Here is a 57,671-nt window from a genome sequence, read left to right on the forward strand (position 1 = left end):
CCGGCAGCACCCGCACCAGCTCCGGCGGCACCGGCCTTGCCCGCTGCTCCGGGGGCTTCGACAGCGGCGCCGCCAGACCCGCAGGCCTACGCCCAGCCGCGCGAGATCCGGCAGAAGCTGAATATCTTTGACGATGGCAAGTTGCGGGTCGAGCCAGCCCAGAACTGAGCGGCAACCGATACAAAAACGCCGNTTCGGTGCTCAGTAACTGTCTTGCGGCAGGCTGGCAATGATCGAGCGATAGCTGTTCATGCGCTGCTGTTGCACGCGGCCGTCCTCAAGCCCCTTGAGCAGGGCGCAGCCCGGTTCGCGGTCATGCTTGCAGTCACGAAAGCGGCAGGTGCCGATCAGGTCGTTGAACTCGATGAAGCCTGCCTCTACGTCAGCACGACTGACGTGCCCCAGGCCGAACTCACGGATACCCGGCGAGTCGATCAGATCGCCGCCACGCGGGAAGTGGAACAGGCGTGCGGTGGTCGTGGTATGCGTGCCCTGACCGGAAACTTCGGACAGCGGGCCGACCCGAGTGTCGGTTTCCGGCAACAGGCTGTTGACCAGCGAGGACTTGCCGACGCCGGACTGGCCGACGAACACGCTGATGTGCCCGTCAAGCTGACTTTGCAGGCTCTGCATGCCGTCACCGTGGTGCGCGGACACTTCCAGCACCGGATAACCCAGCGTGCGGTAGACCGCCAGCAGGGCGTTGAGCGCGGGCGCATTCTGTTCGTCGATCAGGTCTGCCTTGTTGAGCAGCAGCAAAGGACGAATCCCGGCATGCTCGGCGGCCACCAGATAACGGTCGATCAGGTTGGCATGCGGCTCGGGCATCGGCGCGAAGACGATCACGATCAGGTCGACGTTGGCAGCCACAGGCTTGAGCTGGCCGCGTGAATCCGGGCGGCGCAGTTCGGTGGTGCGGGGCAGTTGCGCGACAATGACGCCAATGCCCTGATTGCCGGCGCGCCATACGACGCGATCACCGGTCACCAGTGCAGGCAGGTTGGCGCGCAGGTGGCAACGGAAGACCTGACCGGTCACTTCGCCTTCCTGGGCCTCGACTTCGACTTGCACGCCGAAGTGAGCGATGACCAGCCCCGTCTGCTCAGGGCCGAGGTCGCCACCCTCGAGTGTTTCAAGCGTAGCGGACTCGCGTTTTGCCGCACGGGCAGCACGCTCGCCCTGAATTTTTTCGATGCGCCAGTTTTGACGACGATTGAGTTGGCGTTTGGCCATGGGTGTTCCGATGTGATGTAACCGATGAATTAGGCAGTACGATGGATCGGCAGGAGTCTAGCACGGCAGGGTGAGCTAAACTGCGCGCCTACGCTGAGGAGTCGACACATGCAGAACAAGCAGAACCTGATCTGGATCGATCTGGAAATGACCGGTCTTGACCCTGATACCGATGTCATTATCGAAATGGCCACGATCATCACCGATAGCGAGCTGAACACCCTGGCTGAAGGCCCGGTGATCGCTGTGCATCAGAGCGACGAGACGTTGGCGAAGATGGATGAGTGGAACACTCGCCAGCACGGCGGTTCGGGCCTGACCCAGCGCGTGCGGGAAAGTACCGTCAGCATGGCTGAAGCCGAGACGCAGACCCTTGAGTTCATCAAGCTGTGGGTCCCCGAGCGCAGTTCGCCGATCTGCGGCAACAGCATCTGTCAGGATCGCCGCTTCCTGTACCGCCACATGCCGACGCTGGAAAACTACTTCCACTACCGCAATCTGGATGTCTCGACCCTCAAGGAACTGGCGGCGCGCTGGTCCCCCGAGCTGAAATTCAAGAAAGGCAGCACCCACCTGGCGCTCGATGACATCCGCGAGTCGATTGCCGAGCTGCGCTTTTATCGTGAGCACTTCATCAAGGCCTGATCGAGACGCGCGTGCAGTGAATAATCTTCGCTGCACTCTTTCAGTGCGTTGGTCGGCTGGTTAGACTGCGCGCCTTTGTCGCAGAGTCGCCGCCATGTTGCTGATGCTTTATCTGATCGCTATCACTGCTGAAGCCATGACGGGAGCCCTGTCTGCGGGGCGGCGCGGGATGGACTGGTTCGGCGTGGTGCTGATCGCCTGCGTCACGGCGCTGGGAGGCGGGTCGGTGCGCGACGTGCTGATCGGTCATTACCCGCTGACCTGGGTCAAGCACCCGGAATACCTGGTCCTGACCAGTGTGGCGGCGCTGGTGACGATCTTCATTGCGCCACTGATGCGCCACCTGCGCTCACTGTTTCTGGTGCTCGACGCACTGGGGCTGGTGGCCTTTACCCTGATCGGCTGCATGACCGCGCTCGAGGCCGGGCACGGTCTGCTGATCGCGTCAGTGTGCGGCGTGATCACCGGGGTCTTCGGTGGCATCCTGCGCGACATCTTTTGCAACGACATCCCGCTGATCTTCCGCCGCGAGCTGTACGCCAGCGTGTCTTTTCTGGCTGCATGGTGTTTTCTGCTGTGTCAGTACCTGCAACTGCCCAACGAACAAGCGGTGCTGATCACCCTGTTCGGCGGCCTGCTGCTGCGCCTGCTAGCGATTCGTTTCCGCTGGGAAATGCCCAAGTTTGTCTACAAGGACGAGCCCTGAGGCGTACGCAGGGCGCAGGCACAATAGTTGAAAAATTATCGTTCCTCACGCTCCAGCGTGGGAATGCCTTTCGTGACGCTCCGCGTCACACGCCTGCAGGTTTAAAGCGGCGCCACGCCATGCCTCTGCAGCGCCCATTCCACATGCTCCCTGACCAGTTCCGAGGGATAGTCGCGCCGTGCGTGCAGGGCTTCGATCACCGGGATGGTGGAGGGCGCGTTGCCCAGCCCCACGGCCAGGTTGCGTAGCCAGCGCTCATAACCCGCCCGGCGCAGTGGTGAACCTTCGGTGCTGCCGAGGAATTTCTCTTCGTCCCACAGGAACAGTTCGGCCAGCCCTGCATTGTCCAGATTGTGGCGCGGCTGAAAGTCGCTCTGCTCGGTTGGCCGGGCGAAGCGGTTCCACGGGCAGACGATCTGGCAATCGTCGCAACCGAACACCCGGTTGCCGATCAGTGGCCGCAGCTCTTCTGGGATCGCGGTCTTCAGCTCGATGGTCAGATAAGAAATGCAGCGGCGCGCGTCCAGCACATAAGGCCCGATAAACGCCTCCGTCGGACAGATGTCCAGGCAGGCCGTGCAGCGCCCGCAATGCTCGGTTGCATGAGGTGCGTCGACCGGCAACGGGATATCGACAAACAGCTCGCCAAGAAAGAAGAAACTGCCCGCCTTACGGTTGAGCACCAGCGTGTTTTTGCCGATCCAGCCGAGCCCGGCCTGTTCGGCGATGGCTTTTTCCAGCACTGGCGCGCTGTCCACGAAGGCTCGAAAGCCAAACGGCCCTACGGCCTGCTGAATACGCTCGGCCAGTTGCTGCAGGCGCTTGCGGATGAGTTTGTGATAATCACGGCCCAGCGCGTAACGTGAGACGTAAGCTTTTTCCGGCTCGGTCAGGCGCTGCGCCATTTCGGTGTCGCCCGGCAGATAATCCATGCGCAGCGACACCACGCGCAACGTTCCCGGGACCAGCTCATCGGGGTGGGAACGTTTGCTGCCATGGGCTGCCATATAGTCCATTTCCCCGTGATAGCCTGCATCGAGCCAGCGTTGCAGATGCTGTTCGTGCTCTGCCAGGTCCAGGCCGCTGATCCCGACTTCCTGAAAGCCCAGCTCACGCCCCCACGCCTTGATTGAGACGGCAAGGGCGGCGAGATCATCGGGACTAGGAAGTACAGCAGTAATAGCGGACATGCGCAGAGAGAAACCGGGACCAAGGTGCGTATAATTCTGCCAGACATCGGAGCCCATAGACGCATGTTCGACACTAAACCTCATTTACCCGACGCGCTGTACAGTGCTGCGCAGGTCCGCGACCTCGATGCACGGCTGGTTGCTGCCGGCACACCCGGCCTGGAATTGATGCTGCGCGCTGCGCAGGCGTTATGGCATACGATACTTCGGCGCTGGCCGGAGGCGAATGAACTGACCGTATTCACCGGGCGGGGCAACAACGCCGGTGACGGGTATCTGGTGGCTGCCATGGCGCACAAGGCCGGCTGGCAGGTCAGGGTGCTGGCCGTCGGCGATCCGGCCGCACTGACCGGTGATGCTGCTGCGGCGCATGCTGCGGCTTTCGGTATTCATATTCAGGCATGGGCCGGACAGCCGCTGGCCGGTATCGTACTGGATGCCTTGCTGGGCACCGGTCTCGATGGCGAGGTGCGCGAGCCCTACGTCTCGGCCATCAACGCTATCAACGACAGCGGTCTGCCCGTCGTTGCGGTGGATATTCCATCCGGCTTGAGCGCAGATACTGGCCAGACGCTGGGTGTCGCGGTGCGTGCCGAAGTGACCGTTACGTTCATTGGCCTCAAACTGGGTTTGTTGACGGGCGACGCGGCAGATCTGGTGGGTGAGCTGATGTTCGACGACCTGCGCGCAGCCCCGGTGCTGGTGGCGCAGGCGCCGTTCAGCGCGAAGCGCCTCGATAAACATAACCTGCCGCAACTGGCAGCACGCCCGCGAACCGCCCATAAAGGCATGTTTGGTCGGGTTCTGGTTATCGGTGGCGATCACGGTTTTGGCGGCGCAGCGTTGCTCAGCGCCGAAAGCGCCCTGCGCAGCGGTGCAGGCATGCTGACGCTGGCAACGCGGCCCGAGCATGTTCCGGCCGCTCTGACGCGTATGCCGGAAATCATGAGCGCGGCGATCCACTCGGCCAACCAACTGATGGGCTTGATCGAGCCGGCCAGCGTGTTGGTGGTCGGCCCCGGCCTGGGGCAGGCGGCCTGGGGGCGCAGCCTGCTGTCGGCGGCCGCCAACGCGGATCGTCCGCAGGTGTGGGACGCCGATGCGCTGAATATGCTGTCCGCCGGGCTGGTCAGCCTGCCCAAAGGAAGTGTCATCACCCCGCATCCGGGCGAAGCGGCACGCTTGCTGGGTGTGGGCATCAAGGACGTTCAGGCTGACCGGGCCGCTGCGGTGCGGGCGTTGGCGCGTAAATTCGACACGGTTTGTGTGCTCAAGGGCTCTGGCAGTCTGATTGCCGATGCACACGGGCAACTGGCGTTGTGCGACCGCGGCCATCCGGCCATGGCCACCGCAGGACTGGGTGATGTGCTGGCCGGATTGATCGGCGCGTTGATGGCGCAGCACCTCAAACCTTTCGACGCGGCCTGTCTTGCCGTGTGGCTGCATGCAAGCGCCGGTCAGAAAGCCGGTGAGGGCGGTCGCGGGCTGGCTGCCAGCGATATTATTCCTGCCATTCGTCAGTTACTGGAGGAGCTGCAACCGTGTCTGATTTAACGCTGCATGTGGTGGGCGAAGAGGCAATGATGGATTTTGGTGCACGCCTGGCCAAGGTGACAGAAGGCCTTGGTGTCATCTTTCTGGATGGCGATCTGGGCGCTGGAAAAACCACGCTTTCGCGGGGATTGATTCGCGGCTTCGGGCATGTCGGGGCCGTCAAGAGTCCTACTTTCACGCTGGTCGAACCTTACGAAATCGGCGCGATAAAGGTGTTTCACTTTGACCTTTACCGGCTGGTCGATCCGGAAGAGCTCGAGTACATGGGTGTGCGTGATTACTTCGACGGCGACGCACTTTGTCTGATTGAATGGCCCCAGCGTGGTGCAGGCTTTTTGCCAAAGCCCGACCTGACCATTACCATTGGGCCGCACGGAGAAGGTCGTTCCGTGATATTGAGCCCGCTGGGCTCGCGTGGCGAACGTTGGTGTGCCACTTTGGCTTTGGAATTCAAATAGATATGGGGTTAGGTATGCGCATGCGCGCGCTGGTTACTGTAGTTGGTCTGCTGTTGATGGCCCTGGCTGTCGAGGCGGTTGCCGCTACGCAAGTACGAAGTGTCCGCTTATGGCGAGCACCGGACAACACACGTCTGGTATTCGACCTGTCCGGGCCAGTCCAGCACAGCCTGTTTACCCTGACTTCGCCTGACCGTCTGGTGATCGATATCAATGGTGCGACGCTTGGCGGCCCCTTGAACGTACCGACGGCCAATACGCCGATCAGCAGCATGCGTTCTGCGCAGCGCACGCCTACCGACCTGCGCGTAGTCATCGACCTGAAAAAGGGGGTGACCCCGAAGAGCTTCACGTTGGCGCCGAATCAGCAATACGGCAACCGTCTGGTGGTCGACCTGTACGACAACGCCGCCGATGCCAATCCGACACCGGTCATTCCGGATACCGCCGCCAACACCGCTCCTGCTGTCCCGGTCAGCCCGGCCAAGCCTGAAATCAAGCTGACCCCGGTGCCGAACGGCAAGCGCGACATCGTCGTGGTGATCGATGCCGGGCACGGCGGGGAAGACCCCGGTGCCTCGGGCGGTGCCGGTCAGAAAGAGAAAAACCTGGTGCTGTCGATTGCCAAGGAGCTGCAGCGCCAGGTCAATGCCGAGAAAGGCTACCGCGCCGAACTGACGCGGACCGGCGACTACTTTATTCCGCTGCGCAAACGTACCGAGATCGCCCGTTCCAAGGGCGCCGACCTGTTCGTGTCGATCCACGCCGACGCCGCCCCGTCCTCTGCGGCGTTCGGCGCATCGGTGTTCGCCCTGTCCGATCGCGGTGCCACTTCCGAAACTGCACGCTGGCTGGCGGACAGTGAAAACCGTTCCGACCTTATCGGTGGTGCTGGCGCTGTCAGCCTGGATGACAAGGACCGCATGCTCGCGGGTGTGTTGCTGGACTTGTCCATGACCGCTTCGCTGTCGTCGAGCCTGAACGTTGGTCAGAAGGTATTGAGCAATATTGGCCGCGTGACCTCGCTGCACAAGTCACGTGTCGAGCAGGCGGGCTTCATGGTGCTCAAGTCGCCGGATATCCCGTCGATTCTGGTGGAAACCGGCTTTATCTCCAATGCCAACGAGGCCAACAAGCTCGGTTCGGCGTCGCATCAACAGGCGTTGGCGCGTTCGATCACGTCGGGCGTCAAGCAGTTCTTCCAGCAGAACCCGCCGCAGGGCACTTATATCGCTTGGCTGCGTGACAACGGCAAGCTGGCCCAGGGGCCGCGCAATCATGTCGTTCGTTCCGGCGAAACCCTGGCCATGCTCGCTGCGCGCTATGACATGAGCATCGCCACCTTGCGCAGCGCCAACAATCTGAAGTCGGATGAATTGAAGATCGGCCAGGACCTGCGTATCCCAAGTTCCGAGGTGGCGACTCAGTAATGACCGATCTCCTGCTCGACGGCGCCGAAGCCGATAACGCTCAGACTGCCCTGAACGCAGCGCGCATTGAACTGCTCAGTCCGCGTCTGGCCAACCAGATTGCGGCGGGCGAAGTCGTCGAGCGCCCGGCTTCCGTGATCAAGGAGCTGCTGGAAAACAGCCTCGATTCCGGCGCGCGGCGCATTGATGTTGACGTCGAGCAGGCCGGTATCAAATTGTTGAAAGTGCGTGACGATGGCAGCGGTATCTCTTCGGACGATCTGCCATTGGCGCTGGCACGTCACGCGACCAGCAAGATTCGCGACCTGGAAGACCTCGAGCGGGTCATGAGCCTTGGGTTTCGCGGCGAAGCGCTGGCTTCGATCAGTTCCGTAGCGCGCCTGACGCTGACCTCCCGCACCCGCGACGCCGATCAGGCATGGCAGGTCGAAACCGAAGGTCGGGACATGGCGCCGCGCGTGCAGCCAGCCGCGCATCCGGTAGGCACCTCCGTTGAAGTGCGCGACCTGTTCTTCAACACGCCGGCCCGGCGCAAGTTTCTGAAAGCCGAAAAAACCGAATTCGATCATTTGCAGGAAGTCATCAAGCGCATGGCGCTGGCGCGTTTCGACGTGGCCTTCCACCTGCGTCACAACGGCAAGACCGTGCTGAGCCTGCATGAAGCGCATGACGACACCGCCAGGGCGCGACGTGTCTCGGCAATCTGCGGGCCTGGCTTTCTGGAGCAGGCGCTGCCTATCGAGATCGAGCGCAATGGTTTGCATCTGTGGGGCTGGGTCGGGCTGCCGACCTTTTCGCGCAGCCAGGCCGACCTGCAATATTTCTTCGTGAATGGCCGCGCAGTGCGCGACAAGCTGGTCGCCCACGCAGTGCGTCAAGCGTATCGCGACGTGCTGTTCAATGGCCGTCATCCGACCTTCGTGCTGTTCTTCGAGGTCGATCCGGCCGCTGTGGACGTCAACGTTCACCCGACCAAACACGAAGTGCGCTTCCGCGACGGGCGCATGGTGCACGACTTTCTGTATGGCACCCTCTACCGCGCGCTGGGCGATGTGCGCCCTGAAAATCAGCTCGTGCCGGTTGTCGCCGAGACACGCCCGAGCGGGCCTGAAGCGGGCGAATTCGGGCCGCAGGGTGAAATGCGTCTGGCCAACAATGTGCTGGAGCAGCCCCAGGGCGAGTCGTTTGCCCGGCCTGCTGCCGGTGGCGGCGCTGGCAGCGGTTATCAGTATCAATACACGCCTCGGCCCACCGCTGGCGTGCCGGTGGCCGAAGCGCAAAGTGCTTATCGTGAATTCTTCGCGCCGCTGCCCAGTGCTGCGCCCGCGTCGCTGCCTGAATCGCCCGGGGATATTCCGCCACTGGGTTATGCGCTGGCGCAGCTCAAGGGTATCTACATCCTTGCTGAAAACGCTCACGGCTTGGTGCTGGTGGACATGCACGCCGCTCACGAGCGGATCATGTACGAGCGCCTGAAAATAGCCATGGCCAACGAAGGTTTGAGCGGCCAGCCATTGCTGGTGCCCGAGTCCATTGCGGTCAGCCAGCGTGAAGCGGACTGCGCCGAAGAGCATCTTGCGACCTTCCAGCGCCTGGGCTTCGAGCTTCAACGGCTCGGCCCGGAAACCCTGGCGATCCGCCAGATCCCCGCGTTGCTCAAGCAGGCCGAAGCCAACCGGCTGGTCAGCGATGTGCTGGCCGACCTCATGGAATACGGCACCAGCGACCGGGTGCAGGCGCACATGAACGAGTTGCTCGGGACCATGGCCTGCCACGGCGCGATTCGCGCCAATCGGCGTCTGGCCATCCCGGAAATGAACGGCCTGCTGCGTGACATGGAAAACACCGAGCGCAGCGGGCAATGCAACCACGGTCGTCCTACCTGGACCCAGATGGGTCTCAATGATCTGGATAAATTATTCCTGCGCGGTCAATGAATGAACGCTTTACCTCCGGCCATCTTTCTCATGGGGCCTACCGCTGCAGGCAAGACCGACCTTGCGATAGAACTGACCAAAGTGCTGCCCTGCGAGCTGATCAGCGTCGACTCTGCGCTGGTCTATCGCGGCATGGACATCGGTACCGCCAAACCGTCGAAGGCTCAGCTGGCTGAATATCCTCACCGTCTGATCGACATTCTCGACCCGGCGCAAAGCTACTCCGCCGCCGATTTTCGCAGTGATGCCCTGGCGGCCATGGCGGAAATTACTGCGCGCGGAAATATTCCTTTGCTGGTCGGCGGCACTATGTTGTATTTCAAGGCTCTATTGGACGGGCTGGCGGATATGCCGGCGGCCGATGCGCAGGTCAGGGCGCAGCTTGAGGCGGATGCAAAGGCCTTCGGCTGGCAGTCATTGCACGATCAACTGGCGGTGGTCGATCCCGTTTCGGCGGCACGTATTCACCCCAATGATCCGCAACGGCTGATCAGGGCACTCGAGGTGTATCGCGTCAGCGGAATGAGCATGACGGCACACCGCGAGCAACAAACTGCGCAAAGTACCGAAGCAGCCGCATCAGGGCGCCAGCAATTGCCCTATACTGTTGCGAACCTTGCCATCGCTCCGGCTGATCGCAAGGTGCTGCACCAACGCATCGCGCTACGTTTCGAGCAAATGCTGGATCAGGGGTTTCTGGACGAAGTACTGGCATTGCGCTCAAGAGGTGATCTGCATTCAGGGTTGCCATCGATAAGAGCTGTCGGTTATCGCCAGGTCTGGGATCACCTGGATGGGAAACTGACGCGGGATGAAATGCAGGAGCGCGGCATCATTGCGACGCGCCAGCTGGCCAAAAGGCAGTTCACCTGGCTACGTAGCTGGGACGACTTGCACTGGCTGGACAGCCTGGCCAGCGACAATCTGTCGCGCGCCTTGAAATACCTGGGATCGGTCTCCATATTGAGCTGAGTCCCTGCAATAGCCGTCTATCCTTGGGGGGTGGCCGGTAAGCCAATCGAATTCGATTTATTATTTTATTGATCCTTAAAGGAGTGCGGCACATGTCAAAAGGGCATTCGCTACAAGACCCTTACCTGAATACCTTGCGTAAAGAGAAGGTCGGGGTATCGATCTATCTGGTCAACGGTATCAAGCTGCAGGGTACGATCGAGTCTTTCGACCAGTTCGTCATTTTGCTGAAGAACACGGTCAGCCAGATGGTCTACAAACACGCTATTTCCACCGTCGTACCGGTTCGCCCGATCCGCCTGCCAAGCGCTACAGACGCTGACGGCGCGGACGCCGAGCCAGGTAACGCCTGATAGGAGTCTGCCTTGTTCTTTGAGCGCCACAGTGGTGGTGAACGTGCAATTCTCGTTCATCTGGATGGTCAGGACCCTGAGGCGCGCGAAGATCCGCAGGAGTTTCAGGAATTGGCCATCTCGGCCGGTGCCGATACCGTTGCGTTTATCAACGTGCCGCGTCATCGGCCTTCGGCCAAGTATCTGATCGGCTCTGGCAAGGTCGAAGAGCTTCGCGATCAGGTCAAGGCCGAACAGGCCGATCTGGTCATCTTCAATCACACCCTCACGCCCAGTCAGGAACGCAACCTCGAACGCGTTTTCGAGTGTCGTGTGCTTGATCGCACCGGTCTGATTCTCGATATCTTTGCGCAACGGGCGCGTACTCACGAAGGCAAGCTGCAGGTCGAACTGGCCCAGCTTGAGCACATGAGTACCCGTCTGGTCCGTGGCTGGACTCACCTTGAGCGACAGAAAGGTGGTATCGGCCTGCGCGGTCCGGGTGAAACCCAGCTCGAAACCGACCGACGTCTATTGCGGGTTCGCCTGCGGCAGATCAAGGGACGGCTGGAGAAGGTTCGCAGTCAGCGGGATCAGGCCCGTCGCGGGCGTCGTCGCGCGGATATTCCATCGGTTTCACTGGTGGGCTATACCAACGCCGGCAAATCGACCCTGTTCAACTCGGTAACCGATTCGGACGTGTTCGCGGCAGACCAATTATTCGCCACGCTCGATCCGACCCTGCGTCGTCTGCAGCTCGATGACCTGGGTCCGATCGTGCTGGCCGATACCGTGGGCTTCATTCGCCATCTGCCACACAAACTGGTCGAGGCCTTTCGCGCGACGCTTGAAGAATCGAGCAACTCCGATTTATTGCTGCATGTGATCGACTCCCACGAGCCGGATCGCATGTCGCAGATCGAGCAGGTCATGGCCGTGCTCGGCGAGATCGGAGCCGAGGGCTTGCCGATCCTCGAGGTCTATAACAAACTCGATCTGCTTGAAGGCGTAGAGCCTCAGATACAGCGCGATGCCGACGGCAAGCCGCAGCGTGTCTGGGTTTCTGCCCGTGATGGTCGGGGGCTTGATCTGCTCAAGCAGGCTATCGCCGAATTGCTCGGCGACGACCTGTTTGTCGGCACGCTGCTTCTGCCTCAAAGTCTCGCCCGGCTGCGTGCACAGTTCTTTGAGCTGGGTGCGGTGCAGAGCGAAACGCATGACGAGGAAGGTGCCAGCGTGTTGGCCGTACGACTGCCGCGCGTTGAACTCAATCGACTGGTGAGTCGCGAAGGATTGCAGCCGCTGGAGTTCATCGAGCAACACACTTTGCAATAAAAGCACGAGAAAGCCGTTGTACGGCTTTCGCGAGCATTCTGTAGCATTGGTCGGCGCGCCGCGGGCGCGTCTTTGCTTTATCAGATGGAGAGCGCTATGGCTTGGAATGAGCCGGGTGGCAACTCGAATAATCAAGATCCCTGGGGTGGCAAACGCCGTGGCGGCGACCGCAAGGGACCACCTGATCTCGACGAGGCCTTCCGTAAGCTGCAGGAAAGCCTGAAGGGGTTGTTCGGCGGCGGTAACAAACGCGGCAGCGATGGCGGCAGCAGTGGCAGTGGTGGCGGCTCAGGCAAGGGCGGTGGCTTCGGCCTGCTCGGCATCGGGCTTGTTGTACTGGTCGCTTTCTGGCTTTACAGCGCTATCTATGTGGTTGACGAGCAAGAGCAGGCTGTCGTGCTGCGTTTCGGTCAGTACCACGAGACCGTGGGCCCGGGCCTTAACATCTACTTCCCGCCGTTCGATCGCAAGTACATGGAGAACGTGACTCGCGAGCGTGCCTACAGCAAGCAGGGCCAGATGCTCACCGAAGACGAGAACATCGTCGAAGTGCCGCTGACCGTGCAGTACAAGATCAGCGACCTTCAGGCGTTCGTGCTGAACGTCGACCAGCCTGAAATCAGCCTGCAGCACGCGACTGAAAGCGCGTTGCGCCATGTCGTGGGTTCCACGGCGATGGATCAGGTGCTGACTGAAGGCCGTGAACTGATGGCCAGCGAAATCAAGGAGCGTCTGCAACGTTTCCTCGATACCTACCGTACCGGCATCACCGTCACTCAGGTCAACGTACAGAGCGCTGCCGCGCCGCGTGAAGTTCAGGAAGCCTTCGATGACGTGATCCGCGCCCGTGAAGACGAGCAGCGTGCGCGTAACCAGGCTGAAAGCTATGCCAATGGTGTGATCCCGGAAGCCCGTGGTCAGGCTCAGCGTATTCTCGAAGATGCCAACGGTTACCGCGATGAAGTGGTTTCGCGCGCCAAGGGTGAGGCGGATCGCTTTACCAAGCTGGTTGCCGAGTACCGCAAGGCTCCTGAAGTTACCCGCCAGCGTCTGTATCTGGACACCATGCAGGAAGTCTTCAGCAATACCAGCAAGGTTCTCGTGACCGGCGACAAGGGGCAGAACAATCTGCTTTATCTTCCGCTCGACAAGATGATCGAGAGCAGCCGCAGCAGTAACGGCAATGGCTCCAATTCAGGTACGCCATCGCAGTCGGCCAATGATGCTGCCGCTGCTGCCGCCGCTGCCCGGGCGAATGAGGCTCAGCAGCGTGGTGAAGTACGTACCAGGGAGACTCGCTGATGAGTAACAAATCACTGATCACCCTTATTGTCGGCGTGGTACTGGCGGTCATCGCCTGGAACAGCTTTTACATAGTGTCCCAGACCGAGCGCGCGGTTCTGCTGCAATTCGGTCGTGTGGTCCAGGCTGACGTTCAGCCGGGTCTGCATGTGAAGGTTCCTTACGTGAACCAGGTGCGCAAGTTCGACGGTCGTTTGCTGACCCTCGATGCACCGACCCAGCGCTTCCTGACGCTGGAAAAGAAAGCGGTCATGGTCGATGCCTACGCCAAGTGGCGTGTGAAGGATGCGGAGCGTTTTTACACCGCGACTTCCGGCCTCAAGCAGATTGCCGACGAGCGTCTTTCGCGTCGTCTGGAATCCGGCCTGCGTGACCAGTTCGGCAAGCGCACCCTGCACGAAGTCGTGTCGGGCGAGCGGGACGCGCTGATGGCGGACATCACCGGTTCGCTGAACCGCATGGCCGAGAAAGAACTGGGTATCGAAGTGGTCGATGTCCGGGTCAAGGCCATCGATCTGCCGAAGGAAGTGAATCGCAGCGTTTTCGAACGCATGAGCACTGAGCGTGAGCGTGAAGCCCGCGAACACCGTGCCAAGGGTAACGAGCTGGCTGAAGGCATCCGTGCCGACGCCGATCGTCAGCGTCGTGTGCTGCTGGCCGAAGCCTATCGCGAGTCGGAAGAAGCGCGTGGTGATGGTGATGCCCAGGCTGCCGCGATCTACTCCAAGGCGTATGGTCAGGACCAGGAGTTCTATGCGTTCTATCGCAGCCTGCGTGCCTACCGCGAAAGCTTTGCGAACAAGAGCGACGTGATGGTGCTTGATCCGAACAGCGAATTCTTTCGCTACATGGAAAAAGCCAAGCCGTAATTAATCACCCGCCGGGCGGCAAAACCGCCCGGTGGGGTGAACGTACGGTGAAACGTGTGTATCATGCGGCAGCCGGGAAATTCCCGGCTTTTTTGCGTCTGCACGATTGATTGGCCGTATCTGAATCGGAACGCGGCAAGATTTTTCGAGGAAAGTGGTCTGCAAGGCCTGTCTCGGGCATTTGTCGTGCCCGTCATACGGCGCACCACTTTCTGCTTCACTCAAGGTCGGCCTGTAGGCTGGCCGCCTGGATCACAGGGGAATGGCGTAATGGCAACGGTCGACCGCTGGCTGCTACCAGATGGCATCGAAGAAGTACTGCCACCGGAAGCGGCGCGCATTGAAGTAGCGCGCCGTCAGGTGTTGGATCTGTTTCAGAGCTGGGGCTATGAGTTTGTCGTCACCCCGCATATCGAGTATCTCGAGTCGCTGCTGACTGGCGCGGGTTCGGATCTGGATCTGCGTACCTTCAAGGTTATTGACCCGCAATCGGGCCGGCAGATGGGCTTTCGCGCCGACATCACGCCACAGGTTGCACGTATCGATGCTCACACCCTGAAACGTGAAGGCCCGAGCCGTCTGTGCTACGCGGGCAGCGTTCTGCACGCTCAGCCGCGCGCGCTGTCGTCCTCGCGCAGCCCGATACAACTGGGTGCCGAACTTTACGGCGATGCGAGCCCGAGCAGCGACGTTGAAGTCATCAGCCTGATGCTGGCCATGCTGCAACTGGCCGATGTGCCGGATGTGCACATGGACCTCGGGCATGTCGGTATCTATCGCGGTCTGGCGCGTGCCGCCGGCCTGTCGGGTGAAGTCGAGCAGCAGCTGTTCGATGCACTGCAGCGCAAGGCCATCGATGAAGTGATTGCCCTCACCGCCGATCTGCCGCCAGAGCTGGCCGCCATGCTGCGCGCACTGGTTGATCTGTGCGGTGGTCGTGAGGTGCTGGACGCCGCACGCGATCGTCTGGCCGGCGCACCGGCGCCAGTGCTGGCCGCTCTGGACGACCTGCTGTCGATTGCCGAGCGTCTGGCTACGCGTTTCCCGCAGCTGCCGCTGTACTTTGATCTCGGCGAGCTGCGCGGTTACCACTACCACACCGGTGTGGTGTTCGCGGTGTTCGTGCCGGGCGTGGGCCAGTCGATCGCTCAGGGCGGTCGTTACGATGACATCGGTGCCGACTTCGGTCGTGCCCGTCCGGCGACCGGCTTTTCCACCGACCTGAAAACCCTGGTTACCCTGGGTCAGGCAGAAATCGTCTTACCGTCTGGTGGCATCTGGGTGCCGGACAGTACGGATGCGGCACTCTGGCAGATGGTTTGCCAGTTGCGCAGTGAAGGTCAGCGTGTGGTTCAGGCGTTGCCTGGGCAGCAGGCGAGCGCCGCGCGTGAAGCCGACTGTGACCGGCAATTGATTCAGCATGGCGAGCACTGGCAGGTAATGCCGCTGGCTTCTTGAGTATTCCTGCCGGCCGCCGCCGGCACCAAGTTTGCGTGAATGAGGACAAGTGTTATGGGTAAGAATGTCGTAGTCCTGGGCACTCAATGGGGTGATGAGGGCAAAGGCAAGATCGTTGATCTGCTGACCGAACATGCTACCGCCGTAGTTCGCTATCAGGGTGGCCACAACGCCGGCCACACACTGGTGATCGACGGTGAGAAAACCGTATTGCACCTGATTCCGTCCGGTGTGCTGCGCGAAGGCGTGCAGTGCCTGATCGGTAACGGTGTGGTGGTTGCTCCCGACGCGCTCCTGCGCGAAATCGTCAAGCTGGAAGAGAAAGGCATTCCGGTGCGTGAGCGTCTGCGCATCAGCCCGTCCTGCCCGCTGATCCTGTCGTACCACGTGGCACTCGACCAGGCGCGTGAAAAAGCCCGCGGCGAGTTCAAGATCGGCACCACCGGTCGTGGTATCGGCCCGGCCTACGAAGACAAGGTCGCACGTCGCGGTCTGCGTATCGGCGACCTGTTCCATCGTGAGCGCTTCGCCGCCAAGCTGGGCGAACTGCTCGACTACCACAACTTCGTGCTGGTCAATTACTACAAAGAGCCTGCCATCGACTTCCAGAAGACGCTCGACGAGTGCATGGAATACGCCGACATGCTCAAGCCGCTGATGCTCGACGTCACCGCTGCGCTGCATGAGATGCGTCGCGACGGCAAGGACATCATGTTCGAAGGTGCCCAGGGTTCGCTGCTGGACATCGACCACGGTACCTACCCGTACGTCACCAGCTCCAACACCACGGCGGGCGGCATTGCCACCGGTTCCGGTTTTGGGCCGATGTACCTGGATTACATCCTGGGCATCACCAAGGCCTACACCACGCGCGTGGGTTCGGGTCCTTTCCCGACTGAGCTGTTCGATGACGTCGGTGCCTTCCTGGCCAAGCGTGGTCATGAGTTCGGTGCCACCACCGGTCGTGCACGCCGTTGCGGCTGGTTCGACGCCGTCATCCTGCGTCGCGCCATCGAAATCAACAGCATCTCGGGCCTGTGCCTGACCAAGCTGGACGTGCTCGACGGTCTGGAAACCATCAACATCTGTGTGGGCTACGAGAACGAAGAGGGTGCCGTCATCGACGCGCCTACCGACGCTGACAGCTATCTGGGCCTGCGTCCGGTCTACGAGCAGATGCCAGGCTGGAGCGAATCCACGCTGGGTGCCAAGACCCTCGAAGAGCTGCCTGCTGCCGCTCGCGCTTACATCAAGCGTGTTGAAGAGCTGGTGGGTGCGCCTATCGACATCATTTCGACCGGTCCTGACCGCAACGAAACCATCGTGCTGCGTCATCCGTTCGGCTGATACGTCACCGAGCTGTGCCAAAAAGGGTCGCATGTGCGGCCCTTTTTATTGTCGCACCAACGGCAGGGAAGCTCAGAAAAGTGAGACTTGTGTCACGGCACGGCGCTTGCTACAAAGATGACAGAAAAGTGCCATCATTTTAATGGCGCTGAGGGTGGAGGGATTCTCCTGTGTCTGCTGTCTTATCTCTATTGCAAAGCCGTCTGCTGCGCCCGGTCTTCATTGCGCTGGGTATCGCTCTTTTGGTGCAGGTGGTGGTGGCGGTTGCGCTTACCCGGAGCACAGTCACTGCGCTTGAGGCCGATCTCGCCAACCGCCTGGGGGTAGATTCGCAACATCTGTCCTCAGAGCTGGAGTCGGCGAGTAGCGAAGTGACATCGAGCCTCGATGCATTGTCAGCCAGCACTCGACAGCGCCTGAGCGTCGGGCTCTCTACCCGTCTGAAGGAAGAGCAGGCTCAACTGCGTGCCACGCTGGAAAAAGACCTGCGCGAGTCCGCGACCGACATGGCCGAATTGCTGGCTGCCGTTGCTCCGCGTGCCATGTGGGACAACGACACGCCAACGCTTTCCGAATTCGCACGCCGTGCCCAGCGCAATCCCAACGTACTGTTCGTCGTTTATGACGACGCCGCAGGTGAGCACCTCACGCGTTACATGAACCGTGACAATCCGCTGGTCAAGGCTCTTTTGGCCAAGGGCGAAGGCGAGCGGGCGATGGACAAGGTCCTCAATGCGGCGAAAAGCGACCCTTCGGTGTATTACGTCGAGGCATCCATCAGCCCTAACGGCGTAGAGATCGGCAAGGTGCGCATGGGTGTGTCCACGGCAACGGTCGAAGAGAATCTTACTGCCCTGGACAAGCGTTTCGCGACCCTGATCACCAGTGGTGAGCAGTTGGTGTCTGACAGCCTTGCCAGTGCCTCGAAGGACAGCTCTGCCGCGCTACGCACGCGCCTGCAGTCGGCTCAGGCGGCGGGAGCGGCAATGACCGCCAACACGCGTGTGGCGGTTCAGGAAGCTGCCGAAACGCTGCGCTGGAGAATCGGCATGGGTCTGGCCCTGGTCGGCCTGGGTGTATTGTTGTTACTGGCGGTGGTGCTCGGGCGTCGGGTCGTCAGCAAGCTGCATCTGCTGATCGCGGCACTCAATGACCTGGCGGCGGGCGAGGGCGATCTGACCAAGCGCGTCAAGCTGGACAGCAACGACGAGATTGGCGACATGTCGGCGGCGGTCAACCGCTTCATCGACAAGTTGCAGCCTATCGTTCGTGAGGCGGGCGAGGTGGCGCAGCGCACCGGGCAGGAAATCGGTGTCATGAGCGAGCGTAACGCCGGTGCCGATGCGGCGGCCGAATTGCAGCGGGACCAAGTGGCGGCCAGTCTGAAAGCGCTGGAGCAGATGGCCGACGAGGCGCAGTCGGAAAGCCAGGCGATGCAGGCAGCCTTGCGTCAGGTGATCGATATCAAACAGGCAACCGATGAAAACACCCGCACGTCCAATCAGGTCGGCGGTTTGATCGAGGCGCTGGCCGGGCAGGTTGAAACCGGTGCGCAGGTCATTGAGCGTCTGGCGCAGCAAAGCCAGCAGATCGAGGTCGTGCTGGAAGTTATCCACGGTATTGCCGAGCAAACCAACTTGCTCGCACTCAACGCAGCCATTGAAGCCGCACGCGCGGGTGAAACGGGCAGGGGCTTTGCCGTGGTGGCTGACGAAGTGCGGGCGCTGGCCAGCAAGACGCAAAGCTCGACGGGTGATATTCAGGAACACATCGTGGCCTTACAGCGCGGTGCAAAAGAAGCGGTGGCCGCCATCGGCATCGCTGGCCGACAGGCCAAGGAAGGGCTGGAGGTATTACGCGACAGCGCCAAGCGGCAGCAGACCGTGCAGGCCTCCGTCGAGCAGGTGCATGCGGCCATTGGTCTGGCGACCAAGGCGGCCGTTCATCAGGCTGAAGGTGCCCAGGCGGTGCGCGGTCGGGTAGAGGTGATCCATGCTCAGGCCGAGCGTGCTGCCAAGGCTGTGGTGGAAACAACCGCCAGTGGCAAAGTGCTCAACGGACTGGCTGCGCAGTTGAAGGCGAGCCTGGGGCAATTCAGGGCTTGAGGCTTTCGTAGGGCGCCACCTAATGTGGCGCTGTACACGCGCAGGGTCATAACACTTTCAGACCCCGGAAAGTTCAAACCACTGAAAGCACAAAACCGAGCCATTGGCTCGGGTTTTTNTTCACCATCTGGGCAGCATCAGCAGCGTCTGCGCCGTTGATGGGGCGCACTATACGGCGATCATTTTGCTCTGTAAACCCCTGTTTTGATTTAATAATCAAAACCTGAAAATGCAAAAACCCGCTTTCGCGGGTTTTTGTGAGGCTTGAGACTGTTGTAGTCTGTTGCCTGAATTGGTGCCCAGAAGAAGACTCGAACTTCCACGACCTTGCGGTCACCAGCACCTGAAGCTGGCGTGTCTACCAATTTCACCATCTGGGCAGCATCAGCAGCGTCTGCGCCGTTGATGGGGCGCACTATACGGCGATCATTTTGCTCTGTAAACCCCTGTTTTGATTTAATAATCAAAACCTGAAAATGCAAAAACCCGCTTTCGCGGGTTTTTGTGAGGCTTGAGACTGTTGTAGTCTGTTGCCTGAATTGGTGCCCAGAAGAAGACTCGAACTTCCACGACCTTGCGGTCACCAGCACCTGAAGCTGGCGTGTCTACCAATTTCACCATCTGGGCAGTATCGGAAGGCATCAACCTGCCGATGGCGCGCACTATACGGAGCGCCTTTTAGGCTGTAAAGCCCGGCAGTGCAAAAAACTCGAAAAAAATCGCGGACGGCGTGTTTCGGGTGTTTCAGCGGGGTTGAGCAGGCTTTTTGTCGAGTGGTTTGAGCGTGAAATTTCCCGTTTCATGAGGTCTATGCCAAACTAACCCCTATATATACAAGGTGAAAACTATCTAATGGCCGATTGGCAGTCCCTCGATCCCGAGGCCGCTCGTGAAGCGGAAAAATACGAAAACCCTATTCCCAGCCGCGAGCTGATCTTGCAGCACCTTGCTGAGCGCGGTTCGCCGGCCAGTCGCGAGCAACTGGTCGAAGAGTTCGGCCTGACCACCGAAGATCAATTCGAGGCTCTGCGCCGCCGCCTTCGGGCGATGGAGCGTGACGCCCAGTTGATCTACACCCGTCGCGGCACTTATGCACCGGTAGACAAGCTTGACCTGATCCTGGGTCGCATCTCCGGCCATCGCGACGGCTTCGGCTTTCTGGTGCCGGACGACGGCTCCGATGACCTGTTCATGAGCCCGGCGCAAATGCGTCTGGTATTCGACGGTGACCGGGCGCTGGCGCGTGTTTCCGGCCTTGACCGTCGCGGTCGTCGCGAAGGCGTTATTGTCGAAGTGATCTCGCGTGCTCACGAAACCATCGTTGGTCGCTACTTCGAAGAGAGCGGCATTGGTTTTGTTGTACCCGACAACCCGAAAATCCAGCAGGAAGTGCTGGTGACGCCGGGTCGCAACAACGGCGCCAAGATCGGTCAGTTTGTCGAGGTGAAAATCACCCATTGGCCGACGCCGCGCTTCCAGCCGCAAGGCGACGTGATCGAAGTGGTGGGCAACTACATGGCGCCCGGTATGGAGATCGATGTCGCGCTGCGTACCTACGATATCCCGCATGTTTGGCCCGAAGCAGTGCTCAAAGAGGCTGCCAAGCTCAAGCCGGAAGTCGAAGAGAAGGACAAGGAACACCGCGTCGATCTGCGCCATCTGCCGTTCGTGACCATCGACGGTGAAGATGCTCGCGACTTCGACGATGCGGTCTATTGCGAAGCCAAGCCGGGCAAGCTGCGTTTGTTCTCCGGTGGCTGGAAGCTCTACGTGGCGATTGCCGACGTATCGAGCTACGTGAAGATCGGCTCGGCGCTGGATGCAGAGTCCCAGGTGCGCGGCAACTCGGTGTATTTCCCCGAGCGCGTCGTGCCCATGCTGCCTGAGCAATTGTCCAACGGCCTCTGCTCGCTGAACCCGCATGTCGATCGTCTGGCCATGGTCTGCGAGATGACCATCTCCAAGACCGGCGAGATGACTGACTACGTGTTCTACGAAGGCATCATCCACTCTCACGCTCGCCTGACCTACAACAAGGTCAGCACGATTCTGGAGCAGCCGAAAACCGCTGAAGCCAAAAGCTTGCGTGGTGAATACGGCGATGTGGTGCCGCACCTCAAACAGCTTTATGCCATGTACAAGGTATTGCTGGGCGCGCGTCATGTGCGCGGTGCGATCGATTTCGAAACTCAGGAAACCCGGATCATCTTCGGTTCCGAGCGCAAGATTGCCGAAATCCGTCCGACCACTCGCAATGATGCCCACAAGCTGATCGAGGAATGCATGCTGGCCGCCAACGTGGCCACCGCGCAGTTCCTGAAGAAGCACGAAATTCCTGCGTTGTACCGCGTCCACGATGGTCCGCCGCCGGAGCGCCTGGAAAAACTGCGTGCGTTCCTCGGTGAGTTGGGCCTGACGTTGCATAAAGGCAAGGAAGGTCCGACACCAAAGGATTATCAGGCGCTGCTTGAAACCGTTCGTGATCGTCCTGACTACCACCTGATACAGACCGTGATGCTGCGTTCGTTGAGCCAGGCGGTCTACAGCTCGGACAACAACGGTCACTTCGGTCTGAATTACGAAGCGTACACGCACTTCACATCGCCGATCCGTCGTTATCCGGACCTGCTGACCCATCGTGCGATTCGCAGTGTCATTCGCTCCAAGCAGGATACGCCGCACGTTCGTCGTGCCGGCGCTGCCACGATCCCGAAGGCGCGCATCTACCCATACGACGACGCGCTGCTCGACCAGTTGGGCGAACAATGCTCGATGAGCGAACGCCGTGCCGACGAGGCTACGCGCGACGTGGTCAACTGGCTCAAGTGCGAATACATGAAGGATCGCGTCGGCGAGTCGTTCCCGGGCGTGATCACCGCTGTAACCGGCTTTGGTCTGTTCGTCGAGCTGACCGACATCTATGTCGAGGGCCTGGTCCACGTGACCGCCTTGCCGGGTGACTACTACCACTTCGATCCGCTGCACCACCGCCTTGCTGGCGAGCGTACCGGGCGTAACTTCCGCTTGGGCGACACCGTTGAAGTGCGTGTCATGCGCGTCGATCTGGATGAGCGCAAGATCGATTTCGAGATCTCCGAAGCAGCAGCGGCTGCAAAGCCGACGGCTCGCAAGCGTCGTGGTCATGACACCGCGGCACCTGCTGCCACGACCACGGCTGAGAAGGATAAGGCGCCTGCCAAGTCCGGACGCCGTAGCGCTTCGACCAAGGAAAGCAGCACCGAAGCGTATCGCCCGAGCGATGCCGCCGCGAAAAACGCAGAAGTGCGTAAAAGCCGCGAGCTGAAAAAAGCGCTTCTGGCAGACGCGAAGGGTGGTAGCAAGGCATCGTCGGGAAAGTCTGACAGGTCGGGTTCTGCGCCCTCATCGGGCAAACCGGCCAGCAAACACCGTAAAGGCTCGTCAAAAACGGGCTCCGCGCCAGCCGCGAAAAGCAGCGGCGCTCGTAAACCCAAGGCCAAGTCATGAGTCAGCTGGAAAAAATCTACGGCGTTCACGCCGTAGAAGCGTTACTTCGTCATCATCCAAAACGCGTCAAGCACATCTGGCTGGCCGAGGGTCGTAACGACCCTCGCGTCCAGACCCTGGTCGCACTGGCGGCCGAAAATCGCGTCACCATCGGGCAGGCCGAGCGCCGCGAAATGGATGCCTGGGTCGAAGGCGTGCATCAGGGTGTTGTTGCCGATGTCAGCCCGAGCCAGGTCTGGGGCGAGGCAATGCTCGACGAGCTGCTGGACCGCAGTGAAGGCTCGCCGCTGCTGTTGGTGCTGGACGGCGTGACCGATCCGCACAACCTTGGCGCCTGCCTGCGTACTGCCGATGCGGCAGGTGCGCTGGCGGTCATCGTGCCCAAGGACAAATCCGCAACCCTGACGCCAGCCGTGCGCAAGGTCGCCTGCGGTGCAGCCGAGGTCATTCCGCTCGTGGCAGTGACCAACCTGGCGCGTACTCTGGAAAAACTGCAGCAGCGCGGATTGTGGGTGGTCGGTACTGCGGGCGAGGCCGAGGTCGAGCTGTATCAGCAGGACCTGACCGGGCCGACCATTATCATCATGGGCGCGGAAGGCAAGGGCATGCGTCGCCTGACCCGTGAGCATTGTGATTATCTGGTGCGCCTGCCGATGGCGGGCAGTGTCAGCAGCCTCAACGTGTCGGTCGCGACTGGCGTGTGTCTGTTCGAAGCGCTGCGCCAGCGCAGTGTCAAGGCTGCCGGCAAAAAAGCCTGATTGCGGCTTCTGGCCAGAGTGAGCAGGTCGCGCCATGCGATCTGCTCATTAATTCACCAATTGCCTTGCGCCTCCCACGACCCTTCTCTACAATTGCGCCCCTTGCTGTCACGGCAGGCGCGCATGTGCCTGTCCCTGAGCAAGACCAACAGTGTCATTCACTCCTTGTCTGACCGCTATTTGAGCGGCAGGCTACAACCCGTAAGGAGCATTCATGCGTCATTACGAAATTATCTTTTTGGTCCACCCGGATCAAAGCGAGCAAGTCGGCGGCATGGTAGAGCGTTACACCAAGCTGATCGAAGAAGACGGCGGCAAAATCCACCGTCTGGAAGATTGGGGCCGTCGTCAACTGGCTTACGCAATCAACAATGTTCACAAGGCTCACTACGTGATGCTGAACGTTGAGTGCACTGGCAAGGCTCTGGCCGAGCTGGAAGACAACTTCCGTTACAACGATGCTGTGATCCGTAACCTGGTCATCCGTCGCGACGAAGCCGTAACCGGCCAGTCCGAGATGCTCAAGGCTGAAGAGAACCGCAGTGAGCGCCGTGAGCGTCGTGACCGTCCTGAGCACTCCGACAGCGCCGATGGCGATGACGGCGACAACAGCGACGTTAGCGATAACGCTGACGAGTAATCCACGGACCTTTTGAGGAGCCAATTACATGGCACGTTTCTTCCGTCGTCGTAAATTCTGCCGCTTCACCGCTGAAGACGTCAAAGAGATCGATTACAAAGATCTCAACACTCTGAAAGCCTACGTATCCGAGACCGGCAAAATCGTTCCAAGCCGTATCACTGGTACCAAAGCACGTTATCAGCGTCAGCTGGCCACCGCTATCAAGCGTGCCCGCTTCCTGGCCCTGCTGGCCTACACCGACAGCCACGGCCGCTGAGACCAGGTAGTCGACAAAACGTAACAAAGGATAGAAAGCATGCGTGCCCTGGCTGAATTCATCATGCGCGGCCGTATGCAGGCCACTCTCGTAGTGGCTGGATGTGCGGCATTGCCGCTGTTGTTCTGGTTGAGTGCTGCCGCAGGGTGCCTTGTGCTCCTGCGACGCGGGTTCAGTGATGCCGTTGGTGTCCTGTCCTGGGCTCTGCTGCCGGCTTTGGTCTGGTGGTATTTCGGTGAACCTCGTACAGCCATGGTGCTGGCGGGTTCACTGAGTTTGGCAATGGTTTTGCGTGCCAGCGAGTCCTGGGTCCGTGTGCTGCTGGTCAGCGTGGCATTGGGTGTGGTGTATGCAGTAATTCTGGGCACGGTTTTTCGCGAGCCTCTGGAAGCAATGTCGCAGGAGTTGCAGAAACATCTGCCGACAATGCTGGCCGGGCTCTACGAGCAGTTGAACGTAGAAGAGCGAGCGCGTCTGGGGGCACTGATTGCACCCGTCCTGAATGGCCTGATAGCGGCTGTGCTGCAAATCGTCAGTGTGCTGTGCCTGATTCTTGGGCGGTACTGGCAAGCGATGTTGTACAACCCTGGTGGTTTCGGGCGTGAATTTCGCGCCGTGAAACTCCCGCTGGTGCCGGCGTTGGTGCTGGTGGTGTGCATGCTGGTGGGGCCGAATTTCGGTCCGCAGATAGCGATGCTTACACCGCTGTGCAGCGTACCGCTGGTCTTTGCGGGCCTGGCCCTGATTCACGGTCTGGTCGCTGAAAAGCGTCTGTCCAGGTTCTGGCTGGTGGGGATGTACATCACGCTGCTGGTGTTCATGCAGCTGATTTATCCGTTGCTCGTGGTAATTGCCATTGTCGACAGCCTGATTGATTTTCGCGGTCGCCGGAGCTCGAAAGATCCCGGCAATGGTCCTGCGAACGGTGAAGGTTAAAAGTTAAGAGGATTTCCACATGCAACTGATCCTTCTGGAAAAAGTCGCCAACCTGGGCAACCTGGGCGACAAAGTAAACGTTAAGGCCGGCTACGGTCGTAACTACCTGCTGCCTTACGGCAAAGCAACCGCTGCAACCGCTGCCAACGTGGCTGCGTTTGAAGAGCGTCGTGCCGAGCTGGAAAAACTGGCTGCAGACAAGAAAGCATCTGCCGAAACTCGCGCTGCCCAACTGGCTGAGCTGGAAGTGACCATCACTGCCACTGCTGGTGACGAAGGCAAGCTGTTCGGTTCGATCGGCACCCACGACATCGCTGATGCACTGACCGCCTCCGGCGTTGAAGTTGCAAAAAGCGAAGTTCGTCTGCCGAACGGCACTATCCGCAACGTTGGTGAATTCGACGTAGCCGTGCACCTGCACAGCGACGTAGAAGCGACCGTACGCGTTGTCGTAGTGGCTGCTTAAGCAACACGTAATCGTCTGGCGGCATTGACGTCAGAGGATTAACATCGGGCACGATCCTGTTCACAGGTCGTGCCCTTTGTCTTTGTGCCATCCCCATTCTGCAAACCCCGAATTGAAGTGGCCATGAACGATATTTCCGCCCCCGAACAATACGATCTGCAAACCGCTGCCCTGAAAGTGCCGCCGCATTCCATCGAGGCCGAACAGGCTGTACTCGGTGGCTTGATGCTGGACAACAACGCCTGGGAGCGGGTGCTCGATCAAGTTTCCGATGGTGATTTCTATCGACATGACCACCGCCTGATATTCCGCGCCATCGCCCGCTTGGCCGACCAGAACAGCCCGATTGACGTGGTCACGCTGGCTGAACAGCTGGACAAGGAAGGGCAGACCTCGCAGGTAGGCGGCCTGGGCTACCTCAGTGAGCTGGCGAAAAACACGCCTTCTGTCGCCAACATCAAGGCTTATGCGCAGATCGTCCGGGCCCGGGCCACGCTGCGGCAATTGATCGGCATCAGTACCGAAATCGCCGACAGTGCGTTCAACCCCGAAGGCCGGACCGCCGAAGAGATTCTTGACGAGGCTGAACGGCAGATCTTCCAGATCGCCGAAGCGCGCCCCAAGACTGGCGGCCCGGTCAGCGTCAATGACCTGCTGACCAAGGCCATCGACCGTATCGATACCCTGTTCAACAGCGACAACGCCATTACCGGTCTGTCGACCGGGTATACCGATCTCGATGAAAAAACCAGCGGATTGCAACCCGCCGACCTGATCATCGTTGCCGGACGTCCGTCGATGGGTAAGACCACCTTCGCCATGAACCTGGTCGAGAACGCAGTGCTGCGCAGTGACAAGGTGGTGCTGGTCTACTCGCTGGAGATGCCAGGCGAATCGCTGATCATGCGTATGTTGTCGTCGCTGGGGCGCATCGACCAGACCAAGGTGCGGGCCGGCCAGCTTGATGACGATGACTGGCCGCGTCTGACATCGGCGGTCAATCTGCTCAATGACCGCAAGCTGTTCATCGACGATACGGCCGGTATCAGCCCGTCTGAAATGCGCGCGCGGACGCGGCGGATCGTGCGTGAGCATGGCGACATCGCCATGATCATGATCGACTACCTGCAGCTGATGCAGATCCCTGGTTCCAGCGGTGATAACCGTACCAACGAGATTTCCGAGATCTCGCGCTCGTTGAAAGCGCTGGCCAAGGAATTCAACTGCCCGGTCATTGCCCTGTCGCAGCTCAACCGCTCTCTTGAACAGCGTCCCAACAAGCGCCCGATCAACTCCGACCTCCGGGAATCCGGAGCGATCGAGCAGGATGCCGACGTCATCATGTTCGTTTACCGGGACGAGGTGTATCACCCGGAAACCGAGCACAAGGGCATTGCCGAGATCATCATCGGCAAGCAGCGTAACGGCCCCATCGGCACCACGCGCCTGGCGTTCATCGGCAAATACACGCGCTTCGAGAACCTGGCGCCGGGCAGTTACAACTTCGACGACGATTGACTTCGGGTCGACTCCATCAAATCCGACCACCGTGGTCGGACTTGATCAAAAAATGTGCTATATTCCGCGCCCGCGATTTTTCCAACGTGCAAACGTAGGTCCTGAACATGCAATCAGCCAAGCCGTTATTTGACTATCCCAAGTACTGGGCCGAATGTTTCGGACCAGCACCTTTCCTGCCCATGAGCCGGGAAGAAATGGATCTGCTTGGCTGGGATTCCTGCGACATCATCATTGTTACCGGTGATGCGTACGTGGATCACCCGTCTTTCGGCATGGCGATCATCGGTCGTCTGCTCGAATCCCAGGGCTTCCGGGTCGGGATCATCGCGCAGCCCAACTGGCAGTCCAAGGACGACTTCATGAAGCTCGGCGAGCCGAATCTGTTTTTCGGTGTCGCTGCCGGCAACATGGACTCGATGATCAACCGCTATACCGCGGACAAGAAAATTCGCTCCGATGACGCCTATACCCCTGGCGGCATGGCTGGCAAGCGTCCGGACCGCGCAAGTCTGGTCTACAGCCAGCGCTGCAAGGAAGCCTACAAGCATGTACCGATCGTGCTGGGCGGCATCGAGGCTTCGCTGCGCCGAATCGCGCACTATGACTATTGGCAGGACAAGGTTCGCAACTCGATCCTGATTGACGCCTGCGCCGACATCCTGCTGTACGGCAATGCCGAACGCGCGATCGTCGAAGTCGCCCAGCGTCTGTCCTACGGCCACAAGATCGAAGACATCACCGACGTGCGCGGTACGGCGTTCATTCGTCGTGACACGCCGCAGGGCTGGTATGAGGTCGACTCCACGCGTATCGACCGTCCGGGCAAAGTCGACAAGATCATCAACCCGTACGTCAACACCCAGGACACGCAGGCCTGCGCCATCGAGCAGGAAAAAGGCAACGTCGAGGACCCCAACGAAGCCAAGGTGGTGCAGATTCTCGCCAGCCCGCGCATGACCCGCGACAAGACGGTCATCCGCCTGCCATCGGTGGAAAAGGTCCGTAACGACGCTGTGCTGTATGCCCACGCCAACCGCGTGTTGCACCTGGAGACCAACCCGGGCAACGCTCGCGCGCTGGTGCAAAAACATGGCGACGTGGACGTCTGGTTCAACCCGCCGCCCATTCCGATGACCACTGAAGAAATGGACTACGTGTTTGGCATGCCTTACGCGCGCGTCCCGCATCCTGCGTACGGCAAGGAAAAGATCCCTGCCTACGACATGATTCGTTTCTCGGTGAACATCATGCGTGGCTGCTTCGGCGGCTGCACCTTCTGCTCGATCACCGAGCACGAAGGGCGGATTATTCAGAACCGCTCCGAAGAGTCGATCATTCGCGAAATCGAAGAAATCCGCGACAAGGTGCCGGGCTTTACCGGGGTTATTTCCGACCTGGGCGGGCCGACCGCGAACATGTATCGCATCGCCTGCAAAAGCCCGGAGATCGAGTCGGCCTGCCGCAAGCCGTCCTGCGTATTCCCGGGTATCTGCCCGAACCTGAATACCGATCACTCGTCGCTGATCCAGCTGTATCGCAGCGCGCGCGCCTTGCCGGGCGTGAAAAAGATCCTGATCGCCTCCGGCCTGCGCTACGACCTCGCGGTCGAGTCGCCGGAGTATGTCAAGGAACTGGTTACTCACCACGTAGGTGGTTACCTGAAGATCGCCCCGGAACACACCGAGGAAGGTCCGCTCAACCAGATGATGAAGCCGGGCATTGGCAGCTATGACAAGTTCAAGCGCATGTTCGAGAAGTACACCAAGGAAGCCGGCAAGGAGCAGTACCTGATTCCTTACTTCATCGCCGCCCACCCGGGCACCACCGATGAAGACATGATGAACCTGGCGCTGTGGCTCAAGGGCAATGGTTTCCGCGCGGACCAGGTGCAGGCGTTCTACCCGTCGCCGATGGCCACGGCCACCGCCATGTACCACTCGGGCAAGAACCCGCTGCGCAAGGTCACCTACAAGAGTGATGCGGTCACCATCGTGAAAAGCGAAGCGCAGCGTCGTTTGCACAAGGCTTTCCTGCGCTATCACGACCCGAAAGGCTGGCCGATGCTGCGTGAGGCACTGGAACGCATGGGCCGTGCCGACCTGATCGGGCCGGGCAAGGATCAACTGATCCCGTTGCATCAGCCGGCTACTGACAGCTACCAGAGTGCGCGTCGCAAGAACTCGACACCGGCGGGCAGCCACAAGGTTGCGAAAAATGCCAAGACCACGCTGATCCAGACCCAGCACACCGGCCTGCCGCCACGCGGGAGCGATGGCAGCAAGCCGTGGGACAAGCGCGAAGAGGCCAAGGCTGCCGCCATGGCGCGCAACAAGCAGGCCGCCAAGGAGCGCATGGATGCAGCCAAGGGCAAAGGCACCAAACCGCCCAAGCGCAAGCCAGTAGTGCCACGCTAAGGCGAGGTATCCGCGCAGACGCAGAGCGTCGCACGATAGTTGGTATTATCGTTCCTCGTTCTGTGGGTGTACCTATCATGTGCTCGTGTGCTGATAGTGCCGGAAATGTAGCGTCGGGCAGTGCTGAAAACCCACCTGCAATCCCTTGTGGGAGCGAGCTTGCTCGCGAAAGCGGTGGTTCAGTGATGACGCCTTCGCGAGCAAGCTCGCTCCCACGGGGTGGGAATGCCTTGGGTGAAGCTGCGCGTCTTACACCTGCAACGCGCCGCATGCGTATCCAAACGCCTTCACAATTCTTCACCCCCCACTCAATCCCTCTGCCACACTGTCTGCCTTATTACTGTGCGACCCTTGCACCGTTGGCTTCGGCCGGCACGATTTTGGTGCTGCGCCTTTTCAGGCGGGGAATGCCACTCTCGTTGGCGCACGACTTTGACCGGATGGCATAAGTCTTGCGCGGCTCAATTACCGTTCAGGCTCGCAGGAGGCACGCCGTGTCGATTCATATTGCCTTGCACCATGTCACGCACTATCACTACGACCGCGCGGTCGAACTGGGTCCGCAGATCGTTCGCCTGCGTCCGGCCGCCCATAGCCGCACACGCGTGCTGTCTTATTCGCTGAAAGTCCTGCCTGAAAACCATTTCATCAACTGGCAGCAGGACCCTCAAGGCAATTACCTCGCGCGTCTGGTCTTCCCGGAAAAGACCGACGAATTCCGTGTCGAAGTCGATCTGGTCGCCGAGATGGCGGTGTTCAATCCGTTCGACTTCTTCCTGGAGCCCTACGCCGAGAATATTCCGTTCACCTACGCCAGCGAAGAGCAGCGCGAGCTGGCGCCGTACCTCGAAAAACTGCCGCTGACCCCGAGATTTCAGGCGTATCTGGACAGCATCAGTCGCAAGCCGATTCCGGCCATCGACTTCCTGGTCGGCCTCAACCAGCGCCTGAGTCAGGACGTCGCCTACCTGATCCGCATGGAGCCCGGCGTTCAGACCCCGGAATTCACCCTGGAAAACGCATCGGGCTCGTGCCGCGACTCCGCATGGCTGCTCGTGCAGCTATTGCGTCATCTGGGCATGGCGGCGCGCTTTGTGTCGGGCTACCTCATTCAGCTCAAGGCCGATGTCGAGGCGCTCGACGGGCCGTCCGGTACGGATGTCGACTTCACCGACCTGCACGCCTGGTGCGAGGTCTATCTGCCGGGCGCAGGCTGGGTCGGGCTGGACGCCACGTCCGGCCTGTTCGCTGGCGAAGGACACATTCCTCTGGCGTGCAGCCCCGAGCCTTCCTCGGCAGCACCGATCAGTGGTCTGGTCGAGCCGTGCGAAACCGATTTCAGCCACGAAATGTCGGTCGAACGCATCTGGGAGGCGCCGCGCGTCACCAAGCCTTACACCGAAGCGCAATGGCAGGACATTCAGGCGCTTGGTCGACAGATCGACGCCGATCTGCTGCGCGACGATGTGCGTCTGACCATGGGCGGCGAGCCGACCTTCGTGTCCATCGACGACCGCGATGGCGCCGAATGGAACACCGCCGCGCTGGGGCCGCGCAAGCGCGAGCTGTCCGCCGAGCTGTTCCAGCGCATGCGCGGGCATTACGCGCCGCTGGGCATCGTGCATTTCGGGCAAGGCAAATGGTATCCGGGTGAGCAGTTGCCGCGCTGGTCGCTGAACTGCTTCTGGCGCAAGGACGGCCAGCCGGTGTGGCGCAATAATGCGCTGATCGCCGATGAAACCCGTGACTACGGTGCTACGGGCGAACTGGCAGGGCGTTTTCTCGCCAGTGTTGCCGAGCGCCTGAAGCTGCCGGCCCGCTTCGTTTTCCCGGCTTACGAAGACAATTTCTACTACTTGTGGCGCGAAGGCGCATTGCCGGTCAACGTCACCGCCGAAGATTCGCGGCTGGGTGACGAGCTGGAGCGGGCCCGTCTGCGCAAGGTCTTCGCTCAGGGGCTGGACAAGATGATCGGTCAGGTTCTGCCGCTGGCTCGCAACGCGGACGGTGACAGCTGGCAGAGTGGCCGCTGGTACTTGCGTGACGAGCATTGCCGTCTGGTGCCGGGGGATTCTGCGCTGGGCTATCGATTGCCGCTGGCGTCGCAGCCTTGGGTCAAGGCGGCGGAATACCCGTTCATTCATCCGACCGACCATAACCAGGACTTCCCCGAACTGGCCGACAGCGACTCGTTGACCTCAGCGCTCAAGTCCACAGACACGGACGCCGAGCGCCCGCCGAAGATCGACGAGTCGGCCGACTGGCTGACCCGCACGGCGCTGTGTGCCGAAGCGCGCGAGGGGCGGCTGTACCTGTTCATGCCGCCGCTGCAAAAGCTTGAGGAATACCTTGAACTGGTGGCGGTGATCGAGGCGACTGCAGAGGAACTGCAGTGCCCGATCCTGCTGGAAGGCTACGAACCGCCGAGCGATCCGCGGCTGTGCAATTTCCGGATCACGCCGGACCCCGGTGTGATCGAGGTCAACGTGCAGCCTTCGGCGAGCTGGGACGAACTGGTCGAGCGCACCGAGTTTCTCTATGAACAGGCGCGCCTCACGCGTCTGACCACCGAGAAGTTCATGATCGACGGCCGTCATACTGGCACCGGCGGGGGCAACCATTTCGTGCTGGGCGGCGCGACGCCGGCAGATTCGCCGTTTCTGCGGCGTCCGGACCTGCTGCGCAGCCTGATCAGCTACTGGCACAACCATCCTTCGCTGTCGTACCTGTTTTCCGGCCTGTTCATCGGCCCGACGTCTCAGGCACCGCGCATCGACGAAGCGCGCAATGACTCGCTCTACGAGATGGAAATCGCTTTTGCACAGATGCCGAAGCCAGGCGAGCAGGTTGCGCCGTGGGTGGTGGACCGTCTGCTGCGTAACCTGCTGATTGACGTCACCGGCAATACTCACCGTGCCGAGTTCTGCATCGACAAGCTTTACTCGCCCGATGGCGCAACCGGACGCCTGGGGCTGCTCGAGCTGCGCGCCTTCGAGATGCCGCCGCATGCGCGCATGAGCCTGGCGCAACAGTTGCTGCTACGGGCGCTGGTGGCGCGCTTCTGGCGTGAACCCTACGCACCCGCGAAGCTGGCGCGCTGGGGCACGCAACTGCATGACCGCTTCATGCTGCCGCACTTCATCGAGCAGGATTTTGCCGATGTGGTCGCCGACCTCAACGCGGCAGGCTACCCGGTGCAGGCCGACTGGTTCTCTGCGCACCTGGAATTCCGCTTCCCGAAAGTGGGCGATTACGCCGTCAACGGCATCGAGCTGGAGCTGCGTCAGGCGCTGGAGCCCTGGCATGTCCTGGGTGAAGAAGGCTCGGCCGGCGGCGCGGTGCGCTACGTCGATTCATCGCTGGAGCGTCTGCAAGTGCATATCAGCGGGCTGCCACCGCAACGCTACGTGTTGACCTGTAACGGTGTCGCAGTGCCCCTGCAGCCGACCGGACGGGTCGGTGAGTTCGTCGCGGGTGTGCGTTATCGCGCCTGGCAGCCGGCCAATTGCCTGCAACCGACCATTGGCGTGCATGCGCCACTGGTTTTCGATCTGCTCGACACCTGGATGCACCGCTCTCTGGGTGGCTGCGAGTATCATGTCGCCCATCCGGGCGGCCGTAACTACGAAACCTTGCCGGTCAACGCCAACGAAGCGGAAAGCCGTCGCCTGTCACGTTTCTTCCGCATCGGCCACACCCCAGGCAAACTGGACGTTCCGTCGCTCAACATTAACGACGAGCTGCCGATGACGCTGGATATGCGTCTGCATTAAAAAAACAGTGGCTCTGTGCGTCAGATGCACACGGACGTGACATCTGACTGCACTAATCTGAAGTCCTTACGTTGCCTGCCGAGCCTTCCATGCCCGACCTGCTTGACCACTACCCGCTGTCCGAGGGTACTTACCACGAAATGCTCGACGCCGACGGAGCCGTTCGCCCGCACTGGCGTCGTCTGTACGAGCACATGCGGCGCAGCAGCGCGGCGCAACTGATCCAGCGCCAGGCCCTGCTGACCCGGCAGATTCAGGAAAACGGTGTCACCTACAACGTCTATGCCGACCCCAAGGGTGCCGATCGCCCGTGGGAGCTGGACCTGTTGCCGCACATCATTGCGGCGGATGAATGGCAGCACGTGGCGGCAGGGATTGCCCAGCGTGCACGGCTGCTCAACGCAGTGCTCGCGGACCTTTACGGCGCGCAGACGCTGATCGCCAATGGCCTGCTGCCCGCCGAGCTGGTGTTTGGCCACAACAACTTTCTCTGGCCGTGTCAGGGCGTGAAGCCCCCTGAAGGCACGTTCCTGCACATGTACGCCGTCGACCTGGCGCGTACCCCGGACGGACGCTGGTGGGTCACTGCCGACCGTACCCAGGCGCCTTCGGGTGCCGGTTATGCGCTCGAAAACCGCCAAAGCGTCGCGCGCGCCTTGCCGGAGACCTATCGCGACCTGCAGGTCCGGCACCTGTCGGGTTTCTTCGACGCGTTGCAGCAGACGCTGGCCCGTCAGGCGCCCACCAGCAACGAGGCACCGCTGATCGTCCTGCTGACGCCGGGCCGTTTCAACGAAAGCTACTTCGAACATTTGTACCTGGCGCGACAACTGGGCTATCCGCTGGTCGAGGGTGGTGATCTGACGGTGCGCGATGCCACGGTCTACCTGAAAACCCTCAGCGGCTTGCGTCGGGTTCACGCCATCATGCGCCGTCTGGACGATGACTTCTGCGACCCTCTGGAATTGCGTACCGACTCCGCGCTGGGTGTACCGGGGCTGCTTGAGGCCGTGCGTCAGGGCAACGTACTGGTCGCCAATGCGTTGGGCAGTGGTGTGCTGGAGTCTCCGGGGCTGCTGGGCTTTTTGCCGAAAATCAGTCAATACCTGTTCGGCGAGGATCTGATCCTGCCCTCGGTGGCGACCTGGTGGTGCGGAGAGCCGCCGGTGCTGGCCCAGGCGCTGGAAAAACTGCCGGATCTGTTGATCAAGCCGGCGTTCCCCTCGCAACATTTCGCGCCGGTGTTTGGCCGTGATTTGAATGAGGAGCAGCGTCTGGCCCTTGCCCAGCGCATGCAGTCGCGGCCCTATGCCTACGTCGCGCAGGAGCTGGCGCAGTTGTCCCATGCTCCGGTGCTACAGGCTGATGGCACCGGTTTACAGCCGCGCGCCATTGGCATGCGTGTGTATGCAGTGGCCAGTCTTGATGGCTATCGTGTGCTGCCGGGCGGCTTGACCCGAGTGGCCGCTGAAGCCGACGCCGACGTGGTATCGATGCAGCGTGGCGGGGCGAGCAAGGACACTTGGGTGCTGGGTGAGCGCTCGCACCTCGGCGAGCCGTGGAAAGGCCAGCGTAAGCTGGGTGTCTACGACCTGATTCGTCGCGACCCTTATCTGCCGTCACGGGTGGTGGAAAACCTGTTCTGGTTCGGACGTTACTGCGAGCGCTGTGACGACAGTGCACGCCTGCTGCGTATCATGCTGACGCGCTACGTCGACGACGATGACCCTCTTGCGCTGCAAGCCGCCGTCGCGCTGGCCGAGAGTCTGGGCATGCTGCCCGAGGCGCAGGAAGGCGAAGAGCTGAAGGATCGCCTGCTTGTCGCGCTGATGGGTGACGAGTGGCCGTTCAGCCTGCGCGCCAATTTGCAGCGTTTGCAGTGGGCCGCTTCGCAAGTGCGTGGCAAGTTATCCAAGGAAAACTGGCAGGCGCTGGTCGAGTTGCAGCGCGAAGCCTTGAGTCTGGAAACCGAAGAGCCGGATTTCGGCGAACTGCTGGATTTTCTCAACCGTCTGGTGATGTCGCTGGCAGCGCTCTCCGGTTTTGCGCTGGACGACATGACCCGCGACGAAGGCTGGAGCTTCCTGATGATCGGGCGACGTATCGAGCGCCTGAAGTTTCTCAGCACCAGCCTGTCGGCGTTTTTGCGCGGGCTGGTGGTTTTCGAACAGGCCGGGCTGGAGTGGTTGCTGGAGCTGGGCAACAGCAGCATCACCTATCGCTCGCGCTACATGGCGGTGCCGCATCTGATTCCGGTGCTGGACCTGTTGTTGCTCGACGAGCAGAACCCGCATGCGGTGCTGTTTCAGCTCAAGCTGGTGCAGCGCTCGTTGCGCCGCCTGAACGACGAGTTCGATGCGCCACGCGACAGCAGCCTGACGGTGTTGGCGCAGCGTCTTGCCGCGTTCGACCTGGGCAGCCTGGAGAATCCTTTGTTTGGCCAGAGCAGTATCGACGCCTTACTCGACGGGCTGGCGGACCTGCTGCAGAGCATTGGCGACAGCAGTGGCCTGGCGTCCGATCGCTTGGCGTTGCGCCATTTTGCCCACGTCGATGATGTCAGCCAACGTACGGTGTCTGTCTGATGAGCGCTTTCTACCAGATTTTCCATGACACACATTACAAGTACGACAGCCCGGTCTCGTTGGCCCAGCAACTGGCGCACCTGTGGCCGCGCAGCAGTCCCTGGCAGCGTTGCACCGAGCAGGCGCTGGAGATTCTTCCTGAACCCACCACGCGTCGCGATGAGCTGGATGTATTCGGCAACCCGCTGACCCGTCTGGCCTTCGAGCGTCCACATGATGAATTGCAGGTCAATGCGCGGTTGCGTATCGAGGTGATGGAGAAGCCGTTTCTGGACTTCAATCTGTCGCCCGAATGGGAAGTGACCCGCAGCGCGCTGACATACAGCGCCAAGCCGATGACCGAAGATATTCTGGAGGCCTGCCGCTATCGTTTCGAATCCCCCTACGTTCACCTGAAGCGCTCGTTCGTCGAGTTCTCGCAGGTCTGTTTCCCGCCGGGCCGTCCATTGTTGCTGTGTGTGCAGGCCTTGATGGAAAAGATCTTCGAGGAGTTTACCTTCGATGAAGAGGCCACTCAGGTCGCCACGCCGCTGGTGGAAGTGCTGGAGCGGCGGCGAGGCGTGTGTCAGGACTTCGCCCATTTGATGCTGGCGTGTCTGCGCTCCCGTGGCCTGGCGGCGCGCTATGTGAGCGGCTATCTGCTGACCCAGCCGCCACCGGGCCAACCCCGGTTGATCGGTGCCGACGCCTCGCACGCCTGGGTCTCGGTATTCTGTCCGGCCTCTGGCTGGGTGGACTTCGACCCTACCAACAATGTGCAGCCTGCGCTAGAGCACATCAGCCTGGCCTGGGGGCGCGATTTTTCTGATGTCTCGCCGTTGCGTGGCGTGATTCTGGGCGGCGGCACGCATGATCCTGAGGTGCGGGTGACGGTGATGCCGGTCAGCGCCTAATTACCTGCTCCCGTGAATCGTTCTTCAGAAGGGCGCTCCGTCGCGAGCGTCCGCGGGACCATTTGACGCACGTTCTTGGAACCCCGGCCCTGATCGGGCACTCTCTTCTTACATCAGTTTTACGTTAATCAAGTCCTGCCCTGGAGATTCAAATGATTCGCACGCTTGTAGCGATTTCGCTGTTGTCATTGGCCAGTGGTCAATTGCTGGCTGCCGAGTGCTCGGTCACAGTCGATTCGACCGATCAAATGATGTACGACACCAAAGCCATTGAGATCGACAAGAGCTGCAAGGAATTCACCGTCAACCTGACTCACTCCGGCAGCCTGCCGAAGAATGTCATGGGCCATAACTGGGTGCTGGGCAAAAAGGCCGACACCCAGGCAATCGTCACCGACGGCATGGCGGCGGGCATCGACAAGGACTATTTGAAGCCGGACGACAGCCGCGTCATCGCCCACACCAAAGTCATCGGCGCTGGCGAAAAGGACGCGGTGACGTTTGACGTGTCGAAGCTCGACCCGGCACAGGAATACCAGTTCTTCTGCACCTTCCCCGGGCACATCAGCATGATGAAAGGCGCTGTGACCCTGAAGTAACGACAGGTCCCTTGAGGCGGGTGAGGAGCGTCGCACGAGTTGGGGTCATCGTTCCTCACGCTCCAGCGTGGGAATGCCTTGGGTGACGCTCTGCGTCACAGATCTGCGCCACGCCGTACATTCCGGATAGGACGCAGAGCGTCCAGAAGGGCGTACCCACGCGGAGCATGGGCACGATAGTGTTGCGGGTCTCTCGTTCCGCACCCTCTCACGGCGCGTACGGCAATTCGCGTTTGTGCTGAGTCTTGGCGTAGGTTTCGCAAATGATCCGGAACGCTTCTTCGCGCACCGGCTCGCCGTGCAGGAAGGCGTCGATCTCGGCGTAGGTCACGCCGTGCGAGGCTTCGTCCGGTTTGCCGGGTGACAGGTCTTCCAGGTCCGCAGTCGGTACTTTCTCGACCAATGATTCCGGTGCGCCGAAATGGCGGGCGATGGCGCGTACCTGGTTTTTCACCAGACCGCTCAACGGTGCCAGGTCGCATGCGCCGTCGCCGAACTTGGTGAAGAAGCCCATCACCGCTTCGGCCGCGTGATCAGTGCCGATCACCAGCCCATGATAGGCCCCGGCGACGGTGTACTGCGCGACCATGCGCATGCGCGCCTTGGTGTTGCCGAGCACGAAATCCACCGAGGTCGCCGGAAGTCCGTCGAACGCCTTCACCTCGGCGGCCAGTGCCTTGACGCTGCTGCCGATGTTGATGGTATGGCGCTCGTCCGGCTCGATGAAATCGACAGAGGCCTGGGCTTCGTGCTCATCGGCCTGCACCACGTAAGGCAGGCGCACCGCGATGAAGCGATAAGCGTTGTCGCCCGTGCTTTCACGCAGTTCCTTGACCGCACGCTGAGCGAGCAGGCCGGCCGTCAGTGAGTCGACCCCGCCACTGATGCCGAGCACCAGGGTCTTGAGCCGTGCGTTCTGCAGGCACTCCTTGATGAAGTTGACGCGGCGGGCGACCTCGGCCTGCAGCGCGTTCTGGTCCGCGAAAGGTGGCTGGACCTTGAGCTGTTCAGCAATCTGGCGCTGTACGGCGTGCATGATTCACTCCTCGTAAATAGGACAATTCAAGCGGGTTTTTCCGGGCTCGGCAAATCCGGCACCTTGAACACATGCCGCAGGTAGGCGACAAAGTTCGGATCCTTGCACTGCGTCTTGCCGGGCTCGTCAGAGATTTTCGCCACGGCCTGACCGGCGCAAGCGGTCATTTTCAATACCATGTTCATCGGCGCAATGCCGGGGATGTCGGCCGTCAGGTTGGTGCCGATACCGAAGCTGACATTGATGCGTCCGCGCAACGCACGAAAGATATCGAGCGCCTTGGGCAGGTTCAGCCCATCGGAAAACACCAGCGTCTTGCTCATCGGGTCGATACCGAGCTTCTGGTAATGCGAGATGCATTTTTCGGCCCACTTCACCGGGTCGCCCGAATCATGGCGCAAACCGTCGAACAGCTTGGCGAAGTACAGATCGAAGTCGTTCAGGAAGGCATCGGTGGTGATGCAGTCGGTCAACGCGATCCCCAGCAGGCCGCGGTATTCGCGGACCCAGCAATCAAGCGCGGCGATCTGACTGTCGATCAGACGCGGTCCCAGCTGCTGATGGGCCATGATCCATTCGTGAGCCATGGTGCCCAAGGGTTTCAGGTCCAGCTGACGGGCCAGATGAACGTTGCTGGTGCCGACGAACTGACCTGGAAAGTCGTTTTTCAGGACACCAAGCATTTCTTCCTGCACACGATAGGAAAACCGCCTGCGCGTGCCGAAGTCCGCCACTTTCAGCTCGGCCAGTTCATCCGCCGTGGCATGCGTGGTCAGCCATTCGAACTTGTCATACAGACGATCCCGCGCCTGACTGAGCAGGGTATCCGGGTAACGATGCCGGTTGCGCACTTCGCTGACGATGGCCAGCAGCGGCACTTCAAACAAAATGACATGCAACCACGGCCCATGCAGGCGAATGCACAGTTCGTCATTCTCGATGGTGGTTTTCACGTAGCGGGTATTGAAGCGGAACAGCCCGAGAAAGCGCAGGAAATCCGGTTTGATGAAGGTGATGCGCTCCAGAAAAGCCAAATGTTCAGGGCTCAGCGACAGCTCGCACAACAGCTCGATCTGGTGCTTGATTTCATCCAGATAGGGGCGAAGGTCCTCCCCGTTGCGGCAACGGAACTCCCACTCGACGTCCACGTTCGGGTAGTTGTGCAGGACGGCCTGCATCATGGTCAGCTTGTAGAAATCGGTATCGAGCAGGCTTTGCACGATGCGATTGGAAAAGGCGCTCTCGCTCATTGAATCAGGCTCTCCAGAGCAGCCGGATAAAGTGGGGCGCGTGACTTCCTGTCTGTCACCATGGAAGGCTCACGGCCGGATGGGTGTGCATTGTCGCCCTTAAGCGGGGGGTTGATCCAACTGTTCCAGCATCCACTGTAGAAAAACCCGGATTTTGGGCACGTCGGCGGTGTGTTCCGGATAGGACAGGTAGTAGGCGCTGTTAGTGCTGGGCAATGCGTAATCCCAGGCAATCACCAGTTTGCCCTCGGCCAGTTCCTCCTCGACCAGAAAGCGTGGCAGCAGCGCAACGCCGCAGCCAACCTGGGCTGCGCGGATGCACATATAGAAGGTTTCAAAGCGCGGCCCGTGATAGCTGTGGTCGGTGTGATAGCCCTGGCTTTCGAACCATTCATGCCAGGCTTCGGGGCGGAAGGCATTCTGCAGCAGGACCAGCTCGCTCAGTTGGGTCGGGTCGCTGAGCGGCTCGTCCGGCAGGCTTTCAGGGGCGCACACCGCCACCAGTTCCTCGCCGAACAGCTTCACGCTTTCTGCACCGGGCGTGGCGGCCTGGCCGAAATAGAACGACACGTCGCAACGGCCTTTGATCAGATCATCGGATTCCTGCTCGTTGATCAGGTCCAGATGAATGTGCGGGTGACGCAAGCGCCAGCCCTTGAGGCGCGGCACCAGCCAGCGGGCGCCGAATGTCGACGGGGTGGAGACGCGCAGTACTTCGGTTTCTCCGCCGTAGGAGCGCAGGAAGTGGGTGGACATCTCAATCTGGGTCAGGATCTTGCGCACTTCGGCCAGGTACAGCGCCCCGGCCGGCGTCAGTTGCAGACGGCGGCGCACGCGCTGGAACAACAGGTGCTGAACCAGCTCTTCGAGTTGCGCGACCTGCTTGCTGACGGCGCTCTGGGTCAGGTTGAGTTCTTCTGCCGCGCGCGTGAAGCTCAGGTGCCGGGTCACTGCCTCAAAGCATTGCAATGCGGCTATCGAGGGCAGATGACGTTTGTTCAGCATGATGACTTCTCTGTTTGCGGCGCGAAGGGGCTGGCGTAAGCAATATGAATTATCGGAATGATATCTCGCTTAAAGGTCGTTTGTCGGGCGCATGCAGGGAGGTTATTACTGGCGCCGCGTGACGCGCTTTTCAGAATCTGACGATGGCTGCAGCAGGTCCCGTTTAATCCGCTAGCCTCAAATGGTGCGTCTCGTAGCGTTCGCGCACCGGGCGTGTGCAATTCGGTGACGTGTGCTGTTACAGGTGGGTTGCCCATCACGGCATGTGCTGGTTGCTACTCGAGTACGCTTGGGTTGCTCTTTTTTCGTCCGGGGTTGCACCTTGCGTGCTCGAAGCAACCAGAGTGCCCCTGTTGCGCGGCGTTGCATGATGGATCGACACGAAGAACACGACATCTCCCTCAACTAAAAAGCGATGGCACGCGCCTTGCTCTGAGCAACTCTGTATCTGTTTGATCATGAAAGTGCTAACTAAAAAAATATCCTCAGGAGCACCACTTATGTCGCATACGTTTTACAGGAAAGGTTTTCTGGCAATCGCAGTGGCTACTGCATTGGGCGTGTCTTCGTTTGCACAGGCGGACGTGAAAATCGGCGTAGCGGGCCCAATGACCGGCGCGAACGCGTCGTTTGGTCAGCAGTACATGAAGGGCGCGCAGGCAGCAGCCGACGCGATCAATGCGGCAGGTGGTGTCAACGGGGAGAAAATAGTACTGGTCGCGGGCGATGACGCCTGTGAGCCCAAGCAGGCCGTGGCGGTTGCCAACCGTCTGGTGGATCAGGAAAAAGTGATTGGTGTCGTCGGTCACTTCTGCTCGTCGTCGACCATCCCTGCTTCGGAGATCTACGGCGACGCTGGCATTATTGCCATTACGCCAGGCTCGACCAACCCGGCCGTGACCGAACGTGGCCTGAAAGAGATGTTCCGCATGTGCGGCCGTGACGACCAGCAGGGTGTCGTTGCGGGTGACTACATCGTCGACGTGCTCAAAGGCAAGAAAGTCGCCGTTATCAACGACAAGGACACTTACGGTAAGGGCCTCGCTGACGCAACGGCCAAGCAACTGACCGCGCGGGGCGTCAAGCCGATCCTCGAAGAGGGTCTGACCCGTGGCGAAAAAGATTTCAGTGCGCTGGTCACGAAGATTCGTTCGGTAGGCGCTGACGTCGTGTACTTCGGTGGTCTGCACCCGGAAGCCGGTCCGCTGGTTCGTCAGATGCGCGAGCAGGGCCTCAAGGACGTCAAGTTCATGTCCGATGATGGCGTCGTGACCGACGAGCTGGTCACCACTGCAGGTGGTGCACAGTACGTCGATGGCGTGTACATGACCTTCGGCGCTGACCCGCGCGCATTGCCGGACAGCAAGGCTGTCGTGGACCAGTTCCGCAAGGCCGGTTACGAGCCTGAAGGCTACACCCTCTACGCGTACGCTTCGGTACAGGCCCTGGCGGCCGGTTTCAATGGTGCCAAGTCCAACAAGGGTGACGCAGCCGCCACGTGGCTCAAGGCCAACCCGGTCAAGACCGTCATGGGCGAGAAAGCCTGGGATGCCAAGGGTGACCTGAAAGTCTCCGACTACGTGGTTTACCAGTGGGACGCCGCCGGCAAGTACAAGCAACTCGAAAAACAGAAGTGAGATAGACCTCGCGTCGGCCCTGCGCGTCAGGCGCTGATCCGATGATGGGCTCGCCCAGGAGCGAGCCTGCATCTCTTTTATCGTTTTCGGACCTGTCGGTCATGCCTCACGAGGGCGTGACTGACAGGGTGCTGAGCTGCCTTTTTGTGTGAGCGTGCGTGATGGATGGAATCTTCCTGCAACAAATGGTCAACGGACTCACCCTCGGGTCTGTCTATGGCCTCATCGCCATCGGCTATACGATGGTCTATGGCATCATCGGCATGATTAACTTCGCCCATGGCGACGTGTACATGATTTCTGCCTACCTGGCCGCCATCGGCCTCGCGGTTCTGTCTTTCTTCGGACTGGAATCCTTTCCGTTCCTGATTCTCGGTACGCTGATCTTCACCATCGTGGTGACCGGTGTTTACGGCTTCGTCATCGAGCGCGTGGCGTACAAGCCACTGCGCAACTCGACCCGTCTGGCGCCGCTGATCAGCGCTATCGGTATTTCCCTGATCCTGCAGAACTACGCACAGATCAGCCAGGGTGCGCGCCAGCAAGGCGTGCCTACACTGCTCGAAGGTGCGTGGCGCTTTGAAGTCGGCAGCGGCTTCGTGCAGATCACCTACACCAAGATCTTCATCCTCATTGCCGCCTTCGTCGGCATGGGCGTGCTGACCTACATCATCAAGTACACCAAGCTGGGCCGCATGTGCCGGGCCACCCAGCAAGACCGCAAGATGGCCTCGATTCTCGGCATCAACACCGACCGGGTCATTTCCTATGTGTTCATCATCGGCGCGGCCATGGCGGCGTTGGCCGGTGTGCTGATCACCATGAATTACGGCACGTTCGACTTCTATGCCGGCTTCATCATCGGCATCAAGGCGTTTACTGCCGCCGTGCTGGGCGGGATCGGCTCGTTGCCGGGTGCCATGCTGGGCGGTTTGATCCTGGGGGTTGCCGAGTCGCAGTTCTCCGGTCTGATCAACTCCGATTACAAAGACGTGTTCAGTTTCGGCCTGCTGGTGCTGATCCTGATTTTCCGTCCCCAAGGCCTGCTGGGTCGCCCACTCGTGGCGAAGGTATAAGTATGTCCGTTCCTGTTGCTGTTCCTGTTTCCAAACCTGTCGACATCAAGAAGAGTCTGATCGATGCCGTGGTTGCCGGGTTGCTGGCGCTGATTGTGTTCGGCCCCATCGTCGGGATCGTGCTCGATGGCTACAGCTTCAACCTGCAACCGACCCGCGTGGCCTGGCTGGTGGGCGTGGTCATGATCGGTCGCTTCCTGATCAGTCTGTTTCTGCAGACGCCCAGCGGCCTGCGTGTTTCCCAGAGCTTCGAAAGCTCCGACTCCGGCGTGCATGTGCTCAAACCGGATCATCGATCGCGCCTGTACTGGATCATTCCGCTGCTGATCGTGATTGCCATCGTGTTCCCGATTTTCGCCAACAAGTACATTCTGACCGTGGTCATCCTCGGTCTTATCTACGTGCTGCTGGGCCTGGGGCTGAACATCGTGGTCGGTCTGGCGGGGCTGCTCGATCTTGGCTACGTGGCGTTTTATGCCATCGGAGCCTATGGTCTGGCGCTGGGCTATCAGTATCTGGGGCTGGGCTTCTGGTCGGCGTTACCGCTGGCGGCGATTGCGGCGGCGCTGGCCGGATGCATTCTTGGTTTCCCGGTGTTGCGCATGCATGGTGACTATCTGGCCATCGTGACCCTCGGGTTCGGCGAGATCATTCGTCTGGTGCTGAACAACTGGCTGTCGTTCACCGGCGGCCCGAACGGTGTGCCGGTGCCCGCGCCCACCTTCCTGGGGCTGGAATTCGGCCGACGCGCCAAGGATGGCGGGGTGCCGATCCATGAATATTTCGGCTTCGATTACAACCCTGACCTGAAATTCATCTTCATCTACGCCGTGCTGTTTCTGGTCGTGCTGGCGGTGCTGTTCATCAAGCATCGCCTGACCCGCATGCCGATCGGGCGTGCCTGGGAAGCCTTGCGCGAGGATGAGATCGCCTGTCGTTCGATGGGCCTCAATCACGTGCTGGTCAAGCTGTCGGCGTTCACGATTGGCGCATCGACCGCAGGCCTTGCCGGGGTGTTTTTTGCCAGCTATCAGGGCTTCGTCAACCCAACCTCATTCACCTTTTTCGAATCGGCGCTGATTCTGGCGATTGTGGTGCTGGGCGGCATGGGCTCGACCGTCGGTGTGGTGATCGCCGCGTTTGTGCTGACCGTTGCGCCTGAGCTGCTGCGCAGCTTCTCCGAGTACCGCGTGCTGCTGTTCGGGATTCTGATGGTGCTGATGATGATCTGGCGACCACGCGGCCTGATTCGCATCAGCCGCACCGGGGTGAAACCGCGCAAGGGCGCGCTGGTGACTGAGGGGGCTGCGCGATGAGCACTGAAGTGATTCTCTCCGTAGAGCACCTGATGATGCACTTTGGCGGCATCAAGGCCCTCAGCGACGTCAGCCTCAAGGTCCGTCGCAATTCGATTTTCGCCCTGATCGGCCCCAACGGTGCGGGCAAGACTACGGTCTTCAACTGCCTGACCGGTTTCTACAAGGCCACTGGCGGACGCATCGAACTGCACACTCGTGGCAAGACCACCAATGTGATCAAGCTATTGGGCGAGCCGTTCCAGGCGACCGACTTCGTGTCGCCGAAAAGCTTCCTCAGCCGGGTGTACTACAAGATGTTCGGCGGCACCCATCTGGTCAACAGGGCAGGGCTGGCGCGCACGTTTCAGAACATTCGCCTGTTCAAGGAAATGTCGGTGGTCGAAAACCTGCTGGTCGCCCAGCACATGTGGGTCAACCGCAGCCTGATCAGCGGGATCCTGAATACCAGGGGCTATCGCAAGGCCGAAGAGGACGCGCTGAATACCGCGTTCTACTGGCTGGAGGTTGTCGACCTGGTGGACTGCGCCAATCGTCTGGCTGGCGAGTTGTCCTACGGGCAGCAACGCCGTCTGGAGATTGCACGAGCCATGTGCACGCGGCCGCAGGTGATCTGCCTGGATGAGCCGGCTGCCGGTCTCAACCCGCAGGAAACCGAGGCACTCAGCGGCATGATCCGTCTGCTGCGTGACGAGCACGACATGACCATCGTGCTGATCGAGCATGACATGGGCATGGTCATGGGGATTTCCGACGATATTGTGGTGCTCGACCATGGCAACGTGATTGCGATGGGGGGGCCGGAACAGATCCGTAACGATCCGAAGGTGATTGCCGCGTATCTGGGCGCTGATGAAGAGGAGCTGGTATGAGCAAGCCGATCCTCGAACTGAAAGAGATCGATGTGTTTTACGGGCCGATTCAGGCCCTGAAGAAAGTCTCGCTGCACATCAATGAGGGCGAAACGGTGAGCCTGATCGGCTCCAACGGCGCGGGCAAGTCCACGCTGCTGATGTCGATCTTCGGTCAGCCGCGCGCGGCCAGCGGGCAGATCATCTATCAGGGCACCGATATCACCCAGAAGTCCTCGCATTACATCGCCTCCAACGGTATTGCGCAGTCGCCGGAGGGGCGGCGGGTCTTTCCCGACATGTCGGTCGAGGAAAACCTGATGATGGGCACCATTCCGATTGGCGACAAGCATTCGGCCGAAGACATGCAGCGCATGTTCGAGCTGTTCCCCAGGCTCAAGGAGCGCCGCAATCAGCGAGCCATGACCATGTCCGGAGGCGAGCAGCAAATGCTCGCCATCGCCCGCGCGCTGATGAGTCGTCCGAAACTGCTGCTGCTCGATGAGCCAAGCCTGGGGCTGGCCCCGATCATCGTCAAACAGATCTTCTCGACCCTGCGTGAACTGGCAGCCACAGGCATGACGATATTCCTGGTCGAGCAGAACGCCAACCATGCGCTCAAGCTGTCCGACCGGGCTTACGTCATGGTCAATGGCGAGATTCGCCTGTCCGGCACCGGGCAGGATTTGCTGGTAAATGAAGAGGTAAGGAACGCTTATCTGGGCGGGCATTGAGTTCGTCAAAACCCTGCCGTTTTCTTCGCGCGCCCCGGATGCTCAAACATCCGGGGCGCGGTCGTATGCAATTGTGGAAAACAATTTTGGCGCGTCTGATAAGTGCGACATAAAACCGCTGCAAATGGTTGTTTTGTCACCGTTTTGACTTGTTCAGGTTTACTGTGGAACCGGCTGTTAATAACTTGGGAGTATTTGCCTGCAGCCCTTTATGCATAAGGCCTGTAGAAGAGTGGTTAAATTTCGCACAGTGATTTTCGACCGGCCTGATGGGGCGTTTGTCAACAGCATGGGGGCTGGTCGTTCATACAGGTTTTTCAGGTGAAAAGCCTGTGGATAAGTCTGTTAACAAGCCTTGGAAAGACTGCCCCGGACGTTATAGGGTCTGGGCTACAGGCCATCACCGTTTTCTGACGCTTTCCGACCTCTTGCCAGTGTCGGGCAAAGTCAAGGAAAAAACTTCGCCTGATACGCTGCAGGCCCCGAAACACGTGATGTCCAGCGCCACTGACTTGCCCCCAGAGATTGTGGGTCTGACTGTGGATAAGGTGGGCAAAAGTACCTGCGAGGCCCGTGGCGCAAGGCTTGCTCCGGGTTGGTTGTTTTTTGTACAAATGCACTCGGTTGTTGCATCGATGTCCCGCTGACGGGCATTCTGCTGCCCTTGCCAGAAACTTATTAACAGGCAGCGCTGTTTTTGCGCCATGTCAGGAGAATGAAATGACTTCCACTGTATTCATCACGGGCGCCACTTCCGGTTTTGGCGAGGCGTGTGCCCGCCGTTTCGCCGAGGCGGGCTGGTCGCTGGTGCTGACCGGTCGACGCAAGGACCGTCTGGATGCCTTGAGCGCCGAGCTGTCGAAGCAGACCAAGGTGCATACGCTGGTGCTGGATGTGCGTGACCGCAAGGCGATGGAGAGCGCCATCGCAGATTTGCCTGAAGAGTTCGGCACCATTCGCGGGCTGATCAATAATGCCGGCCTGGCGCTGGGAATCGATCCTGCACCCAAGTGCGATCTGGATGACTGGGACACCATGATCGACACCAACGTCAAAGGTCTGGTCTACACCACGCGTCTGCTGCTGCCACGCCTGATCGCGCATGGTCGCGGCGCGAGCATCGTCAACCTGGGTTCGGTCGCCGGTAACTACCCTTATCCGGGTGGCAACGTCTACGGTGGCACCAAGGCCTTTGTCGGGCAGTTCTCGCTGAACCTGCGCAACGATCTGATCGGCACGGGCGTGCGAGTCACCAATCTTGAGCCAGGGCTGTGCGAGAGCGAGTTTTCGCTGGTACGTTTCGGCGGTGATCAGGCCAAGTACGATGCGACCTACGCAGGTGCCGAGCCGATTCAGCCTCAGGACATCGCCGACACCATCTTCTGGATCATGAACACGCCAGCGCACGTCAACATCAACAGCCTGGAACTGATGCCAGTCAGCCAGACCTGGGCCGGCTTTGCGATTGATCGCAACCGCGGTTGATTGATGTGCTGATCGGGCCGCGCAGATGCGGTCCGATCAGCTGGGTCTGATCAGCTATCTGCCGGCGTTGGCGGCGGGAATGCGCTGACGAAGCGATTTTCGACGAAATCTGCCAGGCCGATGTAGCAGGTGGCCAAGTGGTAGGGCGTCGTCGACGGCATATCGCTGCGGCTGACTCTGCCATCGGGCTCGACGCACTCGTTCCAGCCCCGGGCATGCAGAAAGCGCTGCTCGAAGGCCGACAGCTGCCGGGTCAAGGCCGCTTCGCAGTCGGGGCGCAGGGCCATCGCCCGCAGGTATTCCGCTTGGGCCCAGATACGCTGGGTGGCATCGCGCACCGTACCATCGAGCGCCAGCATCGCCGTCACAGCCCCGCTGTCAGGATCGACACCCTGCGCCTGAGCGTAGACGAACGCGCGGGTCATGGATTCATGCAGCTCGCGCCCGTGTAGTTCCGGGGACGATTGCAGCAGGAAGAACCATTCGAACTGATGACCTGGCTCGTACCAGTTATCCACAGCGCCCAGAGGCTTCTCCAGCATCACGCCGGTTGCCGTATCGACGAAACGGCGTTGCATGTGGATAACCAGCGCGTCCAGTGCAGCCTGTGTGGCAGGGTCGGCACGCACCGACAGGGTAGCCAGAAAGGCCTCTGCCAGGTGCATCAAGGGGTTTTGCAACGGTCCGGTGCCCAGTATCGACCAGTCTTCATCGAGCTGCGCCTCGTACAGCCCGTCGTTGTCGGCAAAGCGTTCGGCGACAACGTTGAGCGCTGCATTGAGCACCGACTCTGCCAGCGGGTCCTGAGCTTTCGCCCAGTAGTGTGCACAGGCAAAAATAATGAAGGCGTGGGTGTAGAGGTCCTTGCGGCGATCCAGCGGCTTGCCCTGTGGATCGATGCTGTAGAACCAGCCGCCATGCTCGGCATCGTGGAAGTGCTGTTGCAGGGAGCGGAACAATTCACCGGCCCGCGCCCGTGCATCCGGCACTTGTGCGTGATCGATGAGGCTGGAAAACAGAAACAGCTGACGCGCACAGGCCATGGCGCGATAGCGTTGCGGCGGCAGCGGTTGATCTCCGGCGTCGAGTGCTTCGTAAGGCAATGCCAATTGTGCGTTCCAGCCAGGACCCTGCCACAGCGGAACGACGACCTGCATGAAGTGCTGCTGCAAGGCGGCGAACAACGAGGTCAATTCAGGCGTGGAGGCGGAGCGGGTCACATGAGGCATCGGCTGGCATCGCGGCAGTGTCGAAGTGCGCAGCATGTTATCAGGATTGCTGCACGAGGGCGGGTGATGATCGTTCCTCACGCCAGGCGCGTGAGGAACCTCTGGCAGTCAGCCAATCAGCGCCAGTCGCTCATTGATCGCGGCTTCGATCCCTTGGGCATCCAGGCCGCACTCGGTGAGCATCTGCGCAGGCTTGGCATGCTCGACGTAGACATCCGGCAGACCCAGGTGCAATACCGACTTGAGGATATTGGCGCGCGCCAGGAACTCGCTGACCGCAGCACCTGCACCGCCCATGACGGCGTTTTCTTCCAGTGTGACCAGCAACTCGTGGTTGGCGGCAGCTTCGCTGACCAAGGCTTCGTCCAGTGGCTTGACGAAACGCATGTCGATCACCGTTGCATCGAGCGTCTCGGCCACCACCAGCGCCTCGGCCAGTTGCACGCCGAACGCCAGTATCGCAACGCCCTGGCCCTGACGCCGCACAACGCCCTTGCCGATCTCGACCGGGTCAAGACTGTCCTCGATAACCGCGTTAGGGCCGGTGCCGCGTGGGTAGCGTACTGCCGCGGGGCCGGTATGCAGGTAACCGGTGCTGAGCAGCTTGCGCAGTTCGTTTTCATCGCTCGGCGTCATCACCAGCATGCCGGGGATGCAGCGCAGGTACGAGAGGTCGAAGCTGCCTGCGTGAGTCGGGCCGTCTTCACCCACCAGCCCGGCGCGGTCGATGGCGAAAAGCACGTCGAGGTTCTGTACTGCGACGTCGTGGATCAACTGATCGTAACCACGCTGCAGGAAGGTCGAATAGATCGCCACCACCGGCTTGCTGCCTTCGCACGCCATACCGGCCGCCAGGGTCACTGCGTGTTGCTCGGCAATTGCCACGTCGAAGTAGCGCTCGGGAAAGCGTTCGCTGAACGCAACGAGGTCCGAACCTTCCTTCATCGCCGGTGTGATGCCGACCAGCCGCGAATCAGCGTCGGCCATGTCACAGATCCACTGGCCGAACACACCGGAGTATTTCGGTGCGCTGATCTTTTTCTGCGCGGCAGGCGCATTCAGCGGCTCTAGCTTGGTAATGGCGTGATAGCCGATCGGATCGACTTCGGCCGGCGCAAACCCCTTGCCCTTCTTGGTCACCACATGCAGAAACTGCGGGCCTTTCAGGTCACGCATATTGCGCAGGGTGGCGATCAGGGTCGGCAGGTCGTGGCCGTCGATAGGACCGATGTAATTCCAGCCCAGCTCTTCGAAGAGCGTACCCGGGACCAGCATGCCTTTGGCGTACTCTTCGGTGCGCCGCGCGATTTCCCAGGCACCGGGCAGGCGCGAAAGCACCTTTTTGCTGCCTTCACGCATGCTGCTGTAGGTGCGGCTGGAAAGAATCTTGGCCAGATAATTCGACAGTCCGCCGACATTGCGCGAGATCGACATGTCGTTGTCGTTGAGGATCACCAACATGTCGGCGGCCACTTCCGGCGCGTGGTTCAGCGCTTCGAAGGCCATGCCGGCAGTCAGCGCACCGTCGCCGATCACGGCAATCGATTTGCGCTCGCTGCCCTGCAGGCGCGAGGCAATCGCCATGCCCAGCGCGGCGCTGATCGAGGTGCTGGAGTGCCCGACACCAAAGGTGTCGTACTCGCTTTCGCTGCGACGCGGAAAGGCCGCAACCCCGTCCTTCTGGCGCAGCGTGGACATGCGCGCGCGACGGCCGGTGAGGATCTTGTGCGGATAGGCTTGATGACCCACGTCCCACACCAGACGATCGTCCGGGGTGTCGAAAACGTAATGCAGCGCGATGGTCAGCTCGATGACCCCGAGGCCGGCACCAAAATGCCCTCCGGTCTGGCCAACGGAATACAGCAATTCCAGGCGCAGTTCATCGGCCAGGGTTTCCAGCTCGGCTTCGCCCAGACGGCGCAGGCCGTGCGGGGTGTCGGCTCGGTCGAGCAACGGCGTGACCGGGCGCTCGCGTGGGATCTCTTTGAACGTCGTGGGCATCAGGCGAATCGTTATAAGTAAAAGAGGCGGCAGTTTACCTTATGCATCGCACGCTGCCCATGAAGTGAGTCGGCGGATGACCTGCCGACTGACATGTGTACTCACTGAGACCACCGTGACGCGTGGTTGATTCAGCGGATTTTCCGGTTCGGGTGACAGTGATCAGTGGCGACGTTCGACGATGTAGCGTGCCAGCTGGCGCAACGGCTCTGCGGCGGCATCGAACGGGCTCAGTGCCTGCAGCGCCTGATCACGCAGTTCCAGTGCGTAGTGTTTGGCCGCTTCCAGGCCCAGCAGCGCCGGGTAGGTCGGCTTGTCGCGGGCGATGTCGGCGCCCTGGCGCTTGCCGAGGGTCGCGGTATCGCTTTCGACATCGAGAATGTCGTCCTGAACCTGAAAAGCCAGGCCGATTGCACGCGCGTAGACCTGTAGGGCATCGAGGCGGGGCTGATCGGCGTGACCGCTGGCCAGTGCGCCAAGGCGGACGCTGGCTTCGATCAATGCACCGGTCTTGTGGCGATGCATGTATTCCAGCGCCGCCTGATCGAGCTTCAGCCCCACTGAACCCAGATCGATAGCCTGGCCACCCACCATGCCCGCCGGTCCGGCCGCCGTCGCGAGGGCAGTGACCATCTGCAGACGCGTCTCGGCATCGCGTGACGTCAGGTGAGGGGCGAGCAGGGCGGTGAAGGCCAGGCTTTGCAGGCCGTCACCGGCGAGGATCGCGCAGGCTTCATCGAAGGCCTTGTGTGTGGTTGGCTGGCCGCGACGCAAGTCATCGTCGTCCATTGCCGGCAAATCGTCATGGACCAGCGAGTAGGCATGAATCAGCTCAACGGCACAGGCGGCGCCGTTGGCATCCTCGGCTACACCGCCCAGTGCTTCGCAGGCGGCATACGCGAGCAGCGGGCGTACGCGCTTGCCGCCGTTCATCACGCTGTAGCGCATGGCTTCGTAGAGGCGTTCGAGCTCAGGGCCCGGGGCCTTGAACAGCCCATCGAGTGCTGCGTTGACGCGAGTCTGGCTTTGCGCTTGATAGCTCGCGATCATTCGGGGAGTTCCGCATCGTCGAACGGCTCTTCGCTGAGCTCGCCATCGCGTTCCAGCAATACCTGAACCTTCTGCTCGGCGTGGGTGAGGGCGCTCTGGCAGTCGCGGGTCAGGCGTACACCTTGCTCGAAGGCGGTCAGGGAGTCTTCCAGCGACAACTCGCCATTTTCCAGCCGCTCTACCAGCGCTTGCAGATCAGCGAGTGACTGTTCGAAATCCAGTGCAGCTTTCTTGCGGGCCATAAGGGCATTTCCGGTAGAGGTTAAACCGCGCGACACTAGCAGAGCGTTGGCGTCTGGGCAAATTGCGGCGACGGACCTGCGCTCTTCAAGCGACTGCAGGGGTCAACCTGCCGCGAATCCGTTGCGCAGATCCGCGATCAGGTCTTCCGGGCTTTCCAGGCCGACCTGCAGCCGCAGCATCGGGCCGCTACCGCGCTCGGGACCGTGTTGTTCGACTTCCGTGATCAAGCTTTCAAAACCACCCCAGGAGTAGCCGACGCCGAACAGTTTCAACGCGCCGGTAAAGCGATCCAGCACCTGCCGGTCAACGGTGTTGAATTCAAAACTGAGCAAGCCGTTGCAGCCATGGAAGTCGCGCTTCCAGATCGAGTGGCCCGGATCGTCCGGCAACGCGGGATACAGCACGCGGGCAACCTGGGGCTGAGTCTGCAGCCATTGTGCGATCTGCAGCGCGTGACGCTCATGCATGGCCATGCGCGCCGCCAGACTGCGGGCGCCACGCAGCACCAGATAGGCATCGTCGGGGCTGACGGTATTGCCCACGGCGGTGCTCATGGTTTTCAGGGTATGCCAGTGCGCTTCGGTGGTGCTGACGCTGCCCATCATCACGTCGGAGTGGCCGGCCACGTACTTGGTCAGGGCCATCAGCGAAATGTCCGCGCCCAGCTCCAGCGGCTTGTACAGCACCCCCGAGCCCCAGGAGTTATCCACAGCCAGCAGCAGATTCCTTGCTTTGCACAGCTGTGACAGGGATGGCAGGTCACACATGTCGAATGTCAGCGAGCCGGGCACCTCGGCATAGATCATCCGGGTGTTGGCCTTGATCAGCGATTCCACGTTACTGCCGTTGGCCGCGTAGAAATCGAACTGGATGTCGAAGGCGGTCAGCATGGTTTTCGCCAGCCGCCGAACAGGACCATAGACCGATTCGGTGATCAGGACATGATCGCCAGGGCGTAGAAACGATTGAAGCATCTGTGCCACTGCGGCCAGCCCGGTCGGGTACAGGCAGGTGCCGTGTGCACCTTCGAGCTCGGAGATCAGGTCCTGCAAGGCAAACGCAGTCGGGTTACCGTTGGCGCCGTAAGTCAGCGAGCGCTCCGGTCCTGCGGTGCGAATTTCCGCCTGCCGCAAGCTTTCCAGACTGTCGAACAGCACCGTACTGAGGCGCACGACGGGTGGGTTGACCGCAATCCCCGGCCCGCTGGCAGCACTGCGACCGCGTTGCGACAGGGCGGTGTGGGCACGAGGGTCTTTGTCTTGCGGCATTGGAGGCTCCGGGTGAAAAAGGCTTGCAGGCTGCGGCTCAGGTACCCGCAAGCGTAATGCATCGTGCGCCTGGCAGGTATCACTGATCGTTCAACACAGCACTCGCGTAGAACTCATGCAGTTTCGCTTGCAGTAACTGTCTGTCCGGCAGGCGGGTCTGGTACTCGGCAATCAACGCGGGTGAAAGCGAGCGGTTCAGAGCGTACTCGACGACTTCGTCGTTTTTGCTGGCGCAGAGTAAGACGCCAATGGCCGGGTTTTCATGGGGTTTGCGTTCGTTGCGGTCCAGCGCTTCCAGGTAAAAGTCCAGTTTGCCGAGGTATTCGGGCTCAAAGCGGCCGACCTTGAGCTCAATGGCAACGAGGCAATTGAGGCCTCGATGGAAAAACAGCAGATCCAGAGCAAAGTCCTGGCTGCCGACCTGCAGCGCGTACTCGGAGCCGACAAAACAGAAGTCGCGGCCTAGCTCGATCAGAAAGTCCCTCAGGCGTTTCAACAAACCGCCATGCAGGTCCGCTTCGGCGTGCCCCGGTGGCAGCTCCAGAAACTCCACCATGTAGGCATCACGGAATATATCCAGTGCGGCCGGCCGAGTTTCCTTGAGCATCGCCGAGGCTTTGGCTGGCTGGGTGACAGTACGCTCGAATAGAGCGTTCTTGAATTGGCGCTCAAGTTCGCGTTTTGACCACCTTTCCTGAGTTGCCATTTTCAGGTAGAACTCGCGTTCTTCAGGACGCTTGCTCTGGCTGAAAATGATCAGGTTATGTGACCAGGATAATCGTCGCGCCAGTGGCGCGACNCATAGAATTGGCGCATGCGAAAAAGGTTGCTGCGTGTGAAACCACGCAGTCCTGGCTGGGTGGTGGCCAGATGCTCGGCAAGCTGGGTGACCACCGCGTCACCCCATTCAGCGTTTTCAAGCTTGCGACTGATGTAAGCGCCGACTTGCCAGTAAAGCTCGATCAATTGCGTGTTCACCGCCTGTGCGGCCTGCTGTCGAGCGCTCCGGATCATGGCGAGCACTTCATCAAAGCGATCATGTACAGGCGTATGCGGTGTGTTGGGAGTACTCATACTGAAAGTACTCCACTGCGTAGCAACCTGATGGGCGATTGCGAGCGAAAGTCTGGAAGAACGGTTGTTCGGCTCATAAAGGCGCGTCCTTGGGCGGTGGTTAAGGTCGGCTACTTTACGTGCAGATCAGGAAGTTCTGTTCCAGAGTTTCCTGTGGGTTTGTAGCATCAGGTTTCTGTCCGCGAAGGACTTGACGTGTGCCTTATTTATCCAGATCGGATGCCTGATGCCGCTCCGGAACCTGATCGGCTTCTTCGCCCCAGGTGCGATTGACCTTCTGGCCTTTGATAACGGCCGGGCGTGCGGCGATTTCTTCCGTCCAGCGAATCAGGTTCGGGTATTCGTGTACCGAGAGGAATTCGGCAGCCGAATACACTTTGTTCCGCACCAGCGCGCCATACCATGGCCAGACCGCGATATCGGCAATCGTGTAGGTATCGCCAGCCAGATAGCGGTGCTCGCCCAGGCGGCGGTTGAGCACATCGAGTTGGCGCTTGGCCTCCATCGCGAAGCGGTTGATGGGGTATTCGAGTTTCTCGGGCGCGTAGGCATAGAAATGCCCGAAACCGCCACCCAGATAAGGCGCGGCGCCCATCTGCCAGAACAGCCAGTTCAGCGTTTCGGTACGGCCTGCCGGGTCGGCTGGCAGGAAGCTGGAAAACTTCTCAGCCAGGTACAGCAGGATAGAGCCGGACTCGAATACCCGAACAGGTGTTTCATGGCTTCGGTCCAGCAATGCCGGGATCTTGGAATTGGGATTGATCTCGACAAAGCCGCTGGAGAACTGATCGCCCTCGGAGATGCGGATCAGCCAGGCATCGTATTCCGCGCCGCGGTGTCCGAGCGCCAGCAGCTCTTCGAGCATGATCGTGACCTTTACACCGTTGGGTGTGGCCAGTGAATAAAGCTGCAGCGGGTGTTTGCCGACCGGCAGCTCCTTGTCGTGCGTAGGGCCGGCGACGGGCCGGTTGATGCTGGCGAACGTGCCGCCCGCTTTTGTTTCCTGGTGCCAGACCTTCGGCGGAGTGTAGGGCGTTTGCGTCATGAGAAGCCTCGCTTGTTCAAGGGGGATCGCTGGACCGGTAGTGTTGCAAAGGACCATTGACGTTATAGATCAACGCGCGTGCAGGGAAGTGCCTTGCGATCGTGAACGAGTGTAGCGAGGGGCTCAGTTCGCTGCCGTTGGTAGCTTGTGGAATATTCCCACAGGAACTAAGGCGGCGTCCTATAGCTGTAGCTGGGTAAAAGAAGAGAACATGTGTTCGCAGCGTGAGGCCATAAGGTTATCCATTTATGATCTTGGTTGTCAAAGTCGCTCTCTCTGATTTACCTATTAATAGCTGGATACCGTATGCCGTCTTTCTGCAGTCCGGGCGTGATGAAGTGGCGTGACCTGATCATCAATCTTGTTTCCAAGGAAATAAAAATCCGTTACATGGGTGCAACGTTGGGTTTTGTCTGGTCGTTGGGTAACCCATTGGTTGTCACGCTCACGTATTACACGGTGTTCACTTATATTCTGCCCAGTAGTCAGGACCGCTTTGCGCTGCACCTGGTGACAGGGGTTGTCCATTGGATGCTTCTGGCACAAATTGTTTCGCAAAGCGGAGAGTGGCTGATCAATAACGGCAACCTCATTCGAAAGTTGCGTTTTCCCCGTCTGTTGTTACCCATTTCCGGGGCGCTGGCCATCGTCGTTTTCTGGGCCGGCTGCATGCTCGTCTATGCATCGCTATTTGCCATGCTGGGCGGTGTCTTTTCGCGTGCACTGTTGTTTTATCCGATTGTGCTGATCGCCTTCATGGCATTGATCATGGGCGTTGGTCTGGCACTCAGCGTCATCCAGGTCACCGTACGGGATGCCAAGCACTTCACCGATGTGTTTCTACCCTTGTTGTTCTGGCTTACACCCATCGTATGGGTGACCTCATCGCTGCCCGACGGTGTCGCCCGCATTGCGGCCTATAACCCGGTAGGCCTGTACTTCAACAGTTTTACCAGCATTCTGCATGGCGGAATCGTTCCCGAGCCTCGTGATTTGCTGCTGTGCGTGTTCATGGGCGCTGCGTCGCTGCTGGTGGGCCTGTTTATGTTCAGGAAGGTGGACCGCGTGGTGGAATATCTATGAGTCGCGTGGTCATCAAGGCAGAGAACCTTACCAAACAGTTTGTTCTGCGCCATAACAGAGGCGGTTTGAAGAAGAAGTTTCTGGGGCTGTTTGACACTCGATATCGTGAGCGTGCCGAAACATTCACGGCAGTCAGTGATGTCTCGTTCACCTTGCACAAAGGTGAGTCGCTTGCACTGGTGGGGCATAACGGTTCAGGTAAAAGTACCTTGTTGCAACTGGTCTCACGCATTCTTGTGCCCACCAGTGGGCGGCTGACCAGTGTGGGGCGAGTAGCACCGCTAATCGAAATAGGAGTGGGTTTTCACCCTGAACTGACCGGCGAGGAAAATATCTACCTCAATGCCAGTCTGTTTGGATTGAGTAACAAGGAAGTGCGTTCGCGCTTCAACGAGATTGTCGATTTTTCCGGGTTGGGAAACTTCATCGATACGCCGGTAAAGAACTATTCGTCAGGCATGTACATGAGGCTGGGTTTTTCAGTCGCCGTTCATGTCGAGCCTCAGACATTACTGGCTGACGAAGTTCTTGCGGTAGGGGACGAAGAGTTCAAGCGCAAATGCCACGAACGAATTCGCATGATGCAGGATGACGGGATGGCCTTGATCCTTGTTACCCACGCAGTAGAAGAAGGTAAAGAGTTTTGCCAGCGTTACTTGACGCTTGAGCGCGGCCGGATGACCGAGCAGGGTTATTACTGATTCATTGTTTCGTGATGTCATGCTTCCAGTCAACTTGGCCATCACTCAATTCATAAAGGTATTTCCATGTTGCAAATTATCGTTCCGATGGCCGGGGCCGGGAGTCGCTTTGCGGTTGCGGGCTACACCGACCCCAAACCGTTGATCCCTGTACATGGTGTACCGATGATCAAGGTCGTGATCGACAACCTGACGCCGAAGTGCCCGCACAGATTCATCTTTATCTGTCAGTCGGAACAGGTCGCACGTTACGGGCTGAGGGAAAGACTGAATGCCTGGGCGCCCGGCTGCGAGATCGTCGAGCTCGGCGGCCTGACCGGGGGCGCTGCGTGCTCGGTGTATGCAGCGCGGCACCTGCTCGACGACAGCCAGCAAGTGATGATT

General features: G+C 60.1%; 46 protein-coding genes, 2 tRNA genes and 2 pseudogenes (1 of these 50 running past the window's edge). 36 read left to right on the forward strand and 14 right to left on the reverse strand.

The window, feature by feature from the left end:
* Positions 1 to 168, forward strand: a pseudogene (locus tag AO388_RS28495) (flagellar motor protein MotB); the annotation flags it as partial.
* A 33-nt stretch (positions 169 to 201) separates the two neighbouring features.
* On the opposite strand, the gene rsgA reads toward AO388_RS28495, so the two are convergent.
* Positions 202 to 1,233, reverse strand: coding sequence for a small ribosomal subunit biogenesis GTPase RsgA (gene rsgA, locus AO388_RS07190; protein WP_003366295.1), 1,032 nt, complete (start codon positions 1,231 to 1,233; stop codon positions 202 to 204).
* A gap of 108 nt (positions 1,234 to 1,341) precedes the next feature.
* Between rsgA and orn the strand changes: the two genes are divergently transcribed.
* A complete protein-coding gene (gene orn, locus AO388_RS07195; protein WP_003366297.1) occupies positions 1,342 to 1,878 on the forward strand; it encodes an oligoribonuclease in 537 nt (178 codons plus the stop codon).
* Positions 1,879 to 1,972: 94 nt separating this feature from the next.
* Entirely contained in the window at positions 1,973 to 2,584 is a 612-nt protein-coding gene (locus AO388_RS07200) for a trimeric intracellular cation channel family protein (RefSeq protein ID WP_003343002.1), read from the forward strand.
* 101 nt (positions 2,585 to 2,685) lie between these two features.
* Here AO388_RS07200 and queG read toward each other — a convergent pair whose 3' ends face one another.
* Entirely contained in the window at positions 2,686 to 3,774 is a 1,089-nt protein-coding gene (queG, locus tag AO388_RS07205; RefSeq protein WP_058416266.1) for a tRNA epoxyqueuosine(34) reductase QueG, read from the reverse strand.
* 63 nt (positions 3,775 to 3,837) lie between these two features.
* Between queG and AO388_RS07210 the strand changes: the two genes are divergently transcribed.
* The 12 genes from AO388_RS07210 (at position 3,838) to AO388_RS07265 (ending at position 18,873) form a co-directional block, all read left to right on the forward strand.
* Positions 3,838 to 5,328 carry a bifunctional ADP-dependent NAD(P)H-hydrate dehydratase/NAD(P)H-hydrate epimerase gene (locus AO388_RS07210; RefSeq protein ID WP_058416239.1) on the forward strand — a complete coding sequence of 497 codons (1,491 nt, stop codon included), beginning with the start codon at positions 3,838 to 3,840 and terminating at the stop codon, positions 5,326 to 5,328.
* The gene (tsaE, locus tag AO388_RS07215) at positions 5,316 to 5,786 is read left to right on the forward strand and encodes a tRNA (adenosine(37)-N6)-threonylcarbamoyltransferase complex ATPase subunit type 1 TsaE (RefSeq protein ID WP_003317192.1); all 471 of its coding nucleotides are present in this window, start codon (positions 5,316 to 5,318) and stop codon (positions 5,784 to 5,786) included. Before AO388_RS07210 ends, tsaE begins: the two co-directional genes overlap by 13 nt.
* Before the next feature lie 2 nt (positions 5,787 to 5,788).
* On the forward strand, positions 5,789 to 7,216 hold the full coding sequence (locus tag AO388_RS07220) for an N-acetylmuramoyl-L-alanine amidase (protein WP_201786900.1): 1,428 nt from the start codon (positions 5,789 to 5,791) through the stop codon (positions 7,214 to 7,216).
* A complete protein-coding gene (gene mutL / locus AO388_RS07225) occupies positions 7,216 to 9,153 on the forward strand; it encodes a DNA mismatch repair endonuclease MutL (protein WP_058416241.1) in 1,938 nt (645 codons plus the stop codon). Before AO388_RS07220 ends, mutL begins: the two co-directional genes overlap by 1 nt.
* Complete coding sequence (gene miaA, locus AO388_RS07230) at positions 9,154 to 10,125, forward strand: tRNA (adenosine(37)-N6)-dimethylallyltransferase MiaA (protein WP_003431938.1); 972 nt, start codon at positions 9,154 to 9,156, stop codon at positions 10,123 to 10,125. It begins immediately after the preceding gene.
* Positions 10,126 to 10,217: 92 nt separating this feature from the next.
* Positions 10,218 to 10,478 (forward strand): RNA chaperone Hfq, encoded by a 261-nt coding sequence (hfq, locus tag AO388_RS07235; RefSeq protein ID WP_002551819.1) that lies wholly within the window; start codon positions 10,218 to 10,220, stop codon positions 10,476 to 10,478.
* 12 nt (positions 10,479 to 10,490) lie between these two features.
* The gene (gene hflX, locus AO388_RS07240) at positions 10,491 to 11,792 is read left to right on the forward strand and encodes a ribosome rescue GTPase HflX (protein ID WP_002551820.1); all 1,302 of its coding nucleotides are present in this window, start codon (positions 10,491 to 10,493) and stop codon (positions 11,790 to 11,792) included.
* A 96-nt stretch (positions 11,793 to 11,888) separates the two neighbouring features.
* Positions 11,889 to 13,094: an FtsH protease activity modulator HflK gene (hflK, locus tag AO388_RS07245; RefSeq protein ID WP_003366313.1), complete on the forward strand. Its 1,206-nt coding sequence runs from the start codon at positions 11,889 to 11,891 to the stop codon at positions 13,092 to 13,094.
* Positions 13,094 to 13,963 carry a protease modulator HflC gene (gene hflC / locus AO388_RS07250; RefSeq protein ID WP_003366315.1) on the forward strand — a complete coding sequence of 290 codons (870 nt, stop codon included), beginning with the start codon at positions 13,094 to 13,096 and terminating at the stop codon, positions 13,961 to 13,963. The genes hflK and hflC overlap by 1 nt, the downstream gene beginning before the upstream one ends.
* A gap of 270 nt (positions 13,964 to 14,233) precedes the next feature.
* Positions 14,234 to 15,421 carry an ATP phosphoribosyltransferase regulatory subunit gene (locus tag AO388_RS07255; RefSeq protein WP_024663641.1) on the forward strand — a complete coding sequence of 396 codons (1,188 nt, stop codon included), beginning with the start codon at positions 14,234 to 14,236 and terminating at the stop codon, positions 15,419 to 15,421.
* Between the two features lie 54 nt (positions 15,422 to 15,475).
* Complete coding sequence (locus AO388_RS07260) at positions 15,476 to 16,768, forward strand: adenylosuccinate synthase (RefSeq protein WP_003366319.1); 1,293 nt, start codon at positions 15,476 to 15,478, stop codon at positions 16,766 to 16,768.
* Positions 16,769 to 16,938: 170 nt separating this feature from the next.
* Positions 16,939 to 18,873: a methyl-accepting chemotaxis protein gene (locus AO388_RS07265; protein WP_058416242.1), complete on the forward strand. Its 1,935-nt coding sequence runs from the start codon at positions 16,939 to 16,941 to the stop codon at positions 18,871 to 18,873.
* Positions 18,874 to 19,166: 293 nt separating this feature from the next.
* Here AO388_RS07265 and AO388_RS07270 read toward each other — a convergent pair.
* Positions 19,167 to 19,253, reverse strand: a tRNA-Leu gene (locus AO388_RS07270).
* A 160-nt stretch (positions 19,254 to 19,413) separates the two neighbouring features.
* A tRNA-Leu gene (locus AO388_RS07275) sits at positions 19,414 to 19,500 on the reverse strand.
* Positions 19,501 to 19,725: 225 nt separating this feature from the next.
* Between AO388_RS07275 and rnr the strand changes: the two genes are divergently transcribed.
* The 12 genes from rnr to azu all read left to right on the forward strand — a co-directional run bounded on the left by rnr (position 19,726) and on the right by azu (position 37,203).
* Positions 19,726 to 22,359: a ribonuclease R gene (gene rnr / locus AO388_RS07280; RefSeq protein WP_054081312.1), complete on the forward strand. Its 2,634-nt coding sequence runs from the start codon at positions 19,726 to 19,728 to the stop codon at positions 22,357 to 22,359.
* The gene (gene rlmB, locus AO388_RS07285) at positions 22,356 to 23,117 is read left to right on the forward strand and encodes a 23S rRNA (guanosine(2251)-2'-O)-methyltransferase RlmB (RefSeq protein WP_003317206.1); all 762 of its coding nucleotides are present in this window, start codon (positions 22,356 to 22,358) and stop codon (positions 23,115 to 23,117) included. The genes rnr and rlmB overlap by 4 nt, the downstream gene beginning before the upstream one ends.
* A gap of 214 nt (positions 23,118 to 23,331) precedes the next feature.
* Positions 23,332 to 23,757, forward strand: coding sequence for a 30S ribosomal protein S6 (gene rpsF / locus AO388_RS07290; protein ID WP_002551828.1), 426 nt, complete (start codon positions 23,332 to 23,334; stop codon positions 23,755 to 23,757).
* 28 nt (positions 23,758 to 23,785) lie between these two features.
* Complete coding sequence (rpsR, locus tag AO388_RS07295) at positions 23,786 to 24,016, forward strand: 30S ribosomal protein S18 (RefSeq protein ID WP_002551829.1); 231 nt, start codon at positions 23,786 to 23,788, stop codon at positions 24,014 to 24,016.
* 39 nt (positions 24,017 to 24,055) lie between these two features.
* Positions 24,056 to 24,952: a hypothetical protein gene (locus tag AO388_RS07300; RefSeq protein WP_003366336.1), complete on the forward strand. Its 897-nt coding sequence runs from the start codon at positions 24,056 to 24,058 to the stop codon at positions 24,950 to 24,952.
* 19 nt (positions 24,953 to 24,971) lie between these two features.
* On the forward strand, positions 24,972 to 25,418 hold the full coding sequence (rplI, locus tag AO388_RS07305; RefSeq protein ID WP_003317208.1) for a 50S ribosomal protein L9: 447 nt from the start codon (positions 24,972 to 24,974) through the stop codon (positions 25,416 to 25,418).
* 123 nt (positions 25,419 to 25,541) lie between these two features.
* Positions 25,542 to 26,936, forward strand: coding sequence for a replicative DNA helicase (dnaB, locus tag AO388_RS07310; RefSeq protein ID WP_003366338.1), 1,395 nt, complete (start codon positions 25,542 to 25,544; stop codon positions 26,934 to 26,936).
* Between the two features lie 107 nt (positions 26,937 to 27,043).
* Complete coding sequence (locus AO388_RS07315) at positions 27,044 to 29,353, forward strand: YgiQ family radical SAM protein (RefSeq protein WP_003431932.1); 2,310 nt, start codon at positions 27,044 to 27,046, stop codon at positions 29,351 to 29,353.
* Between the two features lie 494 nt (positions 29,354 to 29,847).
* A complete protein-coding gene (locus tag AO388_RS07320) occupies positions 29,848 to 33,126 on the forward strand; it encodes a transglutaminase family protein (protein WP_058416243.1) in 3,279 nt (1,092 codons plus the stop codon).
* 89 nt (positions 33,127 to 33,215) lie between these two features.
* Positions 33,216 to 35,711, forward strand: coding sequence for a circularly permuted type 2 ATP-grasp protein (locus tag AO388_RS07325; protein WP_058416244.1), 2,496 nt, complete (start codon positions 33,216 to 33,218; stop codon positions 35,709 to 35,711).
* Positions 35,711 to 36,604 (forward strand): transglutaminase family protein, encoded by an 894-nt coding sequence (locus AO388_RS07330; protein WP_003431929.1) that lies wholly within the window; start codon positions 35,711 to 35,713, stop codon positions 36,602 to 36,604. Before AO388_RS07325 ends, AO388_RS07330 begins: the two co-directional genes overlap by 1 nt.
* A gap of 152 nt (positions 36,605 to 36,756) precedes the next feature.
* Positions 36,757 to 37,203, forward strand: coding sequence for an azurin (gene azu, locus AO388_RS07335; protein WP_003431928.1), 447 nt, complete (start codon positions 36,757 to 36,759; stop codon positions 37,201 to 37,203).
* Between the two features lie 208 nt (positions 37,204 to 37,411).
* On the opposite strand, the gene nadE is transcribed toward azu, so the two are convergent.
* From nadE to AO388_RS07350, 3 genes are all read right to left on the reverse strand, one after another.
* Positions 37,412 to 38,239 (reverse strand): ammonia-dependent NAD(+) synthetase, encoded by an 828-nt coding sequence (nadE, locus tag AO388_RS07340; RefSeq protein ID WP_003317217.1) that lies wholly within the window; start codon positions 38,237 to 38,239, stop codon positions 37,412 to 37,414.
* 26 nt (positions 38,240 to 38,265) lie between these two features.
* Entirely contained in the window at positions 38,266 to 39,489 is a 1,224-nt protein-coding gene (pncB, locus tag AO388_RS07345) for a nicotinate phosphoribosyltransferase (protein WP_024662694.1), read from the reverse strand.
* A 99-nt stretch (positions 39,490 to 39,588) separates the two neighbouring features.
* Positions 39,589 to 40,494, reverse strand: a complete 906-nt coding sequence (locus AO388_RS07350; RefSeq protein ID WP_003366356.1) for a LysR substrate-binding domain-containing protein — start codon at positions 40,492 to 40,494, stop codon at positions 39,589 to 39,591.
* Between the two features lie 500 nt (positions 40,495 to 40,994).
* Between AO388_RS07350 and AO388_RS07355 the strand changes: the two genes are divergently transcribed.
* From AO388_RS07355 to AO388_RS07380, 6 genes are all read left to right on the forward strand, one after another.
* Positions 40,995 to 42,131, forward strand: coding sequence for a branched-chain amino acid ABC transporter substrate-binding protein (locus AO388_RS07355; RefSeq protein ID WP_003431923.1), 1,137 nt, complete (start codon positions 40,995 to 40,997; stop codon positions 42,129 to 42,131).
* A gap of 161 nt (positions 42,132 to 42,292) precedes the next feature.
* A complete protein-coding gene (locus AO388_RS07360; RefSeq protein ID WP_003366358.1) occupies positions 42,293 to 43,207 on the forward strand; it encodes an ABC transporter permease subunit in 915 nt (304 codons plus the stop codon).
* Between the two features lie 2 nt (positions 43,208 to 43,209).
* Entirely contained in the window at positions 43,210 to 44,523 is a 1,314-nt protein-coding gene (gene livM, locus AO388_RS07365) for a high-affinity branched-chain amino acid ABC transporter permease LivM (RefSeq protein ID WP_003366361.1), read from the forward strand.
* Entirely contained in the window at positions 44,520 to 45,395 is an 876-nt protein-coding gene (locus AO388_RS07370) for an ABC transporter ATP-binding protein (RefSeq protein WP_003431920.1), read from the forward strand. Before livM ends, AO388_RS07370 begins: the two co-directional genes overlap by 4 nt.
* On the forward strand, positions 45,392 to 46,108 hold the full coding sequence (locus AO388_RS07375) for an ABC transporter ATP-binding protein (protein ID WP_003366365.1): 717 nt from the start codon (positions 45,392 to 45,394) through the stop codon (positions 46,106 to 46,108). The genes AO388_RS07370 and AO388_RS07375 overlap by 4 nt, the downstream gene beginning before the upstream one ends.
* Positions 46,109 to 46,828: 720 nt before the next feature.
* Entirely contained in the window at positions 46,829 to 47,593 is a 765-nt protein-coding gene (locus tag AO388_RS07380) for an SDR family oxidoreductase (RefSeq protein WP_003431917.1), read from the forward strand.
* A gap of 50 nt (positions 47,594 to 47,643) precedes the next feature.
* Here the strand turns inward: AO388_RS07380 and AO388_RS07385 are convergent, their stop codons facing one another.
* The 7 genes and pseudogenes from AO388_RS07385 to yghU all read right to left on the reverse strand — a co-directional run bounded on the left by AO388_RS07385 (position 47,644) and on the right by yghU (position 55,503).
* Positions 47,644 to 48,858 (reverse strand): AGE family epimerase/isomerase, encoded by a 1,215-nt coding sequence (locus AO388_RS07385; RefSeq protein ID WP_003431916.1) that lies wholly within the window; start codon positions 48,856 to 48,858, stop codon positions 47,644 to 47,646.
* Positions 48,859 to 48,930: 72 nt separating this feature from the next.
* Positions 48,931 to 50,823 carry a 1-deoxy-D-xylulose-5-phosphate synthase gene (dxs, locus tag AO388_RS07390; protein WP_058416245.1) on the reverse strand — a complete coding sequence of 631 codons (1,893 nt, stop codon included), beginning with the start codon at positions 50,821 to 50,823 and terminating at the stop codon, positions 48,931 to 48,933.
* A gap of 162 nt (positions 50,824 to 50,985) precedes the next feature.
* Positions 50,986 to 51,873: a polyprenyl synthetase family protein gene (locus AO388_RS07395; protein ID WP_010407759.1), complete on the reverse strand. Its 888-nt coding sequence runs from the start codon at positions 51,871 to 51,873 to the stop codon at positions 50,986 to 50,988.
* Entirely contained in the window at positions 51,870 to 52,115 is a 246-nt protein-coding gene (locus AO388_RS07400) for an exodeoxyribonuclease VII small subunit (protein ID WP_054986038.1), read from the reverse strand. The genes AO388_RS07395 and AO388_RS07400 overlap by 4 nt, the downstream gene beginning before the upstream one ends.
* A 102-nt stretch (positions 52,116 to 52,217) precedes the next feature.
* The gene (gene metC, locus AO388_RS07405; protein ID WP_058397714.1) at positions 52,218 to 53,384 is read right to left on the reverse strand and encodes a cystathionine beta-lyase; all 1,167 of its coding nucleotides are present in this window, start codon (positions 53,382 to 53,384) and stop codon (positions 52,218 to 52,220) included.
* A 79-nt stretch (positions 53,385 to 53,463) separates the two neighbouring features.
* Positions 53,464 to 54,458, reverse strand: a pseudogene (locus AO388_RS07410) (PDDEXK nuclease domain-containing protein).
* Between the two features lie 202 nt (positions 54,459 to 54,660).
* Positions 54,661 to 55,503 (reverse strand): glutathione-dependent disulfide-bond oxidoreductase, encoded by an 843-nt coding sequence (yghU, locus tag AO388_RS07415; protein WP_058416246.1) that lies wholly within the window; start codon positions 55,501 to 55,503, stop codon positions 54,661 to 54,663.
* A gap of 306 nt (positions 55,504 to 55,809) precedes the next feature.
* Between yghU and AO388_RS07420 the strand changes: the two genes are divergently transcribed.
* The 3 genes from AO388_RS07420 to AO388_RS07430 form a co-directional block, all read left to right on the forward strand.
* Positions 55,810 to 56,586 (forward strand): ABC transporter permease, encoded by a 777-nt coding sequence (locus tag AO388_RS07420; protein ID WP_058416247.1) that lies wholly within the window; start codon positions 55,810 to 55,812, stop codon positions 56,584 to 56,586.
* A complete protein-coding gene (locus tag AO388_RS07425) occupies positions 56,583 to 57,287 on the forward strand; it encodes an ABC transporter ATP-binding protein (RefSeq protein WP_003366382.1) in 705 nt (234 codons plus the stop codon). Before AO388_RS07420 ends, AO388_RS07425 begins: the two co-directional genes overlap by 4 nt.
* 66 nt (positions 57,288 to 57,353) lie before the next feature.
* Positions 57,354 to 57,671: the beginning of a glycosyltransferase family 2 protein gene (locus AO388_RS07430; protein WP_058416248.1), read on the forward strand. Its footprint extends 444 nt past the window's final position; the window shows 318 of its 762 coding nt (coding positions 1–318); it begins with the start codon at positions 57,354 to 57,356; the stop codon falls past the right edge of the window.

The organism is Pseudomonas sp. ICMP 10191, from assembly GCF_001467335.1.
GTDB classification, from domain to species: Bacteria; Pseudomonadota; Gammaproteobacteria; order Pseudomonadales; family Pseudomonadaceae; genus Aquipseudomonas; species Aquipseudomonas cerasi.

Bases quoted from the DNA above. Each gene is read 5' to 3' on its own strand.
- rsgA (WP_003366295.1), bottom strand. From the start codon at position 1,233: ATGGCCAAACGCCAACTCAATCGTCGTCAAAACTGGCGCATCGAAAAA.
- orn (WP_003366297.1), top strand. From the start codon at position 1,342: ATGCAGAACAAGCAGAACCTGATCTGGATCGATCTGGAAATGACCGGT.
- AO388_RS07200 (WP_003343002.1), top strand. From the start codon at position 1,973: ATGTTGCTGATGCTTTATCTGATCGCTATCACTGCTGAAGCCATGACG.
- queG (WP_058416266.1), bottom strand. From the start codon at position 3,774: ATGTCCGCTATTACTGCTGTACTTCCTAGTCCCGATGATCTCGCCGCC.
- AO388_RS07210 (WP_058416239.1), top strand. From the start codon at position 3,838: ATGTTCGACACTAAACCTCATTTACCCGACGCGCTGTACAGTGCTGCG.
- AO388_RS07220 (WP_201786900.1), top strand. From the start codon at position 5,789: ATGGGGTTAGGTATGCGCATGCGCGCGCTGGTTACTGTAGTTGGTCTG.
- mutL (WP_058416241.1), top strand. From the start codon at position 7,216: ATGACCGATCTCCTGCTCGACGGCGCCGAAGCCGATAACGCTCAGACT.
- miaA (WP_003431938.1), top strand. From the start codon at position 9,154: ATGAACGCTTTACCTCCGGCCATCTTTCTCATGGGGCCTACCGCTGCA.
- hfq (WP_002551819.1), top strand. From the start codon at position 10,218: ATGTCAAAAGGGCATTCGCTACAAGACCCTTACCTGAATACCTTGCGT.
- hflK (WP_003366313.1), top strand. From the start codon at position 11,889: ATGGCTTGGAATGAGCCGGGTGGCAACTCGAATAATCAAGATCCCTGG.
- hflC (WP_003366315.1), top strand. From the start codon at position 13,094: ATGAGTAACAAATCACTGATCACCCTTATTGTCGGCGTGGTACTGGCG.
- AO388_RS07255 (WP_024663641.1), top strand. From the start codon at position 14,234: ATGGCAACGGTCGACCGCTGGCTGCTACCAGATGGCATCGAAGAAGTA.
- AO388_RS07260 (WP_003366319.1), top strand. From the start codon at position 15,476: ATGGGTAAGAATGTCGTAGTCCTGGGCACTCAATGGGGTGATGAGGGC.
- rnr (WP_054081312.1), top strand. From the start codon at position 19,726: ATGGCCGATTGGCAGTCCCTCGATCCCGAGGCCGCTCGTGAAGCGGAA.
- rlmB (WP_003317206.1), top strand. From the start codon at position 22,356: ATGAGTCAGCTGGAAAAAATCTACGGCGTTCACGCCGTAGAAGCGTTA.
- rpsF (WP_002551828.1), top strand. From the start codon at position 23,332: ATGCGTCATTACGAAATTATCTTTTTGGTCCACCCGGATCAAAGCGAG.
- rpsR (WP_002551829.1), top strand. From the start codon at position 23,786: ATGGCACGTTTCTTCCGTCGTCGTAAATTCTGCCGCTTCACCGCTGAA.
- AO388_RS07300 (WP_003366336.1), top strand. From the start codon at position 24,056: ATGCGTGCCCTGGCTGAATTCATCATGCGCGGCCGTATGCAGGCCACT.
- rplI (WP_003317208.1), top strand. From the start codon at position 24,972: ATGCAACTGATCCTTCTGGAAAAAGTCGCCAACCTGGGCAACCTGGGC.
- dnaB (WP_003366338.1), top strand. From the start codon at position 25,542: ATGAACGATATTTCCGCCCCCGAACAATACGATCTGCAAACCGCTGCC.
- AO388_RS07315 (WP_003431932.1), top strand. From the start codon at position 27,044: ATGCAATCAGCCAAGCCGTTATTTGACTATCCCAAGTACTGGGCCGAA.
- AO388_RS07325 (WP_058416244.1), top strand. From the start codon at position 33,216: ATGCCCGACCTGCTTGACCACTACCCGCTGTCCGAGGGTACTTACCAC.
- AO388_RS07330 (WP_003431929.1), top strand. From the start codon at position 35,711: ATGAGCGCTTTCTACCAGATTTTCCATGACACACATTACAAGTACGAC.
- azu (WP_003431928.1), top strand. From the start codon at position 36,757: ATGATTCGCACGCTTGTAGCGATTTCGCTGTTGTCATTGGCCAGTGGT.
- nadE (WP_003317217.1), bottom strand. From the start codon at position 38,239: ATGCACGCCGTACAGCGCCAGATTGCTGAACAGCTCAAGGTCCAGCCA.
- pncB (WP_024662694.1), bottom strand. From the start codon at position 39,489: ATGAGCGAGAGCGCCTTTTCCAATCGCATCGTGCAAAGCCTGCTCGAT.
- AO388_RS07350 (WP_003366356.1), bottom strand. From the start codon at position 40,494: ATGCTGAACAAACGTCATCTGCCCTCGATAGCCGCATTGCAATGCTTT.
- AO388_RS07355 (WP_003431923.1), top strand. From the start codon at position 40,995: ATGTCGCATACGTTTTACAGGAAAGGTTTTCTGGCAATCGCAGTGGCT.
- AO388_RS07360 (WP_003366358.1), top strand. From the start codon at position 42,293: ATGGATGGAATCTTCCTGCAACAAATGGTCAACGGACTCACCCTCGGG.
- livM (WP_003366361.1), top strand. From the start codon at position 43,210: ATGTCCGTTCCTGTTGCTGTTCCTGTTTCCAAACCTGTCGACATCAAG.
- AO388_RS07370 (WP_003431920.1), top strand. From the start codon at position 44,520: ATGAGCACTGAAGTGATTCTCTCCGTAGAGCACCTGATGATGCACTTT.
- AO388_RS07375 (WP_003366365.1), top strand. From the start codon at position 45,392: ATGAGCAAGCCGATCCTCGAACTGAAAGAGATCGATGTGTTTTACGGG.
- AO388_RS07380 (WP_003431917.1), top strand. From the start codon at position 46,829: ATGACTTCCACTGTATTCATCACGGGCGCCACTTCCGGTTTTGGCGAG.
- AO388_RS07385 (WP_003431916.1), bottom strand. From the start codon at position 48,858: ATGCTGCGCACTTCGACACTGCCGCGATGCCAGCCGATGCCTCATGTG.
- dxs (WP_058416245.1), bottom strand. From the start codon at position 50,823: ATGCCCACGACGTTCAAAGAGATCCCACGCGAGCGCCCGGTCACGCCG.
- AO388_RS07395 (WP_010407759.1), bottom strand. From the start codon at position 51,873: ATGATCGCGAGCTATCAAGCGCAAAGCCAGACTCGCGTCAACGCAGCA.
- AO388_RS07400 (WP_054986038.1), bottom strand. From the start codon at position 52,115: ATGGCCCGCAAGAAAGCTGCACTGGATTTCGAACAGTCACTCGCTGAT.
- metC (WP_058397714.1), bottom strand. From the start codon at position 53,384: ATGCCGCAAGACAAAGACCCTCGTGCCCACACCGCCCTGTCGCAACGC.
- yghU (WP_058416246.1), bottom strand. From the start codon at position 55,503: ATGACGCAAACGCCCTACACTCCGCCGAAGGTCTGGCACCAGGAAACA.
- AO388_RS07420 (WP_058416247.1), top strand. From the start codon at position 55,810: ATGCCGTCTTTCTGCAGTCCGGGCGTGATGAAGTGGCGTGACCTGATC.
- AO388_RS07425 (WP_003366382.1), top strand. From the start codon at position 56,583: ATGAGTCGCGTGGTCATCAAGGCAGAGAACCTTACCAAACAGTTTGTT.